The organism is Pseudomonas sp. NPDC089407 (genome assembly GCF_044900445.1).
GTDB lineage: Bacteria > Pseudomonadota > Gammaproteobacteria > Pseudomonadales > Pseudomonadaceae > Aquipseudomonas.
Window position 1 is genome coordinate 1 of the sequence record NZ_JBJDNB010000048.1, and the last position, 46,563, is coordinate 46,563.

The 46,563-nt window shown below is 62.1% G+C and carries 41 protein-coding genes and 1 pseudogene; 13 read left to right on the forward strand and 29 right to left on the reverse strand.

Translation table 11 applies throughout. The annotated features are described in order from the left end of the window. Positions 1 to 310 precede the first annotated feature (310 nt). From ACI2KG_RS26850 to ACI2KG_RS26890, 9 genes are all read right to left on the reverse strand, one after another. Positions 311 to 2,704 carry a TonB-dependent siderophore receptor gene (locus ACI2KG_RS26850; protein ID WP_404663943.1) on the reverse strand — a complete coding sequence of 798 codons (2,394 nt, stop codon included), beginning with the start codon at positions 2,702 to 2,704 and terminating at the stop codon, positions 311 to 313. A 120-nt stretch (positions 2,705 to 2,824) separates the two neighbouring features. Then, entirely contained in the window at positions 2,825 to 3,799 is a 975-nt protein-coding gene (locus tag ACI2KG_RS26855; RefSeq protein ID WP_404663944.1) for a hypothetical protein, read from the reverse strand. Positions 3,800 to 3,917: 118 nt separating this feature from the next. After that, positions 3,918 to 5,861, reverse strand: a complete 1,944-nt coding sequence (locus tag ACI2KG_RS26860; RefSeq protein ID WP_404663945.1) for a response regulator — start codon at positions 5,859 to 5,861, stop codon at positions 3,918 to 3,920. Next, positions 5,851 to 6,699, reverse strand: coding sequence for a sensor histidine kinase (locus ACI2KG_RS26865; RefSeq protein WP_404663946.1), 849 nt, complete (start codon positions 6,697 to 6,699; stop codon positions 5,851 to 5,853). The genes ACI2KG_RS26860 and ACI2KG_RS26865 overlap by 11 nt, the downstream gene beginning before the upstream one ends. After that, a complete protein-coding gene (locus ACI2KG_RS26870; RefSeq protein ID WP_404663947.1) occupies positions 6,692 to 7,711 on the reverse strand; it encodes an ATP-binding protein in 1,020 nt (339 codons plus the stop codon). Before ACI2KG_RS26870 ends, ACI2KG_RS26865 begins: the two co-directional genes overlap by 8 nt. Further along, on the reverse strand, positions 7,702 to 8,106 hold the full coding sequence (locus ACI2KG_RS26875) for an anti-sigma regulatory factor (RefSeq protein ID WP_400618365.1): 405 nt from the start codon (positions 8,104 to 8,106) through the stop codon (positions 7,702 to 7,704). Before ACI2KG_RS26875 ends, ACI2KG_RS26870 begins: the two co-directional genes overlap by 10 nt. Next, positions 8,103 to 8,465 carry an STAS domain-containing protein gene (locus ACI2KG_RS26880; protein WP_404663948.1) on the reverse strand — a complete coding sequence of 121 codons (363 nt, stop codon included), beginning with the start codon at positions 8,463 to 8,465 and terminating at the stop codon, positions 8,103 to 8,105. Before ACI2KG_RS26880 ends, ACI2KG_RS26875 begins: the two co-directional genes overlap by 4 nt. 4 nt (positions 8,466 to 8,469) lie before the next feature. Further along, positions 8,470 to 9,321, reverse strand: a complete 852-nt coding sequence (locus tag ACI2KG_RS26885) for an STAS domain-containing protein (protein WP_404663949.1) — start codon at positions 9,319 to 9,321, stop codon at positions 8,470 to 8,472. Positions 9,322 to 9,447: 126 nt separating this feature from the next. After that, the gene (locus ACI2KG_RS26890; protein WP_404663950.1) at positions 9,448 to 10,989 is read right to left on the reverse strand and encodes an MFS transporter; all 1,542 of its coding nucleotides are present in this window, start codon (positions 10,987 to 10,989) and stop codon (positions 9,448 to 9,450) included. A gap of 305 nt (positions 10,990 to 11,294) precedes the next feature. Between ACI2KG_RS26890 and ACI2KG_RS26895 the strand changes: the two genes are divergently transcribed. After that, complete coding sequence (locus ACI2KG_RS26895; protein WP_404663951.1) at positions 11,295 to 12,158, forward strand: LysR family transcriptional regulator; 864 nt, start codon at positions 11,295 to 11,297, stop codon at positions 12,156 to 12,158. Between the two features lie 309 nt (positions 12,159 to 12,467). Here the strand turns inward: ACI2KG_RS26895 and ACI2KG_RS26900 are convergent, their stop codons facing one another. From ACI2KG_RS26900 to ACI2KG_RS26915, 4 genes and pseudogenes are all read right to left on the reverse strand, one after another. Continuing rightward, on the reverse strand, positions 12,468 to 13,859 hold the full coding sequence (locus tag ACI2KG_RS26900; protein WP_404663952.1) for an amino acid permease: 1,392 nt from the start codon (positions 13,857 to 13,859) through the stop codon (positions 12,468 to 12,470). Between the two features lie 415 nt (positions 13,860 to 14,274). Continuing rightward, positions 14,275 to 14,658: pseudogene (locus tag ACI2KG_RS26905) on the reverse strand (NAD(P)-dependent oxidoreductase); the annotation flags it as partial. Positions 14,659 to 14,850: 192 nt separating this feature from the next. After that, a complete protein-coding gene (gene gudD, locus ACI2KG_RS26910) occupies positions 14,851 to 16,206 on the reverse strand; it encodes a glucarate dehydratase (RefSeq protein ID WP_404663953.1) in 1,356 nt (451 codons plus the stop codon). Between the two features lie 19 nt (positions 16,207 to 16,225). After that, positions 16,226 to 17,578, reverse strand: a complete 1,353-nt coding sequence (locus ACI2KG_RS26915) for an MFS transporter (protein WP_404663954.1) — start codon at positions 17,576 to 17,578, stop codon at positions 16,226 to 16,228. 261 nt (positions 17,579 to 17,839) lie between these two features. Here ACI2KG_RS26915 and ACI2KG_RS26920 point away from each other — a divergent pair, with 261 nt between their 5' ends. Further along, positions 17,840 to 18,538, forward strand: a complete 699-nt coding sequence (locus ACI2KG_RS26920) for a FadR/GntR family transcriptional regulator (protein WP_404663955.1) — start codon at positions 17,840 to 17,842, stop codon at positions 18,536 to 18,538. Between the two features lie 10 nt (positions 18,539 to 18,548). On the opposite strand, the gene ACI2KG_RS26925 is transcribed toward ACI2KG_RS26920, so the two are convergent. The 4 genes from ACI2KG_RS26925 to ACI2KG_RS26940 all read right to left on the reverse strand — a co-directional run bounded on the left by ACI2KG_RS26925 (position 18,549) and on the right by ACI2KG_RS26940 (position 21,847). Further along, on the reverse strand, positions 18,549 to 19,559 hold the full coding sequence (locus tag ACI2KG_RS26925; RefSeq protein ID WP_404663956.1) for an NAD(P)-dependent alcohol dehydrogenase: 1,011 nt from the start codon (positions 19,557 to 19,559) through the stop codon (positions 18,549 to 18,551). Positions 19,560 to 19,724: 165 nt separating this feature from the next. Further along, entirely contained in the window at positions 19,725 to 20,315 is a 591-nt protein-coding gene (locus tag ACI2KG_RS26930) for an HAD family hydrolase (protein ID WP_404663957.1), read from the reverse strand. Beyond that, positions 20,312 to 21,181, reverse strand: a complete 870-nt coding sequence (gene tesB, locus ACI2KG_RS26935; protein ID WP_028614112.1) for an acyl-CoA thioesterase II — start codon at positions 21,179 to 21,181, stop codon at positions 20,312 to 20,314. The genes ACI2KG_RS26930 and tesB overlap by 4 nt, the downstream gene beginning before the upstream one ends. Before the next feature lie 96 nt (positions 21,182 to 21,277). Then, positions 21,278 to 21,847 carry a GNAT family N-acetyltransferase gene (locus ACI2KG_RS26940; protein ID WP_404663958.1) on the reverse strand — a complete coding sequence of 190 codons (570 nt, stop codon included), beginning with the start codon at positions 21,845 to 21,847 and terminating at the stop codon, positions 21,278 to 21,280. 581 nt (positions 21,848 to 22,428) lie between these two features. Between ACI2KG_RS26940 and ACI2KG_RS26945 the strand changes: the two genes are divergently transcribed. Both ACI2KG_RS26945 and ACI2KG_RS26950 read left to right on the forward strand, forming a co-directional pair. Beyond that, complete coding sequence (locus tag ACI2KG_RS26945; protein ID WP_404663959.1) at positions 22,429 to 23,343, forward strand: histone deacetylase; 915 nt, start codon at positions 22,429 to 22,431, stop codon at positions 23,341 to 23,343. A gap of 148 nt (positions 23,344 to 23,491) precedes the next feature. Beyond that, positions 23,492 to 24,733 carry a TIGR03862 family flavoprotein gene (locus tag ACI2KG_RS26950; RefSeq protein ID WP_404663960.1) on the forward strand — a complete coding sequence of 414 codons (1,242 nt, stop codon included), beginning with the start codon at positions 23,492 to 23,494 and terminating at the stop codon, positions 24,731 to 24,733. A gap of 135 nt (positions 24,734 to 24,868) precedes the next feature. On the opposite strand, the gene ACI2KG_RS26955 is transcribed toward ACI2KG_RS26950, so the two are convergent. From ACI2KG_RS26955 to ACI2KG_RS26975, 5 genes are all read right to left on the reverse strand, one after another. After that, the gene (locus tag ACI2KG_RS26955; RefSeq protein WP_201203647.1) at positions 24,869 to 26,200 is read right to left on the reverse strand and encodes a DEAD/DEAH box helicase; all 1,332 of its coding nucleotides are present in this window, start codon (positions 26,198 to 26,200) and stop codon (positions 24,869 to 24,871) included. A 55-nt stretch (positions 26,201 to 26,255) separates the two neighbouring features. Next, positions 26,256 to 27,176: a drug/metabolite exporter YedA gene (yedA, locus tag ACI2KG_RS26960; RefSeq protein ID WP_404663961.1), complete on the reverse strand. Its 921-nt coding sequence runs from the start codon at positions 27,174 to 27,176 to the stop codon at positions 26,256 to 26,258. A 425-nt stretch (positions 27,177 to 27,601) separates the two neighbouring features. Beyond that, entirely contained in the window at positions 27,602 to 28,207 is a 606-nt protein-coding gene (locus ACI2KG_RS26965; RefSeq protein ID WP_404663962.1) for a PolC-type DNA polymerase III, read from the reverse strand. A gap of 8 nt (positions 28,208 to 28,215) precedes the next feature. Further along, positions 28,216 to 28,695, reverse strand: a complete 480-nt coding sequence (locus ACI2KG_RS26970; protein WP_028699930.1) for an NYN domain-containing protein — start codon at positions 28,693 to 28,695, stop codon at positions 28,216 to 28,218. 162 nt (positions 28,696 to 28,857) lie between these two features. Continuing rightward, a complete protein-coding gene (locus ACI2KG_RS26975; protein ID WP_404663963.1) occupies positions 28,858 to 29,619 on the reverse strand; it encodes a DUF2076 domain-containing protein in 762 nt (253 codons plus the stop codon). A gap of 167 nt (positions 29,620 to 29,786) precedes the next feature. Here ACI2KG_RS26975 and ACI2KG_RS26980 point away from each other — a divergent pair, with 167 nt between their 5' ends. Both ACI2KG_RS26980 and ACI2KG_RS26985 read left to right on the forward strand, forming a co-directional pair. Beyond that, positions 29,787 to 30,443 carry a YciC family protein gene (locus tag ACI2KG_RS26980; RefSeq protein ID WP_404663964.1) on the forward strand — a complete coding sequence of 219 codons (657 nt, stop codon included), beginning with the start codon at positions 29,787 to 29,789 and terminating at the stop codon, positions 30,441 to 30,443. A gap of 87 nt (positions 30,444 to 30,530) precedes the next feature. Then, positions 30,531 to 31,022 carry a hypothetical protein gene (locus ACI2KG_RS26985; RefSeq protein WP_404663976.1) on the forward strand — a complete coding sequence of 164 codons (492 nt, stop codon included), beginning with the start codon at positions 30,531 to 30,533 and terminating at the stop codon, positions 31,020 to 31,022. Between the two features lie 17 nt (positions 31,023 to 31,039). Here ACI2KG_RS26985 and hrpB read toward each other — a convergent pair whose 3' ends face one another. After that, positions 31,040 to 33,568 carry an ATP-dependent helicase HrpB gene (gene hrpB, locus ACI2KG_RS26990; RefSeq protein WP_404663965.1) on the reverse strand — a complete coding sequence of 843 codons (2,529 nt, stop codon included), beginning with the start codon at positions 33,566 to 33,568 and terminating at the stop codon, positions 31,040 to 31,042. A gap of 116 nt (positions 33,569 to 33,684) precedes the next feature. Here hrpB and ACI2KG_RS26995 point away from each other — a divergent pair, with 116 nt between their 5' ends. Beyond that, positions 33,685 to 34,104 carry a polyribonucleotide nucleotidyltransferase gene (locus ACI2KG_RS26995; protein WP_404663966.1) on the forward strand — a complete coding sequence of 140 codons (420 nt, stop codon included), beginning with the start codon at positions 33,685 to 33,687 and terminating at the stop codon, positions 34,102 to 34,104. A 22-nt stretch (positions 34,105 to 34,126) separates the two neighbouring features. Beyond that, positions 34,127 to 34,999, forward strand: a complete 873-nt coding sequence (locus ACI2KG_RS27000; RefSeq protein ID WP_404663967.1) for a cation diffusion facilitator family transporter — start codon at positions 34,127 to 34,129, stop codon at positions 34,997 to 34,999. Between the two features lie 170 nt (positions 35,000 to 35,169). Here ACI2KG_RS27000 and ACI2KG_RS27005 read toward each other — a convergent pair whose 3' ends face one another. Further along, positions 35,170 to 36,006, reverse strand: a complete 837-nt coding sequence (locus tag ACI2KG_RS27005) for a DUF6515 family protein (RefSeq protein ID WP_404663968.1) — start codon at positions 36,004 to 36,006, stop codon at positions 35,170 to 35,172. A gap of 395 nt (positions 36,007 to 36,401) precedes the next feature. Here ACI2KG_RS27005 and ACI2KG_RS27010 point away from each other — a divergent pair, with 395 nt between their 5' ends. Beyond that, entirely contained in the window at positions 36,402 to 36,878 is a 477-nt protein-coding gene (locus ACI2KG_RS27010; RefSeq protein WP_125462492.1) for an Lrp/AsnC family transcriptional regulator, read from the forward strand. A gap of 54 nt (positions 36,879 to 36,932) precedes the next feature. After that, positions 36,933 to 37,136 (forward strand): DUF2788 domain-containing protein, encoded by a 204-nt coding sequence (locus ACI2KG_RS27015; RefSeq protein WP_003249787.1) that lies wholly within the window; start codon positions 36,933 to 36,935, stop codon positions 37,134 to 37,136. A gap of 151 nt (positions 37,137 to 37,287) precedes the next feature. Here the strand turns inward: ACI2KG_RS27015 and ACI2KG_RS27020 are convergent, their stop codons facing one another. The 4 genes from ACI2KG_RS27020 to ycaC all read right to left on the reverse strand — a co-directional run bounded on the left by ACI2KG_RS27020 (position 37,288) and on the right by ycaC (position 42,431). Next, positions 37,288 to 37,926 carry a pseudouridine synthase gene (locus ACI2KG_RS27020; protein ID WP_404663969.1) on the reverse strand — a complete coding sequence of 213 codons (639 nt, stop codon included), beginning with the start codon at positions 37,924 to 37,926 and terminating at the stop codon, positions 37,288 to 37,290. A gap of 6 nt (positions 37,927 to 37,932) precedes the next feature. Then, positions 37,933 to 39,396: an AMP nucleosidase gene (gene amn / locus ACI2KG_RS27025; RefSeq protein WP_404663970.1), complete on the reverse strand. Its 1,464-nt coding sequence runs from the start codon at positions 39,394 to 39,396 to the stop codon at positions 37,933 to 37,935. 215 nt (positions 39,397 to 39,611) lie between these two features. Beyond that, positions 39,612 to 41,264, reverse strand: a complete 1,653-nt coding sequence (locus tag ACI2KG_RS27030; protein ID WP_404663971.1) for an acyl-CoA dehydrogenase family protein — start codon at positions 41,262 to 41,264, stop codon at positions 39,612 to 39,614. A gap of 537 nt (positions 41,265 to 41,801) precedes the next feature. Next, the gene (ycaC, locus tag ACI2KG_RS27035) at positions 41,802 to 42,431 is read right to left on the reverse strand and encodes an isochorismate family cysteine hydrolase YcaC (RefSeq protein ID WP_404663972.1); all 630 of its coding nucleotides are present in this window, start codon (positions 42,429 to 42,431) and stop codon (positions 41,802 to 41,804) included. Between the two features lie 381 nt (positions 42,432 to 42,812). Here ycaC and ACI2KG_RS27040 point away from each other — a divergent pair, with 381 nt between their 5' ends. The 3 genes from ACI2KG_RS27040 to ACI2KG_RS27050 all read left to right on the forward strand — a co-directional run bounded on the left by ACI2KG_RS27040 (position 42,813) and on the right by ACI2KG_RS27050 (position 45,133). Further along, positions 42,813 to 44,216, forward strand: coding sequence for a PAAR domain-containing protein (locus ACI2KG_RS27040; protein WP_404663973.1), 1,404 nt, complete (start codon positions 42,813 to 42,815; stop codon positions 44,214 to 44,216). A gap of 12 nt (positions 44,217 to 44,228) precedes the next feature. Beyond that, complete coding sequence (locus tag ACI2KG_RS27045) at positions 44,229 to 44,612, forward strand: hypothetical protein (RefSeq protein ID WP_404663974.1); 384 nt, start codon at positions 44,229 to 44,231, stop codon at positions 44,610 to 44,612. Between the two features lie 116 nt (positions 44,613 to 44,728). Next, positions 44,729 to 45,133: a hypothetical protein gene (locus ACI2KG_RS27050; RefSeq protein WP_404663975.1), complete on the forward strand. Its 405-nt coding sequence runs from the start codon at positions 44,729 to 44,731 to the stop codon at positions 45,131 to 45,133. Positions 45,134 to 45,823: 690 nt separating this feature from the next. Here the strand turns inward: ACI2KG_RS27050 and ACI2KG_RS27055 are convergent. After that, a complete protein-coding gene (locus ACI2KG_RS27055) occupies positions 45,824 to 46,084 on the reverse strand; it encodes a DUF3077 domain-containing protein (RefSeq protein WP_201203624.1) in 261 nt (86 codons plus the stop codon). Positions 46,085 to 46,563: the final 479 nt, after the last annotated feature.

Here is a 46,563-nt window from a genome sequence, read left to right on the forward strand (position 1 = left end):
CACCCAGGGTGCGAGTGCGCAGGTGGCAGGAGTAACTGGCCCGAAACAGATGTGGGAGCGGCCTTGTGCCGCGAAGCGCCGCGCGGGCGGCGCGCTATCGAATAGGCGCTGCTAAAAGCATGGAGAACACCCTGTCTTTTCTTAACTGACCGGCATTAGGGCATGCCCGCTCCCACAGAGATTGCGCAAACTTTCTTGAACAAGACAGTTGCCCCCACAGGTAGGGCGCCCCCCTCAGGCATTGTGGGATCCCTGTAGGAGCGGCTTTAGCCGCGAACACGGGCGCAGCCCGTGCCATCCCGCACCCGCCTTACCAGCTATAACTCAACTTGGCCGTAACCTCACGCCCCGGGTTGTAGTAGTTCGCCGTCCCCGACCCCACCACATGCTGCTCGTCAAACAGGTTGCTGACATTCAGCGCAAGGTCGGTGCCCTTGGCAATCTTGTAGTTCAGCGCTGCGTCAAACAGTGTAGTGCCATCGCTTTTCTTGGTGTTGGCGGCATCCATGTAGTAACCCCCCACGTAGCGGGCACCCAGGCCAACGCTCACGTCCGTGTCGGGGATGTCGTAGTAGCTCCACAGCGAGGCCGTATGCTTCGGTGCCACGGTGAATTCCTTGCCCTTGAGTGAAGTGCCGTCATACAGCGCACCGCGCAGCACTTCAGTCTCCATGTAGGAATAGGCACCGATCAGGCTCAGGTTTTGCGTGACTTGCGCCTTGGCTTCCAGGTCCAGGCCGCGGGCACGGGACTCGCCCACCGTCTGCTGCTCGATGATGCCGCTCGGCAACACCACGGCGATGGTGACGTTTTCCTGGGTCAGGTCATAAACGGCGGCAGAGAACAGCGCATCCATGCCCATGGGCGAGTACTTCACGCCCACTTCGTACTGCCTGCCGGTCTGCGGGGTGACGCCTACCTGCGGCGGCGAAACCGACTCCACCATGCTCACGTAAGTAGAAACTTCATCGTTGACGATGTAAGTCAGCGCGCCACGGTACGAGGTTTCAGAGAAGTTGTCGCTTTGCTTGTTCACCCCGCCAACGTACTCCGTGCTGGACAGGTCCATGGAGTCATTACGCACACCCGCGGTTGCAATCAGGCGGTCATAGAAAGACAGGTTCTGCTGCAGGAACACGGCCTTGGTGGTGGCGTCGTTTTTCTTGCGGGTATACGGCGTAACACCACCGGGAACACCCGTGAATACCGGGTTGGCGATGTCGATGGAAGGTGCCGTGCTGTACACCGAACTTTGCCGGGTGGTCGAGTCGAGATACTCCACACCCACCAGGGTACTGCTGTCGATGTGCTCGAACTGGGCATCGTACTGCAGCATCAGGTTACCGTTGAGCTGATCGGCATCGCTGTCGGTGCCGAACACGTAGCGCGGGATGGTGGTCCCCACCCGCGAAGCGCTGTCGCTCAGGTAGACATAGCCAAAGTCATCGCTCAGCTCGCTATAGCGCAGGTTGCCGCGCAGCGTGAAGCCGTTGTCGAAGTCGTGGGTAATGTTGCCGCTGAGGCTGGTGCGCTCGACATCGTGAAAGTTGTAGCCGGGCTCGCCGTAGAAATCCTCTCGGTCGTATTCCTTGTCCAGCGGGTAGCCACCGCTGTTCGGCGAGCTGTTGGTCTTCAGGTAATCCAGGATTACCGTGGCTGAGGTGAAGTCGGTGGGTGCCCAGGTCAGGCCGCCCATCACGAAGCGGTTGTCGTCCTGCGAGTGGTCGTACTCGCGGTCGCTGTTCTGCATTTTAGCCGTGAAACGGCCGGCCAAGGTCTGTTCGTCGTTCAGCGCGTCGCCCACATCGATACCGGTCTCGGCATGATCATAGGAGCCATAGGTCACGTAGCCTTGCCCGAACTTTTCGAAGCGTGGCTGCTTGGTCACGAAGTTCACCGAGCCACCCGGGTCTGCCGGGCCGAACAGGGTGGAGTTGGCGCCACGCAGAATCTCGATGCGCTCGTAGGCATACGGGTCTTCGCGCACACCGCGCATCGAGCTCAAGGTCAGGCCGTCCCGGTAGGTGGTGGCCTGGAACCCGCGGATCTGAAAGTAATCGTTACGGTCATCCGAGCCGTAGAAGTCGCTGACCACACCCGGGGTATATTGCAGCGCCTCTTCCGTAGTGCTGACGCTACGCTGCTGCATTTCCTTGTTGGTAACCACAGACACAGAAGCTGGCGTGTTGAGGATGCTGGTCGCTACCTTGCCACCGACCCACAGTTCCTTGGCAACCATCGAGTTCGTGTCATCGTCGGCACTGGCTTTGACCTTGGCATTGATGATGACCGGCGCCAGCCGATAGTCCTCGGTCGCGCCTAGCTCCAGCGGGCCGGCGGGCTTTGGCTGCGGCACTACCAGGTACGCACTCGGGCCTTGCTGCTCAGCCTGAAGCTCGGTCCCCTGCAACAATGACGAGAGTGCAGCCGTGGTCCCCAACGTGCCCTGCACACCCGCCGTGTTGCGGTTGGCTACGCTCTGTGCATCGAAGGACAGGCTGATACCCGCCTGCCGGGCAAAATGGTCCAGCGCCGGGGCCAACGGACCGCCCGGGATGTTCCACTGCTGCAGCTGATTATTGCGATCAGCGCCCAAGGGTTGCGCAAGCGACGGCAATGCGTAGCTGCTGACAACCAAGCCCAGAATCGCTGCGTGCAAGGCACGATTCAGGGGATGGCGCTGTGGAACCGGTGTCGAACTCATTTTCTCGCTCCGTAGAGGGTCGGCGGCTGGCCTGTATTCCGGCCTTCCCTACAAGCCGAACGAGAATGAGAAAACACCTCATTTATTTTTCAATCAGTTGTGCGTACTCAGCCATCGCCATCAATGCAACGGCGCTGAACCCGCCTCGGCACGGGTAGCGTTCAGTTGAAGAATGTGGTCCCTGATTGCAAAGCCCACGCATTGGTAAAACTCGATGCAGAACGCTTCGCCCCGCTCCAGCAAGGGCGAGCTGCGCAAAAAATCGTCTGCTGCCTTCGCCGCGACCCCACCGGCATCTTGAGCCAACTCGGCGATGTTACTCGCGCGCAGGGCGGCATCATCTAACGGCTGCAGGTAATGGAAGGGGATCAAACACTCGACCGCGCTACTGTTAAAACCTTTCGCCAAATACTTCTTCAACTCGACCAGGCTGTTGCGCGTCTGATCGCTTTCGATATTGTGGCCTTGAAGCAGCGCTTCAATGGGCCCTGAGCCAACCACCACTAAATCGTCGACCGCATAACCTGCCAGCGGAGGCAACACGTTTGGGGTAAGTTCAAAGGGTGTATTCGGCACTTCATCCGAATACCCATCGCGCACCCGTTCCGCCTTCTTGCCCATTAAGTCTGCAGGGTTCATGAGCGCTTTATCATTCAGCTTGACGATATGGTCATGTATGCCCCACGCGGCTTTGTCGGTGAACGCTGCCACGACATCGTCCCCCGCGTTCAACAGTGGCGAGCCCTCTAACGATTGGTACGCCGACCGCTTTACAAAGTTGCCCACATCCAACGCCATGTTGCTGACGTTGCGCGCGCGCGTAGCCGCGTCCGCGTACGGCGTCTGGTACCAGGTCGAAATCTGGTACTCGATGCCCATCCGCTGCAGGTCGGCCCACAAGCGGCTGACCAGCGCGATGCTGGTTTCACGAATGAAACCGGGGTCAACTCCCAGCGATTCAAGGAAAGCTTCGACGGGTTCATTTACAACTACCAGGAGATCTTCGTGCGTATACCCAGGCATCGGCGGGAATACGCCATTCGGTAGTTCGATAGCTTGCTGGGATGCGCCATTGGTTTTGGTCTGATCGTGCACCTGAAACTCCATTTTCCTGAACAACATAAGCTGAAATCAAAATGGCATTATTTTAGAGATGCCGTTTTAATTAAGGGGCTGGCAATATTATCCATTCGTCAAATCACGTGCAAAAACCTCAACCTTTGTCCAACGCCTGTCGCACTTTTCCGAGCAACTCCGCCAACTGAAAGGGTTTTAACAACATATCCATACCCTCCCCCAGAAATGCCTGACGGTCGACTGCCGCAACCGCGTACCCGGTCATGAACACCACCGGCAGTTCCGGCCGGTACCCCCTCGCCAGGTCGGCCAGTTCACGCCCGCTCAATGTCGGCAAGCCAACGTCCGTCAACATCATGTCCAGGCTCGGGTCGGTCTGCAACAAAGCCAGCGCTTCGTCTGTGGTAGCGGCCAGGGTGCAGCGATAACCTGCATCGGTCAGCGCCTCGGCTACAGAAAGGCGCACGGAGGTCATGTCCTCAACCACCAGCACATGCTCGCCATTGCCCTGCACAGCCTGGCCGCTTTCGCGGTGCACGGGCATGGCCGCCTCGGCACTGGCGGGCAGCATCAACGTCACTTCGGTCCCTTGCCCGACCACGCTACTCAGTAGCACGTGCCCACGTGACTGTCGGGCGAACCCGTAGATGGTCGACAAGCCCAGGCCGGTGCCTTGCCCCACAGGCTTGGTAGTGAAAAACGGGTCGAAGACCTTCTCCAGCAGCTCGGGCTGGATGCCGCTGCCATTGTCCCGCACGCACACGGCGATATAAGGGCCATCCAGCAAATTGGGGTTGCCGTGGGACCAGGTAGCGGCGGTGTTGACCCATATTTGCCCGCCCTTGGGCAGCGCATCGCGGGCGTTGATAACCAGATTGAGCACGGCACTTTCCAGTTGCACAGGGTCAACCAGGGCAATGGCTGGGTCTGTGGACAAGTCCAAGGTCAGCAGAACGCGCTCGCCAATGGTGCGCGTCAGTAAATCTTCAAGCGAACGCACGTGCCGGTTGACGTCCACCGGGCGGGTGTCGAGCGGTTGCTGGCGGGCAAAGGCAAGCAGGCGGTGGGTCAGAGACGCGGCGCTGGTGGCGGAACTAAGCGCTGCTTCGGTGTACTTGGGCACCATCTCGGTACGGTTTTGCGCCACGCGCTTGCGGATCAGCTCCAGGCTGGTGATGATGCCGGTGAGCAGGTTATTGAAATCGTGAGCGATACCGCCAGTAAGGCTGCCCAAGGCGTCCATTTTCTGCAGCTGCAGCAGCTGCGCCTCGGTACGCTCGCGTTCAGCCACTTCTCGAGCCAGCTGGCTGGTGGCAACATCCAGGCGGGCCAGGTGCGAGCGCTCGCGGTGGCGGTGTTCGGTGACATCTTCGATGAACACCAGGCACAGCCCTGGCGCCTGGTAGGGCGACAGCTGCCATTCGGTTTCGCGCAAGTGTCCACGCAGTTGCATGCTTAGCGTGCCTTTCCAGCGTTCGCCTGCAAACAGGTGCCGGCGCAGCGCATCCAGAGCTGCCTCCTGCCCGTCGGCAAAACACTCACGAAGCTGCGCAGGGTCGCGGTTGTCCTGGCTCAGATTGCTGAACGCCTGGTTGCATTCATGCACCTTCAATTGCGCATCGAGCACGGCGATCGGGGCCGATACGCTACTGAAGATCTCACGGAAGCGCGCCTCGCTCTCACGCAGCGCGCGCTCGGCATCGCGAACGCGCAGCAAGGTACGCAGGGTAGCGAGCAACACATCCGGGTCGACGGGATGGACCAGGTAGGCATCAGCGCCAGCGTTCAGGCCGGTGATGATATCGTCGCTCAGGATCGACGCCGCTGATACGTGAATGACAGGCAGCAACGCAGTGCGCGCTTCCTCGCGCAACAGCCTGACGATATCGAAACCGCTCATGTCCGGCAGGTTCACATCCAGAATCAATGCGTCCACCTGCTGATCGCGGATCAGTGCCAGCCCCTCGCCGCCTGTGCCCGCCTCCATCACGTCGTAACCGTGCACCGCGAGGCGCCGCCGCAGGGCATAGCGGGTTGCGACGTTGTCGTCGACGATCAGCAGGCGCACATCAGCTTTCATCGACGTTCTCCTGGGCAAGAGCCAGCGGAATGATCACGAAGAAGGAAGAACCAACCCCTGGCTCACTGTGCACGCCCACTTCGCCACCCAAAAGGCTCGCGAAGCGCTTGCACAGCGACAGGCCCAGACCGGTGCCGCGCAGGCGTTTCTGCAGGGGCGAATCAACCTGGGCAAAGTCCTCGAACAAAGTGCCCAACAGCTCCTGCGCAATGCCGATACCGGTATCGCTGACCGCAAAGCGGATCATGTCGTTGCCCTGCAACTGGGCTGAAACGCGCACTTCGCCACGGGTGGTGAACTTCAGCGCATTGGAAATAAAGTTTCGCAGAATTTGCGCAAGCTTCTTGTCATCGGTGTACAGCCGCGGCAGCCCGACCGGCTCTTCGAAAATCAGGTCTACTGCAGTGGCGTCCACAATCGGGCGGAACATGCCGCGCAATGCCGCGAACAGGTCGAACATGTCGAACCAGGCCGGCGAAATGGTAATGCGCCCGGCTTCGATCTTGGCCAGGTCGAGCAGGTCATCGACCATGTCGGACAGCTCGCGGGAAGCAGTGCTGATGAACGTGACCTGGCGGTGCTGCTCTTGCGACAGCGGGCCGTCGAGTTCGTCGGTAAGCAGGCCGGTGATGCTCAGGATCGAACCGAGCGGCGTGCGGAACTCATGGCTCATGTAGGACAGGAAGCGGCTTTTCAAGTCCGAAGCCTGGCGCAGTTGCTCGGCCTGGATGTCCAGCTCGGCGTACAAGGCGAGCACGCCCTGATTGGTTTCCTCGAGCTCGGCGCGCAAGGCATCGTTTTCGGCCTGGAGCCTGGCAATCAGCTGGGTATCAGGCATGTGCGGCCTCCAAATCTACGACGAGTACAGTCACATCATCGCGACCACGACAGAAGTCGCGGTGCAACACGGCGGCGATCACGGCTGGGTGACGATGCACCAGGCCCGGGTAATCCTGAAGGTTCCAACGCGATTGCAGGCCATCGCTGTACATGATCAACAACTTTCCATTTGCTTGAGCGTAGTCAAAGACCTGGGCCTTTCTGAATTGCCCGCCAACGATGCCGGGCAACGACGCCAGGCCACGCGCCTGGCTACCGGCGATAAGGCTGGCGCCGATGTTGCCAACGCCGATAAAAGCCAGGTTGTCATTGGCGCCGTCATACTGCGCCAGCGCTGCCGCCCCACCACGGCTGCCGAGCATCGCCTGGTGCATGGCATGCAACAGTTGCACGGGGTCGGCGAACGGTGCTTCAGCAAATGCCGCCGCCCCCGCGCGTGCGGCCACCTCGGCATCGGCGCCGTGGCCCAGGCCGTCGATCACAATCGCACTGATATGCTGGCCATCGATCGCCAGGTGCCAGGTATCACCACAGGCAGGGTCGCCATACAGCGCGTGCTGGCTAATGCCCACCCGCAGATCCGCTGCGCCCGCGCCCGGCTCATACAGCCGCGCCAACACTACGGCGCCACGCGAATCGGCGTAGACATCAAACACCTGCGCCATACGCGCCAAGGCGCCCATGCCGATACCTTGCGTGCCGGATGTCGAATAGCCATCAGCCAGGCACGTCGGGGGATCGAAGCCCTGCGCACGGTCCACGGTCAGCAACTCGATGATGTAGCCGCCCCCGTTACGCGGCAATACCCGCAAGTGCAGCTCACCGCGGCCCGCATGCTTGATGACATTACTGCACAGTTCGGTAGCCAGCAGCGCAACACGCCCGGCGCATTCCTCGTCAAAGCCGTGTTGCTCGGCCAGCTTGCATGCCGTGCGGCGGGCATGGCCAACATCGCTTTGCTCATCAAGGCCGATCACCTGGGTCTGGCTGGCGAAAATGCTCAGGTCCATCGGGTAATCGTTACACGCGTGCCCTGCCCAGGCGCGGTGTCCAGTTCGAATTCGTCAACCAGGCGCCGCGCGCCGGTCAGGCCTAACCCCAGGCCGCTGCCCGAAGTCCAGCCATCGGTCAATGCCAGCTTGATGTCGGGTATGCCAGGCCCTTCGTCGCGGAACAGCAGGCGCAACCCGGTTCGTGCGCCGTCGTCCAGAACGGACCAATCCATATCGCCACCGCCGCCATACACCACGGTGTTGCGGGCCAGTTCACTGACTGCCGTCACCAGCTTGGTCAAGTCCACCAAGCGCATGCCGCACTCGCCGGCCAACTTGCGCGCCAACTGTCGCGCCAGCACCACATCCTGCTCAATGCGTACCGGTTGGCTGCCGCTTTCGCGCACATTCATTTTCGCTTCACACGTTGACGCAGCACTTGCATGCCGCGCTCCACATTGAGTGCCGTGCTCACGCCCGGCAGGGTAAGGCCAAGTTCGACCAAGGTTATGGCCACTGCCGGCTGCATGCCGACCACCATGGTCTCGGCATCCATGATGCGTGACAGGCCAGAGATGCTCGCAATCATCCGGCCGATGAAGGAATCGACCATGTCCAGTGCGGAAATGTCGATCAGCACGCCCCGCGCCGACGTGCGGCTGATGCGCTCGGTCAGGTCCTCTTGCAAGGTCAACGCCAGCTGGTCATGCATGTCCACCTGGATGGTCACCAACAGGAATTCACCCATTTGCAGGATCGGAATACGCTCCATACGCTTACACCCGCTGGCTGATATCGCTGCCCAGGCGAGAGAGGGCAAGCTTGAGGGCGTCTGCCAGGTTGGCCTTGGTGGTCAGCGAGCCGAGGTCCAGCCCAAGGTGCACGATGGTCTGGGCGATTTGAGGGCGCACACCGCTGATGATGCAGTCAGCCCCCATCAGGCGGATGGCGGTGACGGTTTTCAGCAAGTGCTGGGCGACCAAGGTGTCGACGGTGGGCACGCCGGTAATGTCGATGATGGCAATTTCCGAGCCTGTGTCGACGATGCGTTGCAGCAGCGATTCCATCACGGTCTGGCTGCGTTGCGAGTCCAGCGTGCCGATCAGCGGCAACGCCAGCACACCTTCCCACAGTTTGACCACCGGGGTGGACAACTCCAGCAACTCCTCCTGCTGGCGCTTGATTACCTCCTCGCGGGACTTCTGGAAGGTGCGGATGGTGTGCATGCCCATACCGTCGAGCAGTTCGGAAACGACCCACAACTGCTCGGCCAGGCGTGCCGGTTCATTATTGAAGTGCGACTGCAACAAGCCGAACAAAGGCCCCTTCAGTGCAAAGATGAAGTACACGGTCTGATGAGAGTCATGGCCCAGCTGAGCGCGCGACGACGAGAGTTTTTCCAGAAACCGGCGCACGCCTTCCCAGCCCGGAACGGCCAGATTGCTGCCGCTTTCGCTTTGCAGGCCGTCGACCAGCAGCTGCAAGAATTCGCGTGTTTCCTGCGCCAGTGCCTGTTCCTTGATGTTGCGCGTTGCGCCGTTGGCTTCCAGGCCAGAAACCCACTCCCCTAGCAATTGCGCCTGGTTGTTCTTGATTGCTTCCAACGTGCTGCCGTGCAGTGCTGCCATTTGCCTTCGCTCCTGTGATGAAGGCCGGCGTCCCCATTAATGGCCGGCCTGCTGTGAGTGACACTTGCCGGGTGAAATAGTTGTGCGCGAGAGAAAGATAATTGCAATGGGCCACCTCACGTTAGCTTATCCGGCCTCTCCTGGCGCGTACTCTGCGCCACGCAGCACCACCGGCGGGCGAGAAAGCAGGACGCCGACAAGCACGGCGAAGACCAGCGCAGCTACCCCGGCGCTGTACAACACCGTCTCGAATCCCCCGACAAATGCCTGCCGAGCCAATGGCGCAAGCCCATCGCGCAGGCTTGGATCGACCAGGGCCAATGCCGACGCTAAGTCTCCAGCGGCGACCCGAGTGGCCATCGCCCCGATCTGGCCCAGCTCCCCAGGCGCTGCTGCGGCCATGGCTTCGTACAGCAATTGCTCAGTGCGAGTGGCCAGCACGCCCCCAAGCACACCAATGGCCAGCACGATCGCGCCGAACCGCGTGGTGGTACTCAGGCCCGAAGCCATGCCGGTGCGCTCACGCGGCACACAGGCCATGATGTTTTTCTGCGTGTCGCCATTGAGCAACCCCGCGCCAGCGCCCAGCACCAGGCTGGCCAGCGCGAAGGCGCCATAGCCGCCGTGACGCGTAGCCCAGGCACACAGCAGGTTGCCCGCGCCCACCAGCACCAGCCCCAACGCAAACACCTGCGCGGGGCTCAAGCGGGTGGCCAGGCGCATGCCCACCCGCGGTGTCAGCAGCATGGTCATGGCAAACGGCAGCATACCGGCCCCAGCGGCCTGGGCTGACAGTTGCAAGCCGTTCTGCAAGTACAGCGGCAACAACGTCATCATCACCTGGGCGCAGGCGGCATAGGCGAACATGCCCAGCAAGGCCCCCACGAAACGCCCGCTGCGCATCAGTTGCAGGTCGATCATGGGGCGCTCCTGGCTGCGCTCGACCATGACGAACAGGCCGAACAGCAAGGCGCTGATTACCAGCCGACCGAGGGTTTGCGCGCTGCCCCAGCCCACCTGGTTGGCATCGATCATCGCCCAGATCAGGTAGCCCAGGCTGCCGGCGAACGTCAGGCTGCCCCAAGGGTCGAGCCGTGCCGCTGCACTGTCGCGTGACGCCTCGACACTGCGCATGACCATGATTGCCAGCAGCGCCACCAGCGGCAGATTGATGTAGAAAATCCAGCGCCAGCCCAAGGTGCTGGCAATTACCCCGCCGAGCAGTGGCGCGGAGGTGATGGTGGCGCCCATGCAGGCGCCCCAGAAAGCCCAGGCACGCATGCGCTCCTGCGGCTGGTGGAAACGGTTGCCGATCACGGCCAGGGCCGAGGTCAGCAGCAAGGCAGCGCCAACGCCCTTGGCCGCCCTGGCCAGGTCGAGGAAAACCAGGCTGGGGGCCGCACCGCAGGCCAGCGAGGCGAGGCCGAACAGCACCAGCCCCAGCAACAGCATGCGCCGCCGGCCGAAACGGTCGGCCAGGCTGCCGGCAGGTAGCAGGCAAGCGGCAAAGGCCAGCAGGTAGGCGCTGACCACCCATTCGATATCGGCGAACGACCCGGACAGGTCACGGGCAATGCTGGGCAGGCTGACCGCGACAATGTTGGTGTCGAGGATGATCAGGGCGCAGACCAGCGAGGCGGTGAGCAGGGTGAAACGTGCAGAGGGCATGGTGGGGCTCCAGGTGCGGAGCTGGTTGGCTTGAGGGCGGAGTCTATCTGCGAGATCGCCGGGGCTGCTTTGCAGCCCATCGCCGGCAAGCCAGCTCCCACAGGTACTGCAGCGGCTGCAAGGCTTGCGCAATACCTGTGGGAGCTGGCTTGCCGGCGATGGACCGCAAAGCGGTCCCCTGCAATTCCACAGGCAAACTTTGCCCCCAAGCCACCAGCCTTGTAGTGTTGGCTTCACCATAACCCCGCCAACTGCAAGCCTTGTTAGCCCTGGCGGCCTGCGTCATTACCCTGCAGGTAACACCCATGGAAATCCGCCATTTCCGCTACTTCCTCTGCGTCGCCCGCCACGGCCATTTCACCCGGGCCGCCGAGCAACTGGGCATCGCCCCGCCCACCCTCAGCCGGCAGATTCAGGACATGGAGCGCGAGCTGGGCGTGCGCCTGTTCGAACGCAACCAGCGCGAGGTCAACCTCACGGCCGCCGGCCAAGCCCTGTTTATTGAAGCCGAACATGCCGTGCGCCAGTTCGACGCCGCGCAACTGGGCGCACAACGGGCCGCCCGTGGCGAAAGCGGGCGTATCGAACTGGGCTACGTCGCCTCTGCCGGCTACTCAGGCATACTCCAGCAGCAAGTCACTCGCTACAGCGAAACCTGCCCCGGCGTGCGCCTGAACATCCGTGAACTGCCAATGGCCGAACTGCCCGGTATGGTCCGCGATGGCTTGCTCGACCTGGCCTATGTGCGCTCGCCAATGGAATTACCTGAAGAGCTCGAAGCCATCGCGCTGCACCAGGAAGGCTTCGTCCTTGCCCTGCCCGCCAGCTCGCGGATCAATGAAGTGCCACAGATCCCCGCCTCGCGCCTGGCCAATGAAACCTTCATCCTGCCCGAGCAGATCTCCGGCACGCTGGAGGTGGCGGCGCAAGGCGGCTTCGTCCCGCGCCTGGGCCCGCAGCCCGGCAGCCTGGTGGCGGTGATTACCCTGGTATCACTCGGCCAGGGCATCGCCGTGGTGCCAGAATCGGTGGTGCAGCGCATCAACCTGCCGCAGGTGAATTACCGGCGCATCGTCGACAGCCAGGCCAGTTCGTGGCTGAGCCTGATCCACCGGCGCTTCGAGAAAGCGCCGGCAGTGGTGAGGTACATCGAGATGATCAAGTCCTGAGCATTCACATTTGTCTCACCGGTGGTGAGACTTTTCTCCATTGAACATTGTGCCAGCGGCGCTGACACTTTTTAGATAACGCTGATTATGGCTGCGATGTGCTTGTCGTGGGACAGGGTGAAGGCGACAAGGTGCCTGACCTAAGCTTTGAGCTGGTGCGCAAATCGAGCGCCGCCCGCGCGGCGCTCGATCTCATAGACGATAAAAATCTTGCGGCAAGCACCTTTAGCCCAGACGCATTTTTGAAAGCAAAAAAACAAAGGGCACCCATCCACAGGTGCCCTCTGCCCTACCGCCAGGTGACCTCGATCACCCCATCGTACGCGCCCCCACCGGTTGCGCATGGCCCCGCGAAGTCACGATGCCCAGGAAGGAAATCACAATCGCCAGGCCCAGTGTCGAACTCACTTCCGCCCGGTGCTCAGGCGTGTACATCATCACCGCCAACGCCCCGGCAATGAAGATGATCACCGCCCAGGTCAGGTACGGGAACAGCCACATGCGGAACTTCAGCTCGGTGTTCTCCCGCTCCAGGCGGCGGCGCATGCGCAGCTGCGAAATAGCGATGACCATGTACACCAGCAAGGCGATGGCGCCGGAGCTGGCCAGCAGGAACTCGAACACGCCCTTCGGCGCGAAGTAGTTGAGCACAGCAATGGCTGCGCCGATCAGGGTGCTGCCGAACACCGCCGCACGCGGCACGCCGACCTTGGAGGTCTTGTTGAGGAAGGCCGGGGCGTCACCGCGTTTGGCCAGTGAGTACATCATCCGCGAAGCGATATAGATCGACGAGTTCATGCAACTGGTCACCGCCACCAGCACCACCAGGTCGACCATGAACGCCGCATTGGGAATGTTCATGATTTCCAGCGCGCGCTGGTACGAGCCCACCACGGCAAGCTGTGGGTCATTCCACGGCACCACCGAGATGATCACGAAGATCGAGAGTATGTAGAAGGTGCTGATGCGCCAGATCACCGAGCGGGTGGCTTTGGCAATGTTGCGCGACGGGTCGCTGGACTCGGACGCAGCGATGGTCACCGCCTCGGTACCGATGAAGCTGAACATGACGGTGATGAACGCGCCAACCACTGCCGACCAGCCCTTCGGTGCAAAGCCGCCGTATTCGGCGATCAGCCCGCTCAGGCCGCTGACCTCAAGGTTGGGCAGCCAGCCCATCAGCGCGGCAAAGCCCAGGCCGATGAAACCGAGAATGGCGGTGACTTTGAGAATGGCGAACCAGAATTCGAACTCGCCGTACTTGGCCACGCTGAACAGGTTGGTGCAGGCCAGCAGCAGCACCGAGGCCAGGGCGAAGATCCAGCTGTCCACCTGCGGGAACCAGGCGTTCAGTACATGCCCGGCGGCCAATGCTTCGATAGGGATCACCAGCACCCAGAACCACCAGTACAACCAGCCGATGGTGTACCCGGCCCAGCGGCCGATGGCCTGGTCGGCGTAGGTGGAAAACGATCCGGTGTCAGGGTGCGCCACGGCCATTTCGCCGAGCATGCGCATGACCAGTACCACCAGGGTCCCGGCCACGAAATAGGAAATTATGGTTGCTGGCCCGGCCGCCGCGATGGCGTGACCCGAGCCTACGAAAAGTCCGGCGCCGATGATGCCGGCGATGGACAGCATCGTTACATGACGTGGCTTGAAACCTTGTGCAAGGTTGCCATCAGATCCCACGGTGTTCATTGATGTTGTTCTCTTTTTGCTGACACAAGGATGGGGGCAGGCGTAGGCGAAAATATCTCCTTTGAAATCAATAAGTCGACAGGTTGCTGGTGCTCTGTTGTTGATCTTTGCTGCGCATCACAGAGCAACGTGCCGGTGCGGTTCGGGGTTCATTTAAGCCCCGCATGGCTGTGGGTAATTACACGAGAACGCCACGGAACTGTTTGATCACGACAGGGCAATTCCATTCGCGGCAGATGTCGCGAATGGCATGTCCGATCACGCCATCGGGCCATCTGGCGCTTTTGTTTTTCATTTGGATGTGTTTCGCCTGTGTCGGCCTCTTCGCGGGTAAACCCGCTCCCACAGGTCCTCCACAGGTCCTGAGGCTTATGCAGTTCCTGGGAGCGGGCAAGCCCGCGAAGAGGCCTTGGAACTAAACCACGCGATTCGGCGGCACCTCGCCCCGAAAGCACGCCTGCAGGTTGAGCAAGACCATGCGCCCCATCTCCAACCGGGTCTGCAGCGTGGCGCTGCCCCGGTGCGGTTGCAGGCTGACCTGGTTGAGGTCACGCAAGGCCGGCGGCACATGCGGCTCATCGACAAACACATCCAGCCCGGCCCCAGCGATACGCTGTTCGCGCAAGGCCTCGACCAGCGCGTCTTCATCCACCAACTTGCCGCGCGCAACGTTGACCAGGTAACCCTGCGGCCCCAGTGCCTCAAGCACCTCGGCCGTCACCAGCACCTGCCCGCCATCGGCGGCAGCGGCGACCACCAGCACATCCACGGAGCGCGCCAGCGCAACCAGGTCCGCTTCAGATCCATCAGTGCGTTGGACAGGCCCTTCGCGCCCCCCGTGACAACGCCACGAATACGCGGGCTGGCTTCGGCGAGCAGCTGCGGCGGGTAAACCCGCTCCCACAAGGTTTGCACAAATTTTGCGCGATATGCAGTACCTGTGGGAGCAGGTTCATCGGGGCGCCGAACCGCCGCGAAAGGGCCCGAAGCCTTAACGCACCAGGCAAGGCCGCTTGTTATCGAAACTCCACCCCGGCATCAGGAACTGCATCGCCACGCTGTCATCGCGCGCCCCCAGCCCCATGTTGCGGTAGCACTCATGGGCCTTGGCCAGCTGGTCTTCATCCAGTTCCACACCCAACCCCGGCCGTGCCGGCACCCGCACATGGCCACCGACAATGCGCAGCGGCTCGCGGGTCAGGCGCTGGCCGTCCTGCCAGATCCAGTGGGTGTCGATCGCCGTGATCTCACCTGGCGCTGCAGCCGCCACCTGGGTGAACATCGCCAGCGAAATATCGAAGTGGTTGTTCGAGTGCGAACCCCAGGTCAGCCCCCAGTCATTGCACATCTGCGCCACCCGCACCGAGCCCTGCAAGGTCCAGAAGTGCGGGTCGGCCAGCGGAATGTCCACCGACTGCAGCTGGATCGCATGGCCCATCTGCCGCCAGTCGGTGGCGATCATGTTGGTAGCCGTGGGCAAACCCGTAGCGCGACGGAACTCGGCCATCACCTCGCGGCCCGAGTAGCCGTTCTCGGCGCCGCACGGGTCTTCGGCATAGGCCAGCACATCGTGTTTGTCGCGGCACAAGGCGATGGCTTCCTTGAGTGACCAGGCGCCGTTGGGGTCCAGGGTGATGCGTGCTTCGGGGAAGCGTTCGGCCAGTGCCGTCACCGCTTCCATTTCTTCTTCACCTCGCAGCACGCCACCCTTGAGCTTGAAGTCGCTGAAGCCATAACGCTGCTTGGCCGCTTCGGCCAGGCGCACAACCGCCTCGGGGGTCAGGGCCTTTTCGTGGCGCACACGGAACCAGTCGTCATCGCTATCCGCTTCGCTGCGGTAGGCCAGGTCGGTCTGCTGGCGGTCGCCGATATAGAACAGGTAGCCCAGCATTTTCACTGCATCACGTTGCTGGCCTTCGCCCAGCAGTGCCGCCATCGGCACGTTCAGGTGCTGGCCGAGCAGGTCGAGCAGTGCCGACTCGATGGCGGTTACCGCATGCACGGTAATGCGCAGGTCGAAGGTCTGCAGGCCGCGGCCGGCAGAGTCGCGGTTGGCGAAAGTCTGGCGCATGGCATTGAGCACGCGCTGGTAATGACCGATCGGCTGGCCGACCACCAGGCTGCGGGCTTCTTCCAGCGTCTGGCGAATGTTCTCGCCGCCGGGCACCTCGCCCAGGCCGGTGTTGCCGCCACTGTCGCGCAGCACCACCACGTTGCGGGTGAAGTAGGGCCCATGGGCGCCACTGAGGTTGAGCAGCATGCTGTCGTGGCCGGCAACTGGGATCACGCGCAAGTCGGTAACCACCGGGGGGTTGGTATGAACGGCGGGGTTGGTCTGCATGTTCATGATTGTTTTCTCGCAGTCGTCAGTGGGTGTGGCCCAGGGCCGAAGGGGCCTTGAGGTCATCGGAAGAGGCGCCCTTGGGGCGTATACGCACGAAGAAGATGGCAATTGCCGCCAACACCGAAGTCACCGCCAGGCCATACAGCCCACCCTGGATCGAGCCGGTCTGCTGCTCCAGCAGGCCGAACGTGGTAGGGGCGACGAAGCCGCCGAGGTTGCCGATCGAGTTGATCAGCGCAATCACCGCTGCGGCGATACGGGCGTCCAGGTAACCCTGGGGGATCGGCCAGAACAGTGCCGAGGCCGACTTGAAACCAATCGCCGCGAAGCACACGGCAACAAAGGCGAACACCGGCCCGCCGGTGGTGGACATGAACATGCCGATGGCAGCAATCACCAGGGCACCCGCCACCCAGGCCTGCTGGAACTTCCAGCGTGCAGAACCGGCAGCGAAGGCATACATGGCCAGGATCGAGATCAGCCACGGGATCGAGTTGAAGAAGCCCACCTGCACGTCGCTGAGGTCGCCCATGCGCTTGATGATGCTTGGCAGCCAGAAGGTGGCGGCATAGATGGTCAGTTGGATGCAGAAGTAGATCAGGCAGAACAGCACGATCTGGCGATCCTTGAGCAGGCTCCAGGCCGACGGCTTGACCGCACCGAGCGCCTCGCGCGCTTGCTGCTCACGGTCGATGGTAGCGACCAGCGCGTCCTGCTCGGCCTGGTTCAGCCACTTGGCGTCCTGGGGTTTGGAGTCGAGCCAGAAGAACACGAAGAAGCACAACGCCACCGAGGCCATGCCTTCGATGAACAACATCCACTGCCAACCGTGCAGGCCAAGGCCCTGGATCTGCATCAACGCCCCGGCCAGCGGGCCGGAGATCAGTGAAGCCAGGGCCGAGCCACTTAGGAAAATGGCAATCGCCTTGCCGCGTTCCGCCGCCGGCAGCCAACGGGTGAAGTAGTAGATCACCCCGGGGAAGAAACCCGCTTCAGCCACCCCGAGCAGAAAGCGCAGCACGTAGAACTGGGTCTCGTTCTGCACGAAGGCCATGGCCGTGGCCACCAGCCCCCAGGTGAACATGATGCGGGTCAGCCACAGGCGGGCCCCCACCTTTTGCAGCAGCATGTTCGAAGGCACTTCGAACAGTGCGTAGCCGATGAAGAAAAGCCCGGCACCAAAGCCAAAGGCCGCAGCGCTGATGCCCAGGTCGCTTTCCAGGTGCGGCCGGACGAAGCCGATGTTGACGCGGTCGAGGTAGTTGACGATGAACATGATGACGAACAGCGGCAGGACGTGGCGCTTGACCTTGGCCACGGCGCTGGCCAATGCGTCGCCATCATTCCGGGCAGGCGGAGCGAGGGTGTCGTTCACTTGCGGATCTCCCACTAATTGTTTTTGTGCGGGTCGGGGTTGTCTGACAGGGCAGTGGGGACGAGCTTATGCGCAGGGAAGTTGTACGACAAGATCATTAATGTCGGCAAAACAGCAAAATACAAGCTGTCATAACACCAATATGCTACGAACATTCAAAAACAGAACAGCTACGTGTTGGCTTGAACACTGGAAAAATCGGCAAAAAATATTTTTATCGATTAACTTGTCGTACAAGTACAACAAGAACCGGATCACACCATGCAACCCGACCACGCCCGCAAACGCGGCCACAGCCGCGCCCATGACCTGGTTTCCAGCCTGACCCAGCAGATTCTGCTGGGCACCTTCAAGCCGGGCGACAAACTGCCCTCGGAGAACACCTTGGTGCGCGAGCACGGGGTCAGCCGCACGGTGGTTCGCGAAGCCTTGTCGAAGTTGCAGGCCTCGGGGCTGGTGGAGCCGCGCCACGGTATCGGTACATTCGTGATGGAGCGCCAGGCCCAGGCCGGGTTGCGTGTTGCGGCGGAAAGCGCGGCGAATGTGCGCGACCTGCTGGAGCTGCGAATCGGTCTGGAGGGCCAAGCCGCCGCGCTGGCGGCACTGCGCCGGGATGAGGGGCATTTGGCGCGCATGCGCCAAGCGTTGGATGACTACCAGGACCTGGCAGCGGCAGGTGACAGCTGCATCGAGGCCGACCGGCGTTTTCACCTGCTGATTGCCGAGGCTACCGGCAACCTGTATTTCACCGAGATGCTGCTGCAGCTGGGCAACGGCCTGATACCGCGCAACCGCATGGCCGCAGCCGAACGCAGCGGGGCCAAGCTCGCGCGGCAGGCGTACCTGGCCAACCTGGAGCACGAGGCGATTCTCAATGCCATCCGCCGGCATGACCCAGATGCAGCGCGCGCGGCGGTGTGCCTGCACCTGTCCAACAGCCGGGACCGGTTGTTGCCCTAGGGCCCATCGATTACCAAGTCAGGCAGATCTTGCCGAAGTGCCGGTTGCTCTCCTGGTAACGGAACGCCTCGACGATCTGCTCCAGTTCGAAATGCTTGTCCACCACCGGCCGCAAAGCGTTGGCATCAATGGCCCGCACCATTGCCTGCTGCTGCGCGCGGCTGCCCACCAGCACCCCTTGCAGGCGAATCTGCCGTACCAGCGCCTGCACCAGCGGCAGTTGCCCGGCCACCCCGGTAAGAATGCCGATCAGCGACACATGCCCACCAATGCGTGCAGCAATCATCGATTGCTCCAGGGTCGCCGGGCCGCCCACTTCGATCACATGATCAACGCCACGGTTGCCGGTCAGCTCGCGCACTTTCTCGCCCCAGGCTGGGGTGCTTTTGTAGTTGATCAGGTGGTCGGCCCCCAGGGCCTTCAGGCGCTCCAGCTTGGCGTCGCTGGACGAGGTGGCGATCACCGTGGCACCGGCCAGCTTGGCGAACTGCAGGGCGAAGATCGACACACCACCGGTGCCCTGCACCAGCACCGTGTCGCCGGGCTTGAGGTGATCATCGCTCATCAGCGCACGCCACGCAGTCAGGCCGGCGGTGGTCAGGGTAGCCGCCTCGGCGTGGCTGAAGCCCTTGGGCGCCAGCGTGAACGCCGTAGCGCGGGCGGTTACCTGCTCGCGGGCGTAGCCATCGATGCCGTCACCCGGTACCCGGGCAAAGCCCTCGACATTGGCCTGGCCATCGAGCCAGTCGGGGAAGAAGGTGCTGACCACGTTGTCGCCGACCTGGAACTCTGAAACGCCAGCCCCCACTGCGACCACTTCGCCAGCGCCATCGGCCATGGGAATGCGCCGCTCGCTCGGGCCCCACATGCCGCTGACCACGGCGAAATCGTGGTAATTGAGGGAGCTGGCGTGCAGGCGCACGGTGATCTCACCGGCCCGGGGTGCAGCCGCCTCGCAGGTGCCGACTTCGACCTTGTCGTAGCCGCCGCCGGGTTGAACGTAGATGGCCTTGCTGGTCATGGGTGGGTCTCCGTATCAGCGTGAAGAATGGGGTTCAGCATAGACAGGTCTGGCCCTATCGCCGGCAAGCCAGCTCCCACAGATAAACCACAGGGCCTGAAAACGTGTGCGATACCTGTGGGAGCTGGCTTGCCGGCGATAGGGCCCACATTGCCAATACAAAAATCAGCCAAGCATCAGCTTCAACGCCCGGCAATCCGCCGCATGCCAATCCACCAGCTCCGGCCAGGGATTGTCCGGCAAATTCACCAACACTGTCCGCGCCCCCGCCGCTCGACCACAGTCCAAGTCAAAGCGGTAGTCCCCCACCATCACCAGCTCGCTCGGCGCCACGCCCCAGGCACTGGCAATCTTCAGCAACCCATCCGGGCTCGGCTTCGGCGCCGCCTCGTCACGCCCAAGAATGTGCTCCACCGCAAAGCAGTCCGCCAGGCCGATGGCCTTCAGCGTCACATGCGCCAACTCACGCGCATTGCGGGTCAGGATGCCCAGCCGGCAACCGCGTTCGGCCAGTTCGCGTACCAGTTCCACGGCCCCGGCGGCCGCGGTGGAGGCAATCGCCAGGTCACGCTCGTGCTCCAGCAACCAGGCATGCTTGGCCGCCGCTTCGTTCGCCGGCAAGGCGGCCAGGTGAGTCAGGATGTCATCCTCGGCCGGGATATCCAGTGCCACGCGGATGGCGGCAAAATCGTGCACCGCCACGGTCAGCGTGCCGTCCATGTCGAACACCCAATTGCGAACCTCGCCCAGGCTCATGCCCAGTCCTTGCGATGGCGAATCAGGCCTTCCTGGCTCGACGATGCCACCAGTTGCCCGGCCTGGTTGAAGATGCTGCCACGGCAGAAGCCACGGGAATTACCGGCCCAAGGGCTGTCGGTGGCGTAAAGCAGCCACTCGTCGGCACGCAGGTTGCCGTGGAACCACAGCGAGTGGTCGAGGCTGGCGATCTGCATGTCGCGTTGCCACACCGACTTGCCGTGCGGCAGCAACGCCGTGGTCAGCAGGCCGAAGTCCGAGGCGTAGGCCAGCAGGTACTTGTGCAGGGCTGGTACATCGGGCAGGTTGCCGTCGGCGCGGAACCAGGCGTATTTGACCGGGTCGCCGGGTTTGGGGTTGAACGGGTCACGCTCGGTAACCGGGCGGATCTCGATCGGCTTGGCGCACAGCACTTTGTCACGAATGCGCTCAGGCAGCTGGTCGGCCATGGCCCGCGCCAGTTCCACTTCGGTAGGCAGGTTTTCCGGGCCGACCACGTCAGGCATCTGCGCCTGGTGCTCGAAGCCTTCCTCGTCGTACTGGAACGAGGCGCTGCAAGTAAAGATGGTCTGGCCTTTCTGGATCGCCGTCACCCGCCGGGTGCTGAAACTGCCGCCATCACGCACGCGGTCTACCGAGTACACCACCGGCAGGCTGGCATCGCCCGGACGCAGGAAGTAACCATGCAGCGAGTGCACATGGCGCGCGTCCTCGACCGTCTGGCTGGCCGCCGACAACGACTGCCCCAGCACTTGCCCGCCGTACAGCTGGCGAAAGCCCAGGTCCTGGCTGCGCCCACGGAACAGGTTCTCCTCGATGGACTCGAGGCTCAACAGATCGACCAGGTCGTCCAACACATGACTCATCGGGGCTTCTCCTAGCAAGGCAACACGTCTCTACAGCACTCTTTATGAAGGCAAATAATACAGGGTTTGTCATTCGCGCCGGGCATGGCCGTGCATTCAAGCGCGCAGGGTGCGTTCCCAGTGTGCGCGGTCGATGCGGTACAGCACATGCGGGCGCAGCGGGTGGCCCTCGGGCAGGCGGGGGTGCTCGAAGCTGCCGGCCAGGTCCTGCTGCATGCCGATGGCTTGCATGACCTTCTGCGAGGGCAGGTTGCTCTCGCTAGTGAACGACACCACCTCTTCCAGGCGCAATTGGGCGAAAGCACAACGCAGGCAGGTCCACGCCGCCTCACTGGCAAAGCCCAGGCCCCAGTGGCGGCGGGCCAGGCGCCAGCCAATTTCCACGGCTGGGGCGAAATCGGCGTCAAAGCCCACGTGCAGCAAGCCGGTCATGCCAATGAACGCACCGCTGTCCTTGCGCTCCAGCGCCCACAAGCCAAAACCGTATTCGTTGAAGTGCCCGCGCATCCGGCCAATCAGCGCAGCGGCCTCCAGGCGCGTCAGCGGGGCGGGAAAGTAACGCATCACCTGTGGGTCGGCGCACAGCGCAGCGAACTCACGCAGGTCGTCGTCGTGCCATTGGCGCAGCACCAGCCGTGCGCTTTCCAGTTCAAGGATGGGGGTCATCAGGCCTGCTCCGGTTTTGCCGTATTGCAGTTTACAGCGTAGGCGCGGGCACGGGTTTCACCCAGGCGGCACAGCGAATGCAATTTTCACACGCCCTTCACCGGCCCCCGAAGCGGTATTGAATGGCTGGCGCTTGCCTTAGGATTTTGGTTGCCTGTGCGATCGAGCGCCGCCCACGCGGCGCTTCGCGGCACAAGGCCGCTCCCACATCTGTTTCGGGCCAGTCCCTCCTGTTAAGTCACCTCTGTCCGCCTTGGTTGTTCCCTTCGATATCGAAAGTGACACAGTTGCTCTTTATCAATCTCCAGCCATGCCCCTAGGGTGCGAGCGCAGAGGAGGCAGAAATAACTGGCCCGAAACAGATGTGGGAGCGGCCTTGTGCCGCGAAGCGCCGCGCGGGCGGCGCTCGATCGCATAGGCGCCAGACATCTCAAGACAAGCACCAGTCAGCCCACACCCAAGCGCCTGCTTCGCGGGCGCCCCTCTCCCACAAGGGCCTGCGACACTCCACAATCAGGTGCTCCCATTGCAGTCCCCGGCCATGGCAAGATCAGCACTGGCCCTGACTGCGACCCCCACCCATGCCGTTGCCGCTGATCTACCACGAAGACTACAGCCCGGAGTTCCCCGCCGAACACCGCTTCCCGATGGACAAGTTCCGCCTGCTGCACGACCACCTGATCGACAGCGGCCTGACCACCGACAAGGCCCTGTTGCGCCCGGAAATCTGCCCCAATGACATCCTCGCCCTGGCCCACGACCGCGGCTATATCGAGCGCTACATGAACGGCGCGCTGTCACGCGAGGACCAGCGCCGCCTAGGCCTGCCCTGGAGCGAGGCCCTGGCCCGGCGTACCGTGCGCGCCGTCGGTGGCTCGCTGCTGACCGCCGAACTGGCGCTGCAGCACGGCATTGCCTGCCACTTGGCCGGTGGCACCCACCACGCCCATTACGACCACCCCGCCGGCTTCTGTATCTTTAATGACCTGGCCGTGATCAGCCACTACCTGCTGGAGGCCGGCCGGGTACACCGGGTGCTGATCTTCGACTGTGACGTGCACCAGGGCGACGGCACCGCACGCATCCTTCACGACACCCCAGAGGCAATCACCGTTTCACTGCACTGCGAGCAGAACTTCCCGGCGCGCAAGGCCCACAGTGATTGGGACATCCCCCTGCCACGGGGTATGGGCGACCACGCCTACCTGAAGGTGGTGGATGACACCCTCAACTATCTGCTACCGCTGTATCAGCCCGACCTGGTGTTGTATGACGCCGGTGTCGATGTGCACAAGGATGACGCCCTGGGCTACCTGCAATTGAGCGACGCAGGCGTAGCCGCCCGTGACGAAGCCGTGCTGCGTCACTGCCTGGGCCGCGATATCCCGGTGATGGGCGTGATCGGCGGCGGCTACAGCAAGGACCGCGTCGCCTTGGCCAAACGCCACGGCATCCTTCACCACAGCGCGGCACGTGTCATGGGTTGTTCACAATGACTGTGGAACCGCTTGTGGATAACCTGCGCGAAAGACGCTGTAGCCCTTGGCCCACAAGGCCTGCAGAGAGCTGATCAATTTTTGACCAGTGCTTCCATGGGCAGCGCTGCGCTAGAATGCGCATCTTTTCCACAGCCCGCTGCCGACCATGCCCGATCTGACTCCCACTGCCCCTCCCCTCGCCGTCGTCATCGGTGGCGGCCCCGCCGGCCTGATGGCCGCCGAAGCCCTGGCCCAGGCGGGCCTAGCGGTCGAGGTGTTCGATGCCATGCCATCGGTAGGGCGCAAGTTCCTGCTGGCAGGTGTCGGCGGCATGAACATCACCCATTCCGAGCCCTCCCCGGCGTTCACCGCCCGCTATGCCGAGCGCCAGAACGAAATCGACGCCCTGTTGCGCGACTTCGACGCCGAAGCCTTGCGACAATGGATTCACGGGTTGGGTATCGAAACCTTCGTCGGCACCTCGGGCCGGGTGTTCCCCACCGACATGAAAGCCGCGCCGCTGCTGCGCGCCTGGCTCAAGCGCCTGCGTGACAGTGGCGTAGTTATCCACACCCGTCATCGCTGGTTGGGCTGGACCGCCGATGGCGCCTTGCGGATCGCTTATCCACAGGGCGAACGCGCCGTTAACGCCGCCGTGGTGGTGCTGGCATTGGGTGGCGGCAGCTGGGCGCGCTTGGGCTCCGACGGCAGCTGGCAAGCGTTGCTGGCCGAGCGGGCTGTGGATATCTCACCGTTGCAGCCAAGCAACTGTGGTTTTGAAGTGGCGGGCTGGAGCGCACTGCTCAAGGATAAATTCGCCGGTGCACCGCTGAAGAACATTGCCCTCAGCGTGCCCGGCAGCGCGCCGCGCAAGGGCGAGTTCATCCTCACAGCGCAAGGTGTGGAGGGCAGCCTGGTGTATGCCTGGTCGGCGCCCGTGCGCGAAGCCATCAACCGCGAAGGCCGTGGTGTGCTGTTGCTCGACCTGCTGCCGGACAAGCCTGTGGACAAGATTGCCCAGGCCCTGACCAAGCCGCGTGGTTCGCGCTCCATGGCCAAGCACCTGCACAGCCAGTTGGGCATTGATGGGGTGAAGGCTGCGCTGCTACGCGAACTGACCGATCAGGCGACCTTTGCCGACCCTGATGCGTTGGCGCGGGCGATCAAGGCGCTGCCCATCACACTGGTGCGCACGCGGCCACTGGATGAGGCGATCAGCAGTGCGGGTGGGGTGCGGTTCGAGGGGTTGGATGAAGGGTTGATGGTCAAGGGCATGCCGGGCGTGTTCTGTGCCGGCGAGATGCTGGACTGGGAGGCGCCGACCGGGGGGTATCTGCTGACGGCTTGCTTTGCCAGCGGGCTGCGCGCAGGGCGGGCTGCGGCGGATTGGGTTACGCGAGTTTCCTGACAGATTGCCGGGGCTGCTTTGCAGCCCATCGCCGGCAAGCCAGGCTCCCACAGGTACGGTGCATGGCTTGAGTTCAATGCGGTCTGGGTGGGAGCTGGCTTGCCGGCGATGGGCCGCAACGCGGCCCCAAAAATCTCAAGGTTTACGCTTACGCGGCCCACCATTGAAACTCGGCACCTTGCGCACCGCTTTCACTGCCGGCTCGGCATTGCCTGCCTCAGTGCTGTCCATCCAGCGCCCCAAGCCACGCTTGGCGCTGTTCTCTTTCGGCTTCTTGGGTTTCTTCGGCTTCTTGACCACCTGGCCACTGGCATCGGTCATCGGCACCCGATGGTCAGGGATGAAGTCCGGCTCTTCATGGCGCGGCAAGGTCTGCCGGGTCAGCACTTCAATTGCCGACAGCAACTGCACTTCATCCGCACACACCAACGAAATCGCCTCGCCCTTGTTACCCGCTCGCCCGGTACGACCGATGCGATGCACGTAATCCTCGGCAACGATTGGCAGGTCGAGGTTGACCACCAAGGGCAGGTCATCGATGTCCAGGCCACGGGCCGCCACATCGGTAGCGACCAGCACCTGGATCTCACGGGCCTTGAAGCTGTCCAGCGCGCGCTGGCGGGTGGCCTGCGGGCGGTCACCGTGGATGCCGTCGGCATTCACGCCTTCGGCCAGCAAGCGCTCTACCAGCTGGTCGACACCATTACGGGTCTTGGCGAACACCAGCACCTGCTTCCAGCGCTGCTTGCGCATCAGGTGGCAGAACAGGTCTTCCTTGCGTTTTTTATCCACAGGCACCAGCCACTGCTTGACGCTGCTGGCCGTGGCGTTGCGCGGGCTGACTTCGATGCTCAGCGGGTCATTCAGTGCCAACCCCGCCAACAGGCGGATCTGCTCGGAGAAGGTGGCGGAAAACAGCAGCGTCTGGCGCTTGCGTGGCAGCGCGGCGTACACCGACTGCAGCTCTTCGGCAAAGCCCAGGTCGAGCATGCGGTCGGCTTCGTCCAGCACCAGGGTCTGCACCTGGTTGAACTTCACCGCGTTCTGCCGGAACAGGTCGAGCAGGCGGCCAGGGGTGGCCACCAGCAGGTCGACGCCACGGCGCAGGCGCATCATCTGCGGGTTGATGCTGACCCCGCCGTACACCGCATAGGTGCTCAGCGGCAGGTTCTCGGCGTACTCGCGCACGTTGTTGTGCACCTGCTCGGCCAGCTCACGGGTGGGCACCAGCACCAGCGCACGGATCGAGTTGCTGGCCACCTTCTCGCCTTCCAGCGCCAGGCGCTGCAGCACAGGCAGGGCAAAACCTGCGGTCTTGCCAGTGCCGGTCTGGGCAGCGGCCATCAGGTCGCGGCCGGCCAGCACGGCGGGGATGGCCTTGGCCTGCACCGGGGTCGGGGTGGTGTAGTCCAGCTGCTGCAGGGTGCGCAGCAGCGGTTCGATCAGGCCGAGTTTGGCGAAATTCATGGCAATACCGTCAGGGGGTTCAGCGAAGGCGGCAAGTTTACCGCATCGCCCCTGCCTACTTGCAGATTTCGCCTTTCAACGGCTGCGTGGGCTGGGGCGCCTTGCGCCACTGCGGCAGGCCGATCAGCACCACCGCGCCAATAATCACCGCCATCGCCACGCACTCTTCAGCACCAATCTGTTCACCGGCAAACACGATACCCAACAGCACCGCCACCGCCGGGTTGACGTAGGCATAGCTGGTGGCAGCCGCCGGGCGCACGTGCTTGAGCAGGTACATGTAGGCACTGAACGCCAGGATCGAACCGAAGAACACCAGGTAGGCCAACGCGCCCCAACCGGCAGCGGTCGGCATTTGCACCATGCGTTCACCCGACAGCACACTGCCCAGCAACAGCACTGCGCCACCGACCAGCATTTCCGCGGCGCTGGCCATCGGCCCCTGCGGCAGCGGCAAGCTCTTGCTCCACACCGAGCCAAACGCCCACGACGCCGCCGCAAAGATGATCAGCGCCGCGCCAACCGGGCTCGCCTGCAGGTTGGAGCCCAGGTTCAGCAGGCCGATACCCACCAGCCCGAGGGCAATGCCCGCCCACTCCAGCTTCGAGTTGCGGTACCCGAACAACAGGCCGAACAACAAGGTAAACAGCGGCACCGTCGCCACCGCCAGTGCCGCCACACCCGACGCCACGCCGGCATGCTCGGCTACGGTCACGCCACCGTTGCCACAGCTAAGCAGCAGAAAGCCGATTGCGCCTGCCGCCCGCCATTGCGGCCAGGTCGGCGCCGGTGCACCACGCCAGCGCAGAAAGCCGTACAGCAGGCCACCGGCAATCAGAAAGCGCACCCCGGCCATGAGCATCGGCGGCCAGCTTTCGACACCAATACGAATGAACAGATAGGTGGAGCCCCAGACCAGGTACAGGGCCAGAAAGGCACCGATCAGCAACAAGGGAAAGCGACGGGAGGCAGGCATGGGGAAAACTCGAAATCCGTTTACGGGTGGTTCAGTTTAAGGGCCTGCCTGGGGGAACATAAGTTACAAAATCGTGCGAAATGAGCGGCACACTTTTGGTGCGTTCGGCTTTGAGAGTTGTGGCGCCTGGGAGATCGAGCGCCGCCCGCGCGGCGCTTCGCGGCACAAGGCCGCTCCCACATCTGTTTCAGGCCAGTCAATTCTGTGAGGCCACCGCTGTCCGCCTTGTTTGTTCCCTTCAATATTGAAGGGGACGCCGCTGTTTTTCATCAATCTCCAGCCATGCGCCCAGGGTGCGCGCGGCAAAGGCACAGGAAAAATTGGCCCGAAACAGATGTGGGAGCGGCCTTGTGCCGCGAAGCGCCGCGCGGGCGGCGCTCGATCTCACAGGCGACACATCATTCACGCCAAGCGCCTGTCAGCCCTCAACAAAACTTCGCCAACGCCTCGCGAAGCTTCGCCGCCGGTGTTTTCTGCAACCGGCACAGCAGCGTATGCGAAAGCTGTTGCACCCCATGGTCCTGGCGCAACACGCCAGCCAGGTGTTGCAACAGGTTGGCCGCCATTTCGGCATCGGCCATGGCCCGGTGCGCCGTACCGGTATCCGGTAGCCCCGCCCAGCGGGTCAGGGTGCCCAACTTGTGGTTCGGCGCTGCCGGCAGCAAGCGCCGCGACAACAACAGCGAACAGGCGAATGATTGGCTGCGGCTACGGCCGATGCGGCTCAGTTCATAGTCCCAGAACTTTTGGTCGAAAGCGGCATTGTGTGCCAGCAGCGGGGTGCTGCCGACGAACTCGGCCACTTCGTTCATCACCTTGTCCACCGGCGGCGCGCTGCGCAGCATGGCCGTGGTGATGCCGGTCAGCCCGGCGACGAACGCAGGCACCGCTACACCGGCATTCATCAGGCTCTGGTAGCGCTCGACGATGCGCCCGCCTTCCAGCATCACCACCGCTACCTCGGTGGCACGGCAGCCGGTACCGGGGGATATGCCGGTGGTTTCAAAGTCGATGACAGCGATACGTTCCACGAAAAACCTCAGTGCTTGAGCAACAGCTTGCCCTCGATGGGCACATAGCGGGTGGCGGCGCGGATCAGTGACAGTGCCGTCAGCCCGGGCACACCATACACCACTGCCTCTGTGCCATGGCGCTGGATTACCCGCTCAAGCAGCAGGTCGAAATCGCCATCGCCAGAGGCCAGCACCACCTGGTCGACCCGGCTGGCCGCGTCGATCACATCCAGGGTAATGCCCACATCCCAGTCGCCTTTGGCTGAGCCGTCGCTGCGCTGGATGAACGGTTTGAGGCGCACGTCGAAACCGAGGTTGCGCAAGATCTGCTGGAACTGCTGCTGCTTGCTGTCGCCGCGATCGATGGCGTAGGCCACGGCCTCGACGATCTGGCCTTCACGGCTAACGTCGGACCACAGGGCGGTGTAGTTGAAATGGCAGCCATGGGCCTGGCGCACGGTGTAATAGAGGTTCTGCACATCGGCGAACAGCGCGATCTTTTTCACCTGGGAACCTCGTGTCTGGGCTGGGAATGCTGGGGCTGCTATGCAGCCCTTTCGCGACACAAGGCCGCTCCTACAGGAATTTGCGTACCCATGTAGGAGCGGCCTTGCGTCGCGAAAGGGGCGCACAGCGCCCCCAGAAATGCCAGCAGTATGCCAGACCTGTCAAACGTACGAATCGTCGTCCGAGAAGAACCCGCCACCATCACTGCCGTAATCGCTGTCGGCATAACCGCCCTGGTCACTGCCCCAGCCACCGTTGTCAGCCACCTGCTGCTGCCCGCCCTGGTCGTTCCAGCCACCCGTGTCGCTGGCCGGCGTCGGCTCTTCCTTGATTACCTCGACCACCTCTTCAGGCTGCGAGTTGTGGTTGAACAGGCTGCTGATGCCCTGTGCCAGCAACACGCCACCCGCCACACCCGCTGCAGTCTGCATCGCCCCACCGAGGAAACTGCTGGCACCACCGCGTGCTGGCGCGGCGCCAAACCCTGGCTGCGGCTGCGCTTGCGGTTGGGAGAAGCTCGGTGCCGAGGGCTCACGCCAGCCACCACCAGACGCGACAGGGGCCGCCGAAGGCCGCTGCGGCTGCACCGCCGGGGCCGCATTGCGCCCACCCGAACCAAAGATGCTGGACAGGAAACCACCCCCGCCATTGCTCGGCGCGTTGTTGGCGGCTTGTGCTGCCTGGGCCTGGGCACGGGCCTGCTGCAGCTCGGCTTCCAGCTGCTTGTTCTGTTCGTCGAGGCGCTTGATCGCGGCCTCCTGCACCAGGATCGCCTGGGCCATGTAGTAAGGCGCCGCCGGCTGCTGGCGCAGGTGTTGCTCGATGCACGCCTGGGCCTGCGGATCACGCGGCTGGCTTGGGTCTTCGGCTTGCTTGATGCGGCCGAACAGGCCGTCGATCAGGGTTTGTTCTTCAGTGTTCATGGGGCGACCTCGTGGGGTAGCAGGACAACGGACAGCGTCAAAGATGGGGCGTTACGGCGCGGGATTCAATCATTGGCGCGGTGAAACTTTTTTCAGCAAGTGACAGCCGCGGGTTCACTTTGGGCTAAAGTGATGCCCTTGTTTTTACTGCCATGCGATGTTGACCGATGAATCCGCTGAGCGTCCTGCGCGACTCCCTGTACTTCTTCCGCCGCCACCTGCCAAACATCCTCCAGTTGTGCCTGCCGCTGGTGGTGGCAGAGGCCTTGCTCACCCAGTTGCTGTACCGCCAGCTGGGCGATCAGGCCTCACCGGCCTACGGCATGTTGGTCAGTCTGCTGTTCTACCCGCTGTACAGCGCCGCGCTGATTCTCTACCTCGACACCCGCAGCAAGGGCCAGGACATTGCCAAGCGCGATCTGTTTGCCCGCGCCTTGCAGCTGTGGCCGCAACTGGCCCTGCTCATCCTGATCAGCTCGCTGCTGATCATGGCCGGCCTGGCGCTGTTCGTCTTCCCGGGCGTGTGGATCATGATCAACCTGGTGTTCGCCGAGTACCTGCTGGTGCTGCGCGGCCGGCCGGTGATGCTGGCGATGCGCGAAAGTGCCAGCATGACCACCGGGCACTTCATGCGCATCATGGTCTGCGTGGTCGCGGTGCTGGCACCGATCTGGCTGATCGACGGGCTGCTGCTAATGGCCTTCCCCGAACCCTCCCCCGGCATGGAGCTGGCCATGGACAGCCTCAGTGGCTTCCTGCAGTTGTTCAGCACCGTGGTGCTGTACCGCCTGTTCATGTTGCTGGAAGGTGAAGCCAGCGCCTGACGCAACAAGGGAAAGTTTTCGATCTGCCTACGTCTCCATGCGTGGCATTAGGGTGCAGAACCTTCAATGCCATTCAAGGAGCACGCCATAGACGAAGACATCCAGGCGCAGTACGCCAGGTCGTTTCGCGGCAAGTTGTACATGCTTGCCGCCAACCGGGATATCCCGCTGCGCCTAAGCAGCAGCAGCGACAAGTTCACATGGGGCTTTATCCCCGAAGATGACTGGCTGCAGGCCGGGGGGCGGCACGACTCGCCAGCGATGGACTTTCAATTCAACTCGCGCACCGAGGACCGTCTGCATTATCACATCAGTATCCCAGGGCGCCCACAGACCAAGAAGCTGGGCGTCAGCCGCAATGGCTATCTGGGTTTCTACTGGAATGCCGAAGTCACCAACTACTGGAAGATCGAACCGCTGGAGGTGACCGACGAAGGCCTGGTCTGCTATCTACGCGATCACCGTGGCCATCGGGTGGGCGCCATCAAGGACGATCCGCACCGCAGCGGTGACTGGGTAGCCTGCCTCAACGTGGAGGAAGGCGATGTATTCACCTTCCTGCTCAAGCAGGTCAACTGACCAGTCGGCACGTCCGCTTAGGTGCCCCGCGGCTTGGCCCGAGCCGTGGCCTCGGCCACTAGCGGGTCATCGGGCCAATAGTGCTTCGGATATCGCCCTTTCAGGTCCTTCTTTACCTCGGCGTAAGTGGTACGCCAGAAATTGGCCAGGTCCTGAGTGACCTGCACCGGCCGCCGCGCCGGCGACAGCAGGTGCAGCTTGACCTGCTGCCGACCATTGGCAATGCGCGGCGTGTCGGCCAGGCCGAACAGCTCTTGCAGGCGCACGGCAAGAATCGGCGGGTTTTCGCTGTAGTCCAGACGGATATTGGAACCGGAAGGCACGGCCAGGTGTGTCGGGGCCTGCTCATCCAGGCGCTGCGGCAGTGGCCAGGGCAACAGGTTGCGCAGCAGCGATGACAGGTCCAGAGCGGCGAAATGACTAAGCCGCGACACCTTGCCCAGATAAGGCTGCAACCAGTCTTCCAGGCTGGCGAGCAACGCCTCGTCGCCCAAGTCGGGCCATTCGCTGTGCCCCGTCTTGTCCAGGTCCAGCTGCCGCAACAGCGCCACGCGCGCCTGCCACTGGCGCAGTTCCGGTGTCCAGGTCAGCAGGTTAAGGCCCTTGCGCCGAACCAAGCCAAGCAGCGCCCGCGCCCTGGCGTCATCATCCAGGCCAGGCAGTGGCTCGCGGCTGAGCACCAGTTCGCCAACCTTGACCTGGCGCTCGGCGCGCAATACCTGCTCGCGTTCATCCCAATCGAGGATATCGACCCGCTCGACCTGCTCGGCCAGCACGCCATCAAGCAAGGTCGAGTCGAATTCGGCTGCCAGGTAGATGCGTTCCTCACGCTGCCCTTGGCGGCTGCCCAAGTCAGCGATCACCAACCATGGGCACTTCATCAGCGCATCAACCTCGGCAAACAGCGCCGCACGGCCGTTGGCCAGCCGGTATTCCGCCCCACCCTCGCGGCGCTGCTGGGCGACACGGTCAGGGTAGGCCAGCGCCAGCAGTGCGCCCAGCCAGCGCGGGTGGCCCGGGTCGGCGACCGGCGCGCCGGCTTTGCCACGCAGCAGGCCACGGTACTGACGGGACAGTTGCCGGGCACGCTGCACACCACCCTGGCCAGCGCGCGTGGCCCTGCTCTCGCCGCTGACCAGCGCCAGCCGGCTGTGCAGGTCGGCGCCGCCGCCGCGCTGGATATCCCGCTCACCCAGTAGGGCGGCGACATCACAAGCCATCTGCGCCAGGCCCAGGTCCTGCCCGCGCAGCAACAAATGCGCGATACGTGGATGCGCCGGCAGTTCAGCCATGGCCTGGCCATGCTCGCTGAGGTTGTCGCGGCTGCCGGGCTTGAAGGCATTAAGCCGCGCCAGCAGTTCCTGGGCCTGGGCAAAGGCCGCCGTCGGTGGCTGGTCAAGCCAGCGCAACTGCTCGGGGGTAACGCCCCAACGTGCCAGCTGAAGGGACAGCCCGGCCAGGTCGGCCTGAAGGATTTCGGCGCTGCCGTGGGCAGCCAACTGGTCATGCTGGGCCTCGGACCACAGCCGGTAGCACACGCCAGGCTCCAGGCGGCCGGCGCGGCCTGCACGCTGGGTGGCACTGGCGCGGGAAATGCGCTGAGTGTCCAGGCGAGTCATGCCGCTGCCCGGATCGAAGCGCGGCACCCGGGCCAGGCCGGCATCGATCACCACACGCACGCCGTCGATGGTCAGGCTGGTTTCGGCGATGTTGGTCGCCAGCACCACTTTGCGCAGGCCTTTGCCCGGTGGGTCGATGGCGGCGCGCTGGGCGTCGAGGTCAAGCTCGCCATGCAGCGGGCACAGCAGAATCTCGGGGCGTTCGCCCAAGGCTTCCTGCAGGCTCTGGTGCACCCGGCGGATCTCGGCCTGGCCGGGCAGGAACACCAGTACACTGCCCGTTTGGTCGGCCAACGCCTGCAGCACACTGTCCACTACCCGCGGTTCGATGAACTCGCCAGGCTGGAAGGGCCGCCCCCAGTGGATATCCACCGGGTGCATGCGCCCTTCGCTGCTCACCACCGGGGCATCGCCCAGCAACCGCGACAGGCGCTCGCCTTCCAGGGTGGCCGACATCAGCAGAATCTTCAGTGGCGGGTCGTCACGCAGCAATTCGCGGCCATTGAGGCTCAGCGCCAGGGCCAGGTCAGCATCCAGGCTACGTTCGTGATATTCGTCAAAAATAAGCAAACCCACGCCTTCCAGCGCCGGGTCGGCCTGCAGGCGACGGGTAAGGATACCTTCGGTGACCACCTCGATACGGGTTTTTGGCCCGACCTTGCTGTCCAGGCGAATGCGGTAACCCACCGTTTCCCCGACCTTTTCCCCCAGTTCACTGGCCAGCCGTTCGGCCGCTGCACGCGCCGCCAGGCGCCTGGGTTCTAGCATCAGGATGGTCTGCCCGGCCAGCCACGGCTCGTGCAGCAGCGCCAGCGGCACACGGGTAGTCTTGCCGGCGCCGGGCGGCGCCTCGAGCACCGCTTCGTCACGGTTTTCCAGGGCTTGGCGCAACGCCGGCAAAACTGCATCAATGGGTAATGGAATCATGGTGGTCCTCGAACAGTCTGGCGAGTATAACGGCGAACCCAGCCTGCTCTATCATGGTCTTAGCATCAGGTGCAGGCGCTTCGCTTGCCCTGCTGAATACCTTCTCGGAGATTTACATGCGCATCCCAACCCGCGTCATCGGTGGCGCTATCATCGTCACCCTGCTGACCCAACTGACCGCCTGCGGCACCATTTTCTACCCGGACCGGCGCGGCCAGATTGGCGGCAAGATCGACCCTGTGGTTGCCGCAATGGACGCTATCGGCATCCTGTTCTACGTAATCCCGGGGCTGATCGCCTTCGGCATCGACTTCGCCACGGGTGCCATCTACTACCCGGGTGGCCGCACAGCCCAGGTCGACCCGGCCAAGCTGCAAGAAGCGGTCAGCCCTGATGGCAAGGTCGACAACCTGAAACTGCAGGCCATTCTCGAAAGCGAACTGGGCCAGCGCCTGCCGCTGGACGACCCGCGGCTGATCCAGCACCGCGGCAGCAGCGAGCAACTGGCCAGTCTGGGCCTGGTTCCGGCAGCCTGAGCCACAAGGACACTGACCACGGATGATCACCACCCCGGCTGAACACCAGCGCCTGCTGCGCCTGGCTACGCGCGCGTCTCTGGCGGTGGCCAGCATCCTGGTGCTGAGCAAGGCGCTGGCCTGGTGGCTGAGCGGTTCGGTGAGCCTGCTGGCCGGGCTGACCGACTCGGCACTGGATGCCGTGGCCTCGTTCCTTAACCTGCTGGCGGTGCACTACGCCTTGCGCCCGGCCGACGATGACCACCGCTACGGCCATGGCAAGGCCGAAGCGCTGGCCGGCATGGCGCAGGCGCTGTTCATCGGCGTCAGTGCGGTGCTGATCGGGGTACAGGCGGTCGAGCGCCTGTATACGCCACAAGCGCTGGGTGGCACCGGCATCGGCATCGGGGTAATGGTACTTTCGCTGGTATTGACCGTTGCCTTGCTGGCGCTGCAGTACAAGGTCATCCGCCTGACCGGCTCCACGGCGGTGCGGGCCGACTCCCTGCACTACCGCTCGGACTTGCTGCTGAACAGCAGCATCCTGCTGGCTGTGCTGCTCGCACGCTTCGGCTGGCCGCAGCTGGACGCGCTGTTCGGTCTGGGTATCGCTTTCTACATTCTCTGGAGCGCGTTGCAGATCGCCCGCGAAAGTACGGCCATCCTGATGGACAAGGAACTGCCCGGCGATGTGGGCGAGGACATGGCCGCGCTGGTACTGGCCATTCCCGGGGTGAAAGGTGTGCATGACCTGCGTACGCGGGTGTCGGGTAATCAGTGGTTCGTGCAACTGCACCTTGAATTGCCGGGGCAGTTGCCGCTGGATCAGGCGCATGGGCTGTGCGTCGAGGCTTCGCGCGTGATTCGCCAGCGTTATCCACAGGCGGATGTGATGGTGCATGCCGACCCGGTATGAATCTCTCAAGCCCTACGCGATCGTTGTAGGAGCGGCCTTGTGTCGCGAAAGGGCCGCAAAGCGGCCCCAAATTTCTGCTTTAGCTCAAATATTGCTGGGGCTGCTTCGCAGCCCTTTCCGACCGGTCCGGCGCCCCGGCAAGGCCGCTCCTACAGGGGGCCGCGCTGGCTTCAGTTGATGCTGTAGCCTCGGCCATTGAAGCAAGCCCCCAGCGCCCGCTGGTAAATGCTCAGCACATTGGCCGGCGGCGCGTGGGTCGCCGTCGCCGGGTCAAACCCTGACTGGCTCACCGCCCAGCGGTGGCACTGGTAACGGTCCTGTTCCTGCTGCTCCTGGCCCTGGCCATGCATCGGGTACGCGACCACGTCATAACCACCATTCGATGGCGCCATCGGTGCCGGCGCCGGCACGCCGACCGGCGGGTTGACCACCACATACTCCTGGCTGTCGGCCAGGTACTGGTAATAGGTATCAGCCACCAGAAAGAACAGCGCGCCACCCAACCATACTTCCTGTGCATAAGGCGGCAGATAGTTGACCCGCACACCATAAGGCGGGGTCACCACGATGTAACTGCCGCCATGCGGGCGGTACCAGTAGCCGCCAGAGTAGAAGTACTCATTACCGCGATAAGGCACTTTCCAGTAGCGATCGGGGAAATGATCGATGGTGTGCCCGGGGCGATACTGCGGCCCGGGGCCCCAGCCATTGCCGTGGCCATCCGGGCGCCCCTGCCAGTCACCCCCGGGGCGTTGCCCCGGCCCGCCGGCCTGCCAGTGGCGGTTGTCGCCGTGGCGCTGGGGGATATCCTGGTAATAGCCCTGGCGTGGCGGCTGGGTCTGGCGCACCTCGTCGCGCGAGTTGAGCGGGCGACCGGGCCCACCCTCACCTTGCACCTGCTGACCGCGTTCACCGTGCCCCTCACCCGGCCCTTCGGCCATGGCCCCAAGGCTGATGCTCAAACCCAGCAAACCAACACCTGCCAACTGCCAGATGCGCGACTTCATGGTATTCCTCTCGGTAGAAAAAACTGCACCTGCAGCCAGTCTACCGCGCCCATCACGCAGGCCAATTAAAATTCCGGTCATGAAAAAAGGGAGGCCACAGGGCCTCCCTTCAGGAATTGTCGTCCGTGCTCGGCACTTGTGGCGCCGGCTCACCTCACAGCGTCTTCTGGAAGCTGTGTAGCCCGGGGGCCTGCAGATCCTGTTGGATGGCTGGCCGCGACCGCCCGCCTAGGGCGCGTCGCCGTGGACTGATGTCCGGGCAGTGATTCTGTTGATAAAGATACCGGACAGGTTGCGACAGAGGATTGCGAAGATTGCTCGGATAAATAGCACTTGCGCAATTTTTCACCCTGGATTGATAATTCGCAGCAATATGAACAGAAAAGGCAAATGCCATGAGCAAACTTGACCGCTATGACCTGAGCATTCTCGCCGAACTGCAGCGCGATGCGCGCATTTCCAACCAGGAACTGGCCGAACGCATCGGCCTGTCGCCTTCGCCATGCTCGCGTCGGGTCAAGCAGCTGGAAGACGATGGCTACATCTCGCGCCAGGTGGCCCTGCTCGACCGCAAGAAGCTGGGCCTGAGCCTGACCGCCTACGTACTGATCGGCATGGACCGCCATACCCCGGAACGCTTTGAAACCTTCGAAGCGGCCATCCGCAACCTGCCACAGGTGCTCGAGTGCAGCCTGGTCACGGGTATGGATGCTGACTACCAGTTGAAAGTGGTGGTACCCGACATGGACCATTACCAGAAACTGCTGCTAGGCAGCCTGACCCGTATCGACGGCGTCACCAGCGTGCGTTCGAGCTTTGTGCTCAACCAAGTCCTGGCCAGCACCGAGCTGCCATTGACCCACCTGCGCTGAATGCCTGCGCCGGCAGGCGTATAATCGAACGCTCAACCCGCCTGGAGAACACCGATGGATCCCGCCGTATTCGAAGAGTGGATGATGATCATCCTGGTCACCGTGCTGATCGGTTTCATGGGTTTCATCGTCTGGGACCTGGCGAAAAAGTCCAAGGCAGGCAAGTTCGGTACGCTGATCCTGTTCTTCGTGCTGGGGCTGGGGGTGTTGGCCTTTATCATCAAGAGCGTGGTGGTGGGGTTTCTCGAAGGGGTGTAGGGCTCGAGAATGCCGGGAGCGCTTCGCGCTCCATCGCGACACAAGGCCGCTCCTACAGGGGATCGCACAATACTTGGGCTTGCGCTGTCCTGTAGGAGCGGCCTTGCCGGGGCGCCGGACCGGTCGGAAAGGGCCGCAAAGCGGCCCCCTGCTATCGCAGCAGTTTCGCCGGAACCTCGCGCCAGCACCCCTGCTCCAACCCCTCCAGCGCCCAGTCACCAATCCGCACCCGCACCAGGCGCAAGGTCGGCAACCCCACCGCCGCCGTCATCCGCCGTACCTGGCGGTTGCGCCCCTCACGAATCACCAGCTCCAGCCAACTGGTCGGCACGCTCTTGCGAAAACGCACCGGCGGGTTGCGCGGCCACAGTTCAGGCTCGTCAAGGCGCCGCGCCTCGGCTGGCAAGGTCGGCCCGTCGTTCAGCTCCACGCCATCGCGCAAACGCTGCAACTGCTCATCGTTCGGCTCGCCCTCCACCTGCACCCAATAGGTCTTGGCCAGCTTGTGCTTAGGGTCGGCAATCCGCGCCTGCAGCCCGCCATCGTTGGTCAGCAACAGCAAGCCTTCACTGTCGCGGTCCAGCCGCCCGGCCGGGTACACGCCCGGGATGTCGATGAAGTCCTTGAGCGTCGCCCGCCCTTCGCCATCACTGAACTGGGTCAGCACGTCGAACGGCTTGTTGAACAGGATCAGGCGCGGCTCGGCCGGCGGCGCCTTGGCCTGGCGACGAGGGCCGGTGGCAGGCCGCGCCTGCGGGCGGCGCGGCTTGTTACGGGGTGGCAGTGGCATGGATCCTCAGCGGAACGGCGGCTCATCGAAGCTACGCAGTTTACGCGAGTGCAGCGAGTTGAGCTCGGTACGCAGCAGGTCGAGGGCGGCAATGCCGATCTTCAGGTGCTGGCTGACCGCCCGGTTGTAGAACGCATTGGCCGAACCCGGCAGCTTGATCTCGCTGTGCAGCGGTTTGTCGGAGACACACAGCAAGGTGCCATACGGCACGCGCAAACGGTAACCCTGGGCGGCAATGGTGCCGCTTTCCATATCTACCGCCACGGCGCGTGACAGGTTGATCAACGGCCGTTCCTGCGCCCAGCGCAGCTCCCAGTTGCGGTCGTCGTAGGTCAGCACGGTGCCGGTGCGCAGGCGCTTCTTCAACTGCTCGCCACGCTCGCCGGTGACTTGCGCGGCAGCCTCCTGCAGGGCCAGCTGCACTTCGGCCAGGGCCGGGATCGGAATGTTCGGCGGCACGACGCGGTCTAGAATGCCGTCGCGGCGCATGTAGGCGTGGGCCAGCACGTAGTCGCCGATGGTCTGCGATTGGCGCAGGCCACCGCAGTGGCCGATCATCAGCCAGCAATGCGGGCGCAGTACTGCCAGGTGGTCGGTAATGTTCTTGGCGTTGGACGGGCCGACACCGATGTTGACCAGGGTAACGCCGTCGCCATCCCCGGCGATGAGGTGGTAGGCCGGCATCTGGTAACGGTGCCAGACCACGCTGGCCACCAGCGCCTGGGTTTCGCCGTGGTCCATGCCTTTCTCGATCACCACGTTGCCCGGTAGCACCATGCGCACGAAGCGCGGGTCGTCACGCAGTTGCTCCAGGCCATGGCTGATGAACTGGTCGACATAGCGGTGGTAGTTGGTCAGCAGGATCCACGGCTGCACATGGCGCCAGTCACTGCCGGTGTAGTGCACCAGGCGGCGTAGCGAAAAGTCGACGCGCGCGGCATCGAACAGTGCCAGCGGCAGGACTTCGGCACGTTCCCAGTCGCACAGGCCGTCGGCAATGTTGTCGGTGGCAGCCGACAGGTCGGTGCTGGGGAATACCCGCGCCAGCTGTGCGGCAGTAATGCCGCTGCCCGCCAGCTCGTCGCCCTGGTCGACCACGTAGGGGTAAGGGATGTGCTGCTCGCTGACACCAACCTCTACCGTGACGGTGTAGTCGTGCATCAGCGGGCGCAGTTGCTCCAGCAGGTAGCCACGGAACGCGGCGGGCTGGGTGACGGTGACGCTGTAGGTGCCGGCTACCTGGACCTTGGCATAGGCGCGGGTGGTGGCAGCCACTTCACCGTGGCTGTAGTAGGTCAGGCGCAATGCCGGGTAGCGGAACAGGTCGCGCTCATCGGCGTCGGGCTCGGTACGGTCCTTCAGGTAACGCTTGAGGGCCTGGCTAAGGGCACCGGTGGCCTGTTCATGCAGGGCCGCCAGACGGTCGACGGCCTGTTCGGGGGTATCAACGACTACAAAAGCGTGGCTCACACTGTGCTTCCTGTCTGGACATGCATGTGAACCATCTTGCCTGCCTTCTGGGCTAAATACACCCCCATTGATCGGTGTTAATCAGCAGGCTGGTGCTGGTCCCTGTAGGAGCGGCCTTGTGTCGCGAAAGGGCTGCGAAGCAGCCCCAGCAATTTGTGCATCTGTGCTGATACCCTGGGGCTGCTTCGCAGCCCTTTCGCGACACAAGGCCGCTCCTACAGGTCCTGTGCTGGCGTGGCCCTCGCCACAAGAGCCTCCACATCCACTCCCCGCGGCAACGCCCCATACACCCGGCCGCCCCCCGCCAACCGGCTGCCAATGAACGCATCACTCACCCGTGCATTGCCCGCCTCCAGCAGCAGCTTGGCCTGCAATGCCAAGGCAATATCTTCGGTCAACTGCCGCGCGCGGTACTGCAGGTCGCCGGTATCGGCAAACGCCCCCTTGAGGTTGCCAATATGTGCCGCCAACCGCGGGTCGCCATGCCCATCGCCCAGTTCGGCGAACAACGCATCAAGCACCCCCGGTTCCTTGGACAAGGCCCGCAGCACATCCAGGCACTGCACATTGCCCGAGCCTTCCCAAGTCGAGTTGACCGGTGCCTCACGGTACAGCCGTGGCAGGATGCTGTCTTCCACATAGCCCGCACCGCCCAGGCACTCGGCGGCTTCGTTGATCATGGCTGGCGCACGTTTGCAGATCCAGTACTTGCCCACCGCAGTAACCAGCCGGGCGAAATGCGCCTGCTGCGGGTCGTCCAGTTGCTCCAGCGCCTGCCCCATGCGCAGGCTCAGTGCCAGCGCGGCCTCACTTTCCAGTGCCAGGTCGGCCAGCACGTTCTGCATCAATGGCTGCTCGTTCAGCACCCGCCCGCCCACCTTGCGGTAGGCGCAGTGGTGGGTCGCCTGGGTCAGCGCCTGGCGCATCAGCGCACTGGAGCCAACCATGCAATCGAAGCGGGTCATGGCAACCATCTCGATGATGGTAGGGACGCCGCGCCCTTCTTCGCCGATCATCCACGCCAGCGCGCCACGGAACTCGACTTCGCTGGAGGCATTGGCGCTGTTGCCCAGTTTGTTCTTCAGGCGCTGGATGTAGAACTGGTTACGGTTGTCATCCGGGCGGTGGCGCGGCAGCAGGAAGCAGCTCAGGCCTTTTTCGGTCTGCGCCAGGGTCAGGAAGGCATCGCACATGGGCGCCGAGCAGAACCACTTGTGGCCGACCAGTTCATAGGCCTGGCCCGGCCCGGGCGCCCCTACCGGGTAGGCGCGCGTGGTATTGGCACGCACATCGGTGCCGCCCTGTTTCTCGGTCATGGCCATGCCCAGGGTGACCCCGGCCTTGTGCCGGTCGCCGACGTTGCGTGGGTCGTACTCGCAGGCAAGGATCTTCGGCAGCCAGTATTCGGCCAGCTCGGGTTGCAGGCGCAGCGCCGGCACGGCGGCGAAGGTCATGGTCAGCGGGCAACCGGTGCCGGCCTCGGCCTGGCTGTGCAGGTAGGTCATCGAGGCGCGGGCCACATGGGCGCCAGGGCGGGGTTCTGCCCATGGCAAAGAAGGCAGGCCGTGTTCGACGGCGGTGCGCATCAGTTCGTGGTAGGCCGGGTGGAATTCGACCAGGTCGATGCGATGGCCGTAGCGGTCGTGGCTGCTGAATTCGGGTTTGTGCGCGTTGGCCAGGAAGCCCGCCTGCATCAATGGGCCGCCGGCCAGGGCGCCGTAGGCATCGATCCGCGCCTCGGCCCAGCCGGCGCCGAAACGCCGCGACCATTCCTGCAGTGGCAGGTCGAGGCGGTACAGGTTGGCCCCGTCGAGGGACGGCGGCTGGTTGGTGACTTCGTGGGTTTCAGCGTACTGATGCAGGTTCATCGGGGGCTCCTGGATCCGGGTAGGCTTGAGAGACCCAGTGAAGCATTCCCTGTGGGGGAGGCAAAGTGGCAATCGTGACTAAAGGTGTGGTGGTGGGGGCATGGAATGAGGTGGTGTGGGAGTTGGCAAGGTTTATGTCTTGGGCATGTATCAGGGCTTACAGGTGTTCGCCTTGAACAGGTATCAGGGCTGACAGGTGTTCGCCACAACACATTCAGCGCTTATGAGATCGAGCGCCGCCCGCGCGGCGCTTCGCGGGACAAGCCCGCTCCCACATCTGTTTCGGGCCAATTACTCCTGCGCCAAGTGGGTTGCAGCCTTAGTGCATGGCTGGAGCTTAATTAAGAGCAACTGCGTTCCCTTCGATATCGAATGGAACAAACAAGGCGGACAGCGGTGACCTCACAGAAGCGACTGGCCCGAAACAGACTGTGGGAGCGGGCTTGTCCCGCGAAGCGCCGCGCGGGCGGCGCTCGATCTCACAGGCGCTGCAACTGTCGTGGCAGCGCCTGCAAGCCCTCACCCAATCCCCCCGCCTTACTCCCCGGCAGTCAACGCGTTGTAGCTGGTCATCAGATTCCGATAATCCGGAATATGGTTCGAGCACAGCGCCGCCAGCCCTTCCACATCATTGCGCCAGTCACGGTGCAACTCACAGGCCACGCCAAACCAGGTCATCATCTGCGCCCCTGCCTGGCTCATGCGGTCATGCGCCGCATCACGGGTCATTTCATTGAAAGTCCCGGAAGCATCAGTCACCACAAAGACTTCAAACTCTTCTTCCAAAGCCGACAGCGCCGGGAACGCCACGCAAACCTCGGTTACCACGCCAGCAATGATCAACTGCTTCTTGCCAGTCGCCTTCACCGCCTTGACGAAGTCTTCGTTGTCCCAGGCGTTGATCTGGCCAGGGCGGGCGATGTAAGGGGCGTCCGGGAACAGCTCTTTCAGCTCGGGCACCAGCGGGCCGTTGGGGCCTTGTTCGAAGCTGGTGGTGAGGATGGTCGGCAGGTTGAAGAACTTGGCCAGGTCAGCCAAGGCCAGCACGTTGTTCTTGAACTTGTCCGGCTCGATGTCACGCACCAGCGACAGCAGGCCAGCCTGGTGGTCGACCAGCAATACGGCGGCGTCGTCTTTGTTCAGGCGGTTATAGGTGAATTTGCTCATGGTGTGTGCTCCTAAGGGTTTTGATCTTTTCAGTAAGTTGGGTGTTTCGCGTTGATGGGAGAAGATTAAAACCATCACCTTTGGAGCGGTAGATAGTGGTTTTTGGCTTTAGCGTTCTGTTTCGGGAACGATGGGTTGGTACTGGATTTGCTGGCCTCTTCGCGGGTAAACCCGCTCCTACAAGGGACTGCGCAAGTCTTCAGCACTGCGCTGAACAATGTAGGAGCGGGTTCACCCGCGAAAGGGCCGGCACTGCCGTCAAAAAACATGTAGTCCAAATCTCTAGCTCTTGTAGGACCTTTCCTAAAGCCTCTCCACCCCGAAAATACCCGCCCACAGCCTGCTAGGTTCCTGGCTCCCACCTTAAAAAAGAGGCGAGCCATGAGCATGCGCATGAACATCTTCGGCCGATACCAGGGCCTGGACGGCGACGAAACCACCACCGGCGCCATCTGCATTGCCAGCCAGGCCAGGGGCCGTGTGCATGGCCGCAACTGGCTGCTGCAAGGCGACCCGACCACGCCCTGCCCGTTATGTGGACAAACGGGCACCATCGTCGAGGGCGAAGCCCGCTGGCGGCAGGACGGTATTCCAACGGCTCTGGACGGCGCACTGGTGCAATGCGGCTGTCCACAGGGCAGCAATCGCGTGGTTGCGGGTGGGTCTGCAACGCCAGCGTCGCACAGGGCACCGGCACCTGAGCCTGTTCGTAAGGCACCCGCGCAGGCCCAGGCGAGCAGCCCGATAAGAAGTACCTATCAGCCAGAAGTGGCTCAGCCTTCGCCTACTCCACAAGGCATGGAACCCGGCTTCTACATCATTCCGCGTTGCTTGACGTATCAGGAAGTACTGGCAGAACTGGGCGCGCCGCAGGCCAATATGCCTCGGTCAATTCTGGAGCGGCTGAACCCGACGTATCAGCAGGGGTTCAAGGCAGGTGAGATTTTTGTCATTGGTGATGGTTTACGGCGGCCGGTGTGTACGCGTGAAGAACTGACTGCAATGAGTGCGGCGAAACAGGCTAGGGAAGCGTTAGCGGAACTGACGCCGGAGGAAGCCGAGTTCATGATGCGTCACTTACCCAAAATAGCTGGGTTGCTCAGCGATGCCAGCCTGGCGTTGGGAGTAAGCGAAGCCATGATGTCCCGGGCGCTCGATGACCTGAGCGCGACATTACGCAAGATTGAAGATTTGCATCAGCGGCAGTTCTCGAAGTATGGACATCTGCGCAGCCCCGAGTTCTTTGCTGAACGCTCAAAGCTTTTCAGGCAATTGGATGCACATTTGAACATAGGCTTACTTAACAAGCACATGAATCTGGGTAGTTATGACAGCTTACGCAGGGATCTGGGAATATCGAGTCGTAGTCTTGTCCACCACTGGAGCAAAGCTGGAGCACCTGGAGCGATACCGGGGTATTCAACACACTTGGACAAAATGGCAAAACTATCTAATTATCTTAAAAAGGGAGGTTATGTAGGAGTTGGACTTGGCGCAGGGAGCGGCCTATTAAATATTCAGCAGGCATGCCAAGAAGGAAGCGCCGAAGCCTGTAAAAAAATAGCATTTAAAGAGTCTGGAAATTTTGCCGGCGGCTTAGCGGCAGGTGCCCTTGCGGGCAAAGCGTCAGGGGCTTTAGCAGCTGCCGCCTGCTTAAGCCTTGGGCCACTTAGCGCCGCCGCATGCACCATCATTATAGTAGGTGCAGGCACTGCAGCCGGGAGTATGGCCGGAATGGCTGGAGGCGAGTGGTTTGGCGAAGTCATTTATGAATTTACAGAGTAATGGAGAGTCAATATGGAATTTTCAGCGAAAACCATGAAACTATTTATGGCGACATCATCATGCTTCATGATCATGACTGGACTGGCAATCTATACCCGCTTGGCGCAAGCTAAAACCTTGGAAATAATGATTGAAGCGCTACCAAGCAGTTACTGGTTGAAGTTAAATATTGATATTTGGAACAAACGAAGCCTTAACTCTCGACTACAACTATTAGCAGTCATATCAGCCGTATTATTTTGGCCAATAAAAAACCTGCATATTCGCCACCACAAGCTAGACCAAAAAGATATTGACAATTTTCCGAAACACCTACGAAAACAGTTATTGATCTGCAACTATCTACTTTATCTAGGAGCAGCTTGTTTTGGCACAACTTATTACATATACAGTTAGCCAACACCTAAAAACATGTGCCATTGCAATTATCAACGTTAATTCATACTCTGGGAGCGTAGCTGGCATGAGCATTGGTGAATATATAGGGGAAGAACTCTATGAATTAACCGAACATGAATGAATTACTTGAGTCTCTCTGGGGCTTGGGATTTCTGGCCATGCCTTTTGCGCTCTTTTTCGCAGGGCTTTCAATGACGGCGCAACTCGCTTACCTGCCTAATTACCGGAAACTCCAGCACGCCTTGAGAAGAAGTGAGCACTTGAAGAAAGCCGCGCTTTGGTGGGGAGAGCGTAGCTTTTACTCCCGGGTATCAGTCGTTGCCACATTGAGTGGTATCGCGTTAAACCCTGAATATTTTCTGAAACGAGGGCTTCTAGATCCAGATGATGCCTCAAACTTTCCAGCAAGCTTGAGAAAGAGGATGCGTATTGTATTTCTATTGCTACTGGTAGCATTTATTTGGTCGCTGCTAGCCGCTGCTCTGATTAAACTGAAGCGCATGCAATTCTGGAGCTGAATTAAATCTAAGTGCAACTCATGAATAGGCCGTGCATTACAAGCACCTGACCAGATCAAAACAGCGTCATTCCAAAAAGCAACGACCTTACTGCAAGGACTGTCACGACACGATTTCGAGGCTTTCAAAATGATTGATCATCTTGACGTAAAGCTAAGACTACTCCTGTTAGGCACGCCAATCTGCCTAGCCTTAATTGGATTTGTAGCTGACATTCACATCGCGTGCTCTCGCCAATATAAAGAAATGACCTCAGCGCTCCAACGGAGCGCATGCCTTCCCTATGCGACCGCGATGTGGGGAGAAAACAAAATAGGCTCCAGAATTCTAGTTATTTCTGTAATCGCTGGCGCCCTTGGGTCCCCCGCCTCAAGCATTCGCAGTGGGCTATTGGATGAGCAAGACCACTTACAATTCCCTAAAAATTTAAGAAGGAAAATACTCATTTCATCTTCGCTAAACACTATTGGAGTTGCATGGGTAGCGATATATTATCTGATGAAGCTTATGGAGTGAGAAACCACCCACATAGATCCATCGAAGATAAATTTCGAAATATTGGACGACACCGGATACGTCGCTGTTCGCGGGCACGCCCGCTCCCACAGGTGCTGCGCATAACTTGGACTATGTGCAATCCCTGTGGGAGCGGGCATGCCCGCGATAGGGCCGGCCCAGCCAATACAAAGGTCAGCGCATCAAACCCAACTCAGCATCATCCAGCAGGGCCTTGGCCATGGCTGCGAAGTAATGCGATGCCCACATCATCTGCTGGTCGCCATCCATCAAACCGGTCAGCGACAGGTCGCGTGCATAGCCCATCAGTTCAGAGGCCTGCTCGCGAGCGCTGCGGCAGGGGATGCCCTCGGCGATGCGGAACAGTGGGTGGGTTTGGCCTTCGCCCTGGAAGAAGTAGGTGACGCCGGGGGTGGTTTTGGTTTCGTCGGTCATGGGTTTTCCTGAATGCTCGTTGACCGCCTCTTCCGTTTCCACAGGAAGGGTGGCGGCTGTACACGGGGTGGAAACCCGAGTGCATTCAGGGAAAACTCGGTAGGCACAAGGCCTCCCGGGTACAGCCGCCATGAACGACATAACCTGAAATGCTTGCTGCAGGTTTCCACACCCGATCGCTGAACCGTCAGCGACAGGCAAAGCCTAGAGGGTGAGATTTGCAGGAACAATCAGACGCGTGTCGACAGAGGTTGTAGGGTATTTCGCAGGGGGTGGAGTTGCCAGTGCTAAGGTGTAGGAAGAGTCTGGAGTTGTTGTAGGTTGCAGGGGCATGGCTGGGGAAGGCATCAGGGCTGACAGGTGTTCGCCATGACAGGTTCAGCGCCGGAACTGTCAGATTTTTTGTGTGCGGGCCGGTAACGGCCTGCCGCCAGGCAGGCCCTGATTTTCACCAGGTTGGCCTGATGAACCGATCTCCG

Bases quoted from the DNA above. Each gene is read 5' to 3' on its own strand.
- ACI2KG_RS27020 (WP_404663969.1), bottom strand. From the start codon at position 37,926: ATGCCACTGCCACCCCGTAACAAGCCGCGCCGCCCGCAGGCGCGGCCT.
- ACI2KG_RS26945 (WP_404663959.1), top strand. From the start codon at position 22,429: ATGCCGTTGCCGCTGATCTACCACGAAGACTACAGCCCGGAGTTCCCC.
- gudD (WP_404663953.1), bottom strand. From the start codon at position 16,206: ATGAACATGCAGACCAACCCCGCCGTTCATACCAACCCCCCGGTGGTT.
- ACI2KG_RS26995 (WP_404663966.1), top strand. From the start codon at position 33,685: ATGCGCATCCCAACCCGCGTCATCGGTGGCGCTATCATCGTCACCCTG.
- ACI2KG_RS27005 (WP_404663968.1), bottom strand. From the start codon at position 36,006: ATGAAGTCGCGCATCTGGCAGTTGGCAGGTGTTGGTTTGCTGGGTTTG.
- ACI2KG_RS26930 (WP_404663957.1), bottom strand. From the start codon at position 20,315: ATGAGCCTGGGCGAGGTTCGCAATTGGGTGTTCGACATGGACGGCACG.
- tesB (WP_028614112.1), bottom strand. From the start codon at position 21,181: ATGAGTCATGTGTTGGACGACCTGGTCGATCTGTTGAGCCTCGAGTCC.
- ACI2KG_RS27000 (WP_404663967.1), top strand. From the start codon at position 34,127: ATGATCACCACCCCGGCTGAACACCAGCGCCTGCTGCGCCTGGCTACG.
- ACI2KG_RS26875 (WP_400618365.1), bottom strand. From the start codon at position 8,106: ATGAATGTGCGCGAAAGCGGCAGCCAACCGGTACGCATTGAGCAGGAT.
- ACI2KG_RS27010 (WP_125462492.1), top strand. From the start codon at position 36,402: ATGAGCAAACTTGACCGCTATGACCTGAGCATTCTCGCCGAACTGCAG.
- yedA (WP_404663961.1), bottom strand. From the start codon at position 27,176: ATGCCTGCCTCCCGTCGCTTTCCCTTGTTGCTGATCGGTGCCTTTCTG.
- ACI2KG_RS26865 (WP_404663946.1), bottom strand. From the start codon at position 6,699: ATGCCTGATACCCAGCTGATTGCCAGGCTCCAGGCCGAAAACGATGCC.
- ACI2KG_RS26955 (WP_201203647.1), bottom strand. From the start codon at position 26,200: ATGAATTTCGCCAAACTCGGCCTGATCGAACCGCTGCTGCGCACCCTG.
- ACI2KG_RS27040 (WP_404663973.1), top strand. From the start codon at position 42,813: ATGAGCATGCGCATGAACATCTTCGGCCGATACCAGGGCCTGGACGGC.
- ycaC (WP_404663972.1), bottom strand. From the start codon at position 42,431: ATGAGCAAATTCACCTATAACCGCCTGAACAAAGACGACGCCGCCGTA.
- ACI2KG_RS26950 (WP_404663960.1), top strand. From the start codon at position 23,492: ATGCCCGATCTGACTCCCACTGCCCCTCCCCTCGCCGTCGTCATCGGT.
- ACI2KG_RS26980 (WP_404663964.1), top strand. From the start codon at position 29,787: ATGAATCCGCTGAGCGTCCTGCGCGACTCCCTGTACTTCTTCCGCCGC.
- hrpB (WP_404663965.1), bottom strand. From the start codon at position 33,568: ATGATTCCATTACCCATTGATGCAGTTTTGCCGGCGTTGCGCCAAGCC.
- ACI2KG_RS27015 (WP_003249787.1), top strand. From the start codon at position 36,933: ATGGATCCCGCCGTATTCGAAGAGTGGATGATGATCATCCTGGTCACC.
- ACI2KG_RS26890 (WP_404663950.1), bottom strand. From the start codon at position 10,989: ATGCCCTCTGCACGTTTCACCCTGCTCACCGCCTCGCTGGTCTGCGCC.
- ACI2KG_RS27055 (WP_201203624.1), bottom strand. From the start codon at position 46,084: ATGACCGACGAAACCAAAACCACCCCCGGCGTCACCTACTTCTTCCAG.
- ACI2KG_RS26860 (WP_404663945.1), bottom strand. From the start codon at position 5,861: ATGAAAGCTGATGTGCGCCTGCTGATCGTCGACGACAACGTCGCAACC.
- ACI2KG_RS26870 (WP_404663947.1), bottom strand. From the start codon at position 7,711: ATGGACCTGAGCATTTTCGCCAGCCAGACCCAGGTGATCGGCCTTGAT.
- ACI2KG_RS26940 (WP_404663958.1), bottom strand. From the start codon at position 21,847: ATGACCCCCATCCTTGAACTGGAAAGCGCACGGCTGGTGCTGCGCCAA.
- ACI2KG_RS27030 (WP_404663971.1), bottom strand. From the start codon at position 41,264: ATGAACCTGCATCAGTACGCTGAAACCCACGAAGTCACCAACCAGCCG.
- ACI2KG_RS26895 (WP_404663951.1), top strand. From the start codon at position 11,295: ATGGAAATCCGCCATTTCCGCTACTTCCTCTGCGTCGCCCGCCACGGC.
- ACI2KG_RS26975 (WP_404663963.1), bottom strand. From the start codon at position 29,619: ATGAACACTGAAGAACAAACCCTGATCGACGGCCTGTTCGGCCGCATC.
- ACI2KG_RS27045 (WP_404663974.1), top strand. From the start codon at position 44,229: ATGGAATTTTCAGCGAAAACCATGAAACTATTTATGGCGACATCATCA.
- ACI2KG_RS26880 (WP_404663948.1), bottom strand. From the start codon at position 8,465: ATGGAGCGTATTCCGATCCTGCAAATGGGTGAATTCCTGTTGGTGACC.
- ACI2KG_RS26900 (WP_404663952.1), bottom strand. From the start codon at position 13,859: ATGAACACCGTGGGATCTGATGGCAACCTTGCACAAGGTTTCAAGCCA.
- ACI2KG_RS27050 (WP_404663975.1), top strand. From the start codon at position 44,729: ATGAATGAATTACTTGAGTCTCTCTGGGGCTTGGGATTTCTGGCCATG.
- ACI2KG_RS26925 (WP_404663956.1), bottom strand. From the start codon at position 19,559: ATGACCAGCAAGGCCATCTACGTTCAACCCGGCGGCGGCTACGACAAG.
- ACI2KG_RS26850 (WP_404663943.1), bottom strand. From the start codon at position 2,704: ATGAGTTCGACACCGGTTCCACAGCGCCATCCCCTGAATCGTGCCTTG.
- ACI2KG_RS26885 (WP_404663949.1), bottom strand. From the start codon at position 9,321: ATGGCAGCACTGCACGGCAGCACGTTGGAAGCAATCAAGAACAACCAG.
- ACI2KG_RS26920 (WP_404663955.1), top strand. From the start codon at position 17,840: ATGCAACCCGACCACGCCCGCAAACGCGGCCACAGCCGCGCCCATGAC.